This window comes from Gynuella sp. (assembly GCF_050297175.1).
Taxonomy (GTDB): domain Bacteria; phylum Pseudomonadota; class Gammaproteobacteria; order Pseudomonadales; family Natronospirillaceae; genus Gynuella.
This window is the reverse complement of sequence record NZ_JBNKSF010000041.1, coordinates 57672-108407: the sequence shown is the minus strand read 5'-3', so window position 1 is coordinate 108407 and position 50736 is coordinate 57672. Positions and strand designations below refer to the sequence as shown.

Annotated in this window: 52 protein-coding genes (1 of these 52 cut by a window edge); 30 read left to right on the top strand and 22 right to left on the bottom strand. The window is 47.9% G+C overall.

Going from position 1 to position 50736, the window contains the following annotated elements; all coding sequences use genetic code 11:
• Window positions 1–100: 100 nt before the first annotated feature.
• Together ACQY6I_RS17730 and ACQY6I_RS17725 are read left to right on the top strand one after the other, a co-directional pair.
• On the top strand, window positions 101–625 hold the full coding sequence (locus ACQY6I_RS17730; protein WP_428242839.1) for a hypothetical protein: 525 nt from the start codon (window positions 101–103) through the stop codon (window positions 623–625).
• 15 nt (window positions 626–640) lie between these two features.
• Window positions 641–1126 carry a pentapeptide repeat-containing protein gene (locus tag ACQY6I_RS17725; protein WP_428242838.1) on the top strand — a complete coding sequence of 162 codons (486 nt, stop codon included), beginning with the start codon at window positions 641–643 and terminating at the stop codon, window positions 1124–1126.
• 8 nt (window positions 1127–1134) lie between these two features.
• Here the strand turns inward: ACQY6I_RS17725 and ACQY6I_RS17720 are convergent, their stop codons facing one another.
• Both ACQY6I_RS17720 and ACQY6I_RS17715 read right to left on the bottom strand, forming a co-directional pair.
• Window positions 1135–1476, bottom strand: a complete 342-nt coding sequence (locus tag ACQY6I_RS17720) for a hypothetical protein (RefSeq protein WP_428242837.1) — start codon at window positions 1474–1476, stop codon at window positions 1135–1137.
• 60 nt (window positions 1477–1536) lie between these two features.
• Window positions 1537–1737, bottom strand: coding sequence for a SymE family type I addiction module toxin (locus tag ACQY6I_RS17715; protein WP_428242836.1), 201 nt, complete (start codon window positions 1735–1737; stop codon window positions 1537–1539).
• 62 nt (window positions 1738–1799) lie between these two features.
• On the opposite strand from ACQY6I_RS17715, the gene ACQY6I_RS17710 reads away from it, so the two are divergent.
• On the top strand, window positions 1800–2159 hold the full coding sequence (locus ACQY6I_RS17710; RefSeq protein ID WP_428242835.1) for an RHS repeat-associated core domain-containing protein: 360 nt from the start codon (window positions 1800–1802) through the stop codon (window positions 2157–2159).
• Between the two features lie 105 nt (window positions 2160–2264).
• Here the strand turns inward: ACQY6I_RS17710 and ACQY6I_RS17705 are convergent, their stop codons facing one another.
• From ACQY6I_RS17705 to ACQY6I_RS17690, 4 genes are read right to left on the bottom strand one after another with little or no spacing between them, the layout of a single operon-like run.
• Window positions 2265–2906, bottom strand: coding sequence for a class II aldolase/adducin family protein (locus ACQY6I_RS17705; RefSeq protein WP_428242834.1), 642 nt, complete (start codon window positions 2904–2906; stop codon window positions 2265–2267).
• A gap of 17 nt (window positions 2907–2923) precedes the next feature.
• Window positions 2924–4387 (bottom strand): aspartate aminotransferase family protein, encoded by a 1464-nt coding sequence (locus tag ACQY6I_RS17700; RefSeq protein ID WP_428242833.1) that lies wholly within the window; start codon window positions 4385–4387, stop codon window positions 2924–2926.
• 15 nt (window positions 4388–4402) lie between these two features.
• Window positions 4403–5041 carry a class II aldolase/adducin family protein gene (locus ACQY6I_RS17695; protein WP_428242832.1) on the bottom strand — a complete coding sequence of 213 codons (639 nt, stop codon included), beginning with the start codon at window positions 5039–5041 and terminating at the stop codon, window positions 4403–4405.
• Window positions 5038–6678 (bottom strand): xylulokinase, encoded by a 1641-nt coding sequence (locus tag ACQY6I_RS17690; RefSeq protein WP_428242831.1) that lies wholly within the window; start codon window positions 6676–6678, stop codon window positions 5038–5040. Before ACQY6I_RS17690 ends, ACQY6I_RS17695 begins: the two co-directional genes overlap by 4 nt.
• A 115-nt stretch (window positions 6679–6793) precedes the next feature.
• On the opposite strand from ACQY6I_RS17690, the gene ACQY6I_RS17685 reads away from it, so the two are divergent.
• Complete coding sequence (locus ACQY6I_RS17685; RefSeq protein ID WP_428242830.1) at window positions 6794–7462, top strand: TetR/AcrR family transcriptional regulator; 669 nt, start codon at window positions 6794–6796, stop codon at window positions 7460–7462.
• A gap of 17 nt (window positions 7463–7479) precedes the next feature.
• Here ACQY6I_RS17685 and ACQY6I_RS17680 read toward each other — a convergent pair whose 3' ends face one another.
• Together ACQY6I_RS17680 and ACQY6I_RS17675 are read right to left on the bottom strand one after the other, a co-directional pair.
• On the bottom strand, window positions 7480–8517 hold the full coding sequence (locus ACQY6I_RS17680) for a histone deacetylase family protein (protein WP_428242829.1): 1038 nt from the start codon (window positions 8515–8517) through the stop codon (window positions 7480–7482).
• A gap of 307 nt (window positions 8518–8824) precedes the next feature.
• Window positions 8825–10924 (bottom strand): glycoside hydrolase family 98 domain-containing protein, encoded by a 2100-nt coding sequence (locus tag ACQY6I_RS17675; RefSeq protein ID WP_428242828.1) that lies wholly within the window; start codon window positions 10922–10924, stop codon window positions 8825–8827.
• Between ACQY6I_RS17675 and ACQY6I_RS17670 the strand changes: the two genes are divergently transcribed.
• Window positions 10917–11117 (top strand): hypothetical protein, encoded by a 201-nt coding sequence (locus tag ACQY6I_RS17670; protein WP_428242827.1) that lies wholly within the window; start codon window positions 10917–10919, stop codon window positions 11115–11117. The genes ACQY6I_RS17675 and ACQY6I_RS17670 overlap by 8 nt on opposite strands.
• A gap of 1217 nt (window positions 11118–12334) precedes the next feature.
• A complete protein-coding gene (locus ACQY6I_RS17665) occupies window positions 12335–13378 on the top strand; it encodes a glycosyltransferase (RefSeq protein ID WP_428242826.1) in 1044 nt (347 codons plus the stop codon).
• A gap of 7 nt (window positions 13379–13385) precedes the next feature.
• Here ACQY6I_RS17665 and ACQY6I_RS17660 read toward each other — a convergent pair whose 3' ends face one another.
• The 3 genes from ACQY6I_RS17660 to glnA form a co-directional block, all read right to left on the bottom strand.
• On the bottom strand, window positions 13386–14201 hold the full coding sequence (locus ACQY6I_RS17660) for a glycosyltransferase family 2 protein (protein ID WP_428242825.1): 816 nt from the start codon (window positions 14199–14201) through the stop codon (window positions 13386–13388).
• Between the two features lie 137 nt (window positions 14202–14338).
• Window positions 14339–15232: a hypothetical protein gene (locus ACQY6I_RS17655; RefSeq protein WP_428242824.1), complete on the bottom strand. Its 894-nt coding sequence runs from the start codon at window positions 15230–15232 to the stop codon at window positions 14339–14341.
• Window positions 15233–15415: 183 nt separating this feature from the next.
• Window positions 15416–16822, bottom strand: coding sequence for a glutamate--ammonia ligase (glnA, locus tag ACQY6I_RS17650; protein ID WP_428242823.1), 1407 nt, complete (start codon window positions 16820–16822; stop codon window positions 15416–15418).
• Window positions 16823–17113: 291 nt separating this feature from the next.
• On the opposite strand from glnA, the gene thiI reads away from it, so the two are divergent.
• Window positions 17114–18568, top strand: coding sequence for a tRNA uracil 4-sulfurtransferase ThiI (thiI, locus tag ACQY6I_RS17645; RefSeq protein ID WP_428242822.1), 1455 nt, complete (start codon window positions 17114–17116; stop codon window positions 18566–18568).
• Between the two features lie 54 nt (window positions 18569–18622).
• On the opposite strand, the gene secB is transcribed toward thiI, so the two are convergent.
• From secB to ACQY6I_RS17630, 3 genes are read right to left on the bottom strand one after another with little or no spacing between them, the layout of a single operon-like run.
• Entirely contained in the window at window positions 18623–19096 is a 474-nt protein-coding gene (secB, locus tag ACQY6I_RS17640; RefSeq protein ID WP_428242821.1) for a protein-export chaperone SecB, read from the bottom strand.
• 41 nt (window positions 19097–19137) lie between these two features.
• Window positions 19138–19389 carry a glutaredoxin 3 gene (grxC, locus tag ACQY6I_RS17635; RefSeq protein ID WP_428242820.1) on the bottom strand — a complete coding sequence of 84 codons (252 nt, stop codon included), beginning with the start codon at window positions 19387–19389 and terminating at the stop codon, window positions 19138–19140.
• Between the two features lie 14 nt (window positions 19390–19403).
• Window positions 19404–19820, bottom strand: a complete 417-nt coding sequence (locus tag ACQY6I_RS17630; protein WP_428242819.1) for a rhodanese-like domain-containing protein — start codon at window positions 19818–19820, stop codon at window positions 19404–19406.
• A gap of 160 nt (window positions 19821–19980) precedes the next feature.
• Between ACQY6I_RS17630 and gpmI the strand changes: the two genes are divergently transcribed.
• The 5 genes from gpmI (at window position 19981) to ACQY6I_RS17605 (ending at window position 25886) form a co-directional block, all read left to right on the top strand.
• Window positions 19981–21525, top strand: a complete 1545-nt coding sequence (gene gpmI / locus ACQY6I_RS17625; protein ID WP_428242818.1) for a 2,3-bisphosphoglycerate-independent phosphoglycerate mutase — start codon at window positions 19981–19983, stop codon at window positions 21523–21525.
• 209 nt (window positions 21526–21734) lie between these two features.
• Window positions 21735–22871 carry a murein hydrolase activator EnvC family protein gene (locus tag ACQY6I_RS17620; protein ID WP_428242817.1) on the top strand — a complete coding sequence of 379 codons (1137 nt, stop codon included), beginning with the start codon at window positions 21735–21737 and terminating at the stop codon, window positions 22869–22871.
• 129 nt (window positions 22872–23000) lie between these two features.
• Window positions 23001–24308: a S41 family peptidase gene (locus ACQY6I_RS17615; RefSeq protein WP_428242816.1), complete on the top strand. Its 1308-nt coding sequence runs from the start codon at window positions 23001–23003 to the stop codon at window positions 24306–24308.
• A gap of 4 nt (window positions 24309–24312) precedes the next feature.
• Complete coding sequence (locus ACQY6I_RS17610) at window positions 24313–25065, top strand: divergent polysaccharide deacetylase family protein (protein ID WP_428242815.1); 753 nt, start codon at window positions 24313–24315, stop codon at window positions 25063–25065.
• Window positions 25066–25115: 50 nt separating this feature from the next.
• Entirely contained in the window at window positions 25116–25886 is a 771-nt protein-coding gene (locus ACQY6I_RS17605; protein ID WP_428242814.1) for a TatD family hydrolase, read from the top strand.
• Here ACQY6I_RS17605 and ACQY6I_RS17600 read toward each other — a convergent pair.
• From ACQY6I_RS17600 to ACQY6I_RS17590, 3 genes are all read right to left on the bottom strand, one after another.
• Window positions 25860–27989 (bottom strand): EAL domain-containing protein, encoded by a 2130-nt coding sequence (locus ACQY6I_RS17600; RefSeq protein WP_428242813.1) that lies wholly within the window; start codon window positions 27987–27989, stop codon window positions 25860–25862. The two genes, ACQY6I_RS17605 and ACQY6I_RS17600, sit on opposite strands and share 27 nt — an antisense overlap.
• Window positions 27990–28242: 253 nt before the next feature.
• Window positions 28243–29244: a serine/threonine protein kinase gene (locus ACQY6I_RS17595; protein ID WP_428242812.1), complete on the bottom strand. Its 1002-nt coding sequence runs from the start codon at window positions 29242–29244 to the stop codon at window positions 28243–28245.
• Between the two features lie 90 nt (window positions 29245–29334).
• Entirely contained in the window at window positions 29335–30021 is a 687-nt protein-coding gene (locus tag ACQY6I_RS17590; RefSeq protein ID WP_428242811.1) for a ComF family protein, read from the bottom strand.
• A gap of 204 nt (window positions 30022–30225) precedes the next feature.
• Between ACQY6I_RS17590 and ACQY6I_RS17585 the strand changes: the two genes are divergently transcribed.
• The 7 genes from ACQY6I_RS17585 to ACQY6I_RS17555 all read left to right on the top strand — a co-directional run bounded on the left by ACQY6I_RS17585 (window position 30226) and on the right by ACQY6I_RS17555 (window position 37327).
• Window positions 30226–30453 carry a hypothetical protein gene (locus ACQY6I_RS17585; RefSeq protein WP_428242810.1) on the top strand — a complete coding sequence of 76 codons (228 nt, stop codon included), beginning with the start codon at window positions 30226–30228 and terminating at the stop codon, window positions 30451–30453.
• 17 nt (window positions 30454–30470) lie between these two features.
• Window positions 30471–31262 carry a putative metalloprotease CJM1_0395 family protein gene (locus tag ACQY6I_RS17580; protein WP_428242809.1) on the top strand — a complete coding sequence of 264 codons (792 nt, stop codon included), beginning with the start codon at window positions 30471–30473 and terminating at the stop codon, window positions 31260–31262.
• 117 nt (window positions 31263–31379) lie between these two features.
• A complete protein-coding gene (locus ACQY6I_RS17575; protein ID WP_428242808.1) occupies window positions 31380–33008 on the top strand; it encodes a GMC oxidoreductase in 1629 nt (542 codons plus the stop codon).
• Window positions 33009–33223: 215 nt separating this feature from the next.
• A complete protein-coding gene (gene nrdA, locus ACQY6I_RS17570) occupies window positions 33224–35500 on the top strand; it encodes a class 1a ribonucleoside-diphosphate reductase subunit alpha (RefSeq protein WP_428242807.1) in 2277 nt (758 codons plus the stop codon).
• Window positions 35501–35512: 12 nt separating this feature from the next.
• A complete protein-coding gene (gene nrdB / locus ACQY6I_RS17565; RefSeq protein WP_428242806.1) occupies window positions 35513–36643 on the top strand; it encodes a class Ia ribonucleoside-diphosphate reductase subunit beta in 1131 nt (376 codons plus the stop codon).
• 15 nt (window positions 36644–36658) lie between these two features.
• Window positions 36659–37141, top strand: coding sequence for a class I ribonucleotide reductase maintenance protein YfaE (gene yfaE / locus ACQY6I_RS17560; protein ID WP_428242805.1), 483 nt, complete (start codon window positions 36659–36661; stop codon window positions 37139–37141).
• A 48-nt stretch (window positions 37142–37189) separates the two neighbouring features.
• Complete coding sequence (locus ACQY6I_RS17555; RefSeq protein WP_428242804.1) at window positions 37190–37327, top strand: hypothetical protein; 138 nt, start codon at window positions 37190–37192, stop codon at window positions 37325–37327.
• A 590-nt stretch (window positions 37328–37917) separates the two neighbouring features.
• Here the strand turns inward: ACQY6I_RS17555 and ACQY6I_RS17550 are convergent.
• From ACQY6I_RS17550 to ACQY6I_RS17535, 4 genes are read right to left on the bottom strand one after another with little or no spacing between them, the layout of a single operon-like run.
• Window positions 37918–38268 carry a Rieske (2Fe-2S) protein gene (locus tag ACQY6I_RS17550; protein WP_428242803.1) on the bottom strand — a complete coding sequence of 117 codons (351 nt, stop codon included), beginning with the start codon at window positions 38266–38268 and terminating at the stop codon, window positions 37918–37920.
• 17 nt (window positions 38269–38285) lie between these two features.
• Entirely contained in the window at window positions 38286–39059 is a 774-nt protein-coding gene (locus ACQY6I_RS17545; RefSeq protein ID WP_428242802.1) for a heme ABC transporter ATP-binding protein, read from the bottom strand.
• Window positions 39056–40084 (bottom strand): FecCD family ABC transporter permease, encoded by a 1029-nt coding sequence (locus ACQY6I_RS17540; RefSeq protein ID WP_428242801.1) that lies wholly within the window; start codon window positions 40082–40084, stop codon window positions 39056–39058. Before ACQY6I_RS17540 ends, ACQY6I_RS17545 begins: the two co-directional genes overlap by 4 nt.
• Window positions 40081–41358: a hypothetical protein gene (locus ACQY6I_RS17535; RefSeq protein ID WP_428242800.1), complete on the bottom strand. Its 1278-nt coding sequence runs from the start codon at window positions 41356–41358 to the stop codon at window positions 40081–40083. Before ACQY6I_RS17535 ends, ACQY6I_RS17540 begins: the two co-directional genes overlap by 4 nt.
• 241 nt (window positions 41359–41599) lie before the next feature.
• Here ACQY6I_RS17535 and ACQY6I_RS17530 point away from each other — a divergent pair, with 241 nt between their 5' ends.
• The 4 genes from ACQY6I_RS17530 (at window position 41600) to ACQY6I_RS17515 (ending at window position 45419) form a co-directional block, all read left to right on the top strand.
• The gene (locus tag ACQY6I_RS17530; RefSeq protein ID WP_428242799.1) at window positions 41600–41776 is read left to right on the top strand and encodes a hypothetical protein; all 177 of its coding nucleotides are present in this window, start codon (window positions 41600–41602) and stop codon (window positions 41774–41776) included.
• A gap of 94 nt (window positions 41777–41870) precedes the next feature.
• A complete protein-coding gene (gene serB, locus ACQY6I_RS17525) occupies window positions 41871–43088 on the top strand; it encodes a phosphoserine phosphatase SerB (RefSeq protein WP_428242798.1) in 1218 nt (405 codons plus the stop codon).
• A gap of 22 nt (window positions 43089–43110) precedes the next feature.
• Window positions 43111–44070, top strand: a complete 960-nt coding sequence (locus ACQY6I_RS17520) for a YbgA family protein (protein WP_428242840.1) — start codon at window positions 43111–43113, stop codon at window positions 44068–44070.
• Entirely contained in the window at window positions 44070–45419 is a 1350-nt protein-coding gene (locus ACQY6I_RS17515; RefSeq protein ID WP_428242797.1) for a cryptochrome/photolyase family protein, read from the top strand. Before ACQY6I_RS17520 ends, ACQY6I_RS17515 begins: the two co-directional genes overlap by 1 nt.
• Here ACQY6I_RS17515 and ACQY6I_RS17510 read toward each other — a convergent pair.
• The gene (locus ACQY6I_RS17510; protein WP_428242796.1) at window positions 45405–46298 is read right to left on the bottom strand and encodes a LysR family transcriptional regulator; all 894 of its coding nucleotides are present in this window, start codon (window positions 46296–46298) and stop codon (window positions 45405–45407) included. The genes ACQY6I_RS17515 and ACQY6I_RS17510 overlap by 15 nt on opposite strands.
• A 96-nt stretch (window positions 46299–46394) precedes the next feature.
• On the opposite strand from ACQY6I_RS17510, the gene ACQY6I_RS17505 reads away from it, so the two are divergent.
• The 7 genes from ACQY6I_RS17505 to ACQY6I_RS17475 form a co-directional block, all read left to right on the top strand.
• Window positions 46395–46853, top strand: a complete 459-nt coding sequence (locus tag ACQY6I_RS17505) for a c-type cytochrome (RefSeq protein WP_428242795.1) — start codon at window positions 46395–46397, stop codon at window positions 46851–46853.
• A 150-nt stretch (window positions 46854–47003) separates the two neighbouring features.
• Window positions 47004–47381, top strand: a complete 378-nt coding sequence (locus tag ACQY6I_RS17500; RefSeq protein ID WP_428242794.1) for a DUF2237 family protein — start codon at window positions 47004–47006, stop codon at window positions 47379–47381.
• Window positions 47382–47559: 178 nt separating this feature from the next.
• Window positions 47560–48768 (top strand): homocitrate synthase, encoded by a 1209-nt coding sequence (nifV, locus tag ACQY6I_RS17495; protein WP_428242793.1) that lies wholly within the window; start codon window positions 47560–47562, stop codon window positions 48766–48768.
• A complete protein-coding gene (cysE, locus tag ACQY6I_RS17490) occupies window positions 48765–49538 on the top strand; it encodes a serine O-acetyltransferase (RefSeq protein WP_428242792.1) in 774 nt (257 codons plus the stop codon). The genes nifV and cysE overlap by 4 nt, the downstream gene beginning before the upstream one ends.
• Window positions 49538–50071 carry a hypothetical protein gene (locus tag ACQY6I_RS17485; RefSeq protein WP_428242791.1) on the top strand — a complete coding sequence of 178 codons (534 nt, stop codon included), beginning with the start codon at window positions 49538–49540 and terminating at the stop codon, window positions 50069–50071. The genes cysE and ACQY6I_RS17485 overlap by 1 nt, the downstream gene beginning before the upstream one ends.
• Entirely contained in the window at window positions 50071–50391 is a 321-nt protein-coding gene (gene nifW, locus ACQY6I_RS17480) for a nitrogenase-stabilizing/protective protein NifW (protein ID WP_428242790.1), read from the top strand. The genes ACQY6I_RS17485 and nifW overlap by 1 nt, the downstream gene beginning before the upstream one ends.
• Window positions 50392–50393: 2 nt before the next feature.
• Window positions 50394–50736, top strand: the 5' portion of a protein-coding gene (locus ACQY6I_RS17475) for a nitrogen fixation protein NifZ (protein ID WP_428242789.1). 98 nt of this gene lie beyond the right edge of the window; only the first 343 of its 441 coding nucleotides appear in the window; it begins with the start codon at window positions 50394–50396; its stop codon lies off the right edge, out of view.

The window sequence follows — 50736 nt, the reverse complement described above, 5'->3', positions numbered from 1 at the left end:
AGTCCCAGATTAAGACGGTTTAATCTCCCCAGACCCGGTCGGAGTGCCCGATGCCGCCGTTACCGGTGTGAATCGGTTCCATTATGGGTTGGATAATCCGTTGGCGTATACGGATCCGGATGGGGAGTTTGTCAACCTGATCGTGGGAGCGCTGGCAGGAGCTGCTATTGATGCAGCGATGCAAGGGGTTCTGATCGCCACAGGTGTGCAGGATGAATTCAAATGGGGACAGGTTGCGGGAGCTGCAGCCATGGGCGTGGTGGGAGGCGGAGTCTTCTCAAAAGGGGTTCAGCTGGTTAAGGCTCTGAAGCGTGGGAAGATTGCTACAAAGGGAGTAACTAGAGGTTCGGATATTACTGAAGACACAATAAAAGCCGCTTTGAAAGGCGATAAAAATATGGCTTCGCAAAAAGCTGTGGAGTTAAAAAGAGTTCAGGAATATTACGATAAATTGTCCACTTCAAAAGCTCCGAATATAAAAATGGATGGGAATGTCATCACTGATGGTCACCACACTTATATAGCAGGGAAAATAAAAGGTCAGCTTCCTGGTGTAGATGGTGGCGTATTGACCAATGCGAAGAAAGCGAATGTGATACCTCTTTCTGAAATTAAAACTTATTAATTAGAGGTTTCTGTTTTGGTTACGGTTAGTTTTGAAACGGGAAAAACCCTAGAAATTGAAGGCAGCGCGCTAAAAGCGCGTGTGCTTTCAGGCTACGATTTTCACCGGGCAGTTTTTGATGAGTTTGATTTGGAGTCATCGGATTTTAGAGGTTCAGAGTTGAGAGGGACTTCGCTTCGAAATATTAAAGCACATGCTGCTAACTTTAGCGGTGTGTCTTTGATGACGTCAGACTTTTTTGGTGCAAAATTAGAGTCCGCAAAATTTGTAGACACTAGAGTAATGTATACAGATTTTAGTAGTGCGGATTTATCTGGTTCTGATTTGACTGGCGCTAATGTAACGGGTGCAAACTTTAAGGATGCACACTTGAATGGCGCTAAGATGTTATGTTTAGGACTGGATGAAGCTGAGCTGGATGGTGCGTTTTATGATGAAAAAACATTGTGGCCAAACGGCTTTGATCCTAAATCGAAAGGAGCTGTTTTGGTAGTTGGTTAGTTGCTACCTTATTTTTTTAACTCTTCCTTGTAATCATTCATAGTTTTTGAAACGCATGAGTTGGGGTGAACTTGAATTAAGTTCCTCCATTCGTTGATGTGTAAGTCATCAATCATAACATTCGGTTTAGGAAGGAATCCTGTGAATATGCTTTCTATACCAAATTCAGCCGCGCTATTACGGGCGTACTCAGTGCCACCGGAACTCCAACAGTATAGTATTGCACCTTGGGTATTTAGGTTTTTAAGATGTTCAATGGTAGCCGGTATGGGTATACGCTTGCTTCCATAGCTTCGTACAAAGGTATCATCAACGTCTACAAAAAAAATGAGTGGAGAGGTGGAGTTCATATATCTTGGCCTTCGGTTGATTGAAAATATTGCCCGGCTTCGAGCCGGGCTTCATTTTAGCTATTCAGCAGTTAAAACCAAACAGCCATTGGAAACCTCAATCTTAATTGGCGTATCGATGTTAAAGCCCGCTTTGGCCAACCACTTACCCTTCATCTGTATCCAGGGCACCGGCGGCGTTACCGAGTAAGGTTCGGCGTTCTTGGGTTTGTAATCATAATAAATTTGGTTGACCTTGATGTGTCGAGTTTGAGTGCTCATTGCAAGCCCCCCTGTTTAGCCAGCAAGGTAAAAAGAGCAAGGTAAAAAGGACACCCACATATTTGGCCACCGACGCCAGCGGCCAGGTGATCTGGAGTAAAGACTACGACCTCTACGGCAACGAAGGCAGAGTCACAGGAGATGGGGACACCCGAGAACTGACATTCCACCACCATCAACGCATGGCCGATGCCGGACTCGTGTACGTCGTAGCAAAGTGGTGCAGTCCCAGATTAAGACGGTTTATCTACCCAGACCTCGTTGGAGTCCCCGATGCCGCCGTCACTGGTGTGAATTGGTTCCATTATGGGTTGAATAATCCGTTAGCAGATCCGGATGGAGAGAGTGTTCTGGCCATTCTTGCTGGCGGATTGGTTGGATACGGTGCAAGGCAGCCGGTACCGCTGCGTTGGCATTGGTGACAAATGGCCTTGGGCATTTACGTAAACTGAGTTCAGTTGTTTGTTAATGTTTTACCAAAGAGAGTGAGCCATGTTTATACGGCTCACTCAAAAATAGTTAACCATTCAGTAGGCACGTAGCTCTTCTGCCAATTGCCCTGCCTGATGACTGATTGCTGCTTTCTTTTCATCGGCAATCATCCGGCGTCCGGCGATCAGGCGTACCCACCAGGGAACCGATCCGACTGGTTTGCCACTGGCGCGGGCCAGGGTGTAAGCCATGGCACATTTTTCGAACAGCTCCGCATTAAACACCATTCGGTTCAGAGTCACGCCAAATACCAATTGATCTTCCCCAAGAGTGCCACAATTGCCACCTTTGGCAATCACTTTGAGCAACTGCTCGGAACTGTTCAGGGACCAGGAGGTACCAATGTGGCGGGCCTGCTCGTCAAACACTGATGGCATAACTTCGTTAAGTTGCGCAAGCGCATGACACCATTGTGGACTGAGCCGGGCAATGGCACCGATATCCTGGCGTGACTGATAAATTTGCGCGTGTAATTGTAGTGGTTGTCGCCATTCTTCCGGTTGGCGGTCAATGTCGGCAAACGAACAGGGCTGAGGCTCTCCTTCAGGTGTGATGTACAGCAATGAGGCTTTACCGGGAATCAATGCAGAGATCAGGTTTCCAGGCTGGCGAAAAAATTTCTTTTCCCGCAATCGCTCAGCAGTATGAATCAGCTGTTGGGTGATGTCTGTGATCATGGTTGTCTGTCTCCGGATTAGACCAGTTTAAACACGTCTTCAAAGCGATTCAGTGCTTCATCGATGATGTCATCGGTGTCTGCCATGCTGGTATACATGCGGCTGCCGGCCAGGGTCACTAATCCATGTGCCATGTAGGCCGCGCCCATTTCTTCCATCAGATGTTTGCGGGGTTTGACTTCTTTTAACAGTTTGATTGGGTTGCGGGCGTTTAACAGCAATACCCCGGATGTCTGCAAATGCACCACAGAGCCCTGGTTATAGGCTACGTAAGGCAACTTCAGTCGTTCGATGATATCGCTCAGTCCTGCTGTCAGGCGATCACCGGCACGGCCGGCATGAAACGCAGCATTGCGCTTATCCATTTCGTCCAGGGCATAGTAGCCAGCCACGCAGGACAAAGGATTGGCTGACAATGTGCCACCGACAAATGCGCGTTTGCTGCCACTGGCCCCGATTCCCCCAGCCAATACCATCATGATGTCCTTACGGCCACCGATACCGCCGGCCATGGGATAACCCCCAGTAAGGCATTTGCCAAAGATAGTCAGGTCCGGCGTGACGTTGAAGTATCCCTGGGCACCAGACATGCCAACCCGGAACCCGGAAACCACTTCATCAAAAATCAGCAAAGCACCGAATTCATCACACAGCTGGCGCAGGTCGGCGTTGAACTCGCGGGTCACCGGTCGAGTGCCGCTTTCCGGTCCCAGTGGTTCGACGATGATGGCTGCCGTGCCGCCGCGCAGGCGATTAAACATCAGTTTGCGACGTATGGCCGCCAGATGATTGGGGAAACTTTCCTGGGTGAACGCTGTGGATGACCGGGGAATCCCATGGGCTTCATGGCGGCCGGTGCCTGGAATCCGCATGCCATAAACCATCTGATCACTCCAGCCATGGTAAGCACCGCCGATTTTGATCACCCGCTTGCGACCGGTATACGCCCGGGCTAGACGAATCGCCCCCATGACCGCTTCTGTACCGGAGCCCAGCATGCGGAACATATCTACTGATGGAACATGACGGCAGACCAGTTCGGCGAGCTTGACCTCATATTCGTGCAGCAACCCGGTAACCGGACCACAGTTCTGAATGGTTTCAATGACTTTCTGTTGTACAACCGGATCATTGGAACCCAGCAGTGTTGGACCACCCGCCTGTAGAAAATCGATATAGCGGTTATTATCCACATCGGTCAGATGAGCTCCGTTAGCCTCCTTGACGGCCAGGGCGAAAGGATAGTTAAAGGCAAGATTATGTTGTACGCCACCCGGAATCACTGTTTTGGCATGTTCGGCAATTTGTTTGGAAGTCTGGCAGCGCTGTTCAAAGTACTCCATGACTTTATCCATATGTTCCCGGCGAATAGGGCGGACCGGTTGTTTGACGAGAGTGTTTAAACGCGCATAGATTTCATCGGTATCTGGCCAGTGGCTGATCCCAAACGATTGATCAGGTGTCTGCTGTTGCATGTTCATAATGAATTCCTCTTGTTAACCGGCCAGCGCCTGTTGGATCTGATCTATAAGTGCCGGATTGCTTCGGCTGGTTCGTGTGTGCAGTGTGTTCTGAAACCATTCCCTGGCAGCCTTTTCCAGAGTTGTGACCACCTGGCAGGCTTCTTCAACGGTTTTGCCCCAGCAGATAACGCCATGATTACGCATCAGGCAGGCGTGGGTATCCTCGTGTAATAGGCGTGCGACATTGTTGGCCAGCCAGGAAGTGCCAGAAGGTGCATAACCGGCAATTGGAACCTGGTTTCCAAGAATGGTGCGGTGTTTCGCATCGCTGATAGTCAGCGCCTGATTCAGCAACGTGAAGGCACTGGCAATGGGCTGATGGGTATGAATACTGGCCTGGCAATCAGGAAAGGCCAGTAAAACCTTAGCGTGCAGACCTTTTTCCACAGATGCGGGTTTGCTGCCGGCCAGTTGAGACAGGTCGGCTAGTTTTAGTACGCTGATTTCATCTGCTGTCATGGTGTAATAGTCGGATGCCGAAGGGGTGATCGCGAACGTTTCGGCATCAATTCGTAGGGCCAGATTACCGCCGGTACCGGCCAGAAAACCCTGGTTTGCCAGGGTAATAGCGGTGTCGATTACCTGCTGGCAGATTTGCTGGGTCTGATTCATAAGCCTGCTCTCTTTGCTCTTGTTTTATAAACCGGGCGCAATGCCCGATAGGCTGCCAGAAACTCCTGGTAGCGTTGTTGGTAAATGCCGCGATTCTGCGGATTGGGTTCAAATGACGCCTGTCTGCTGACGTGGGTCTGGATATCTGAGAAGTCGATGGCATTGATGCCGACACCGGCAATAAATGCTGCACCTCGGACATTGGCCTGCAGCGGTTGTTCCGGCTGATGGATAACCATATCCAGAGTATCGGCCAGAATCTGACACCAGAGGCCCGATTGCGCACCGCCACCGACGACGGTCATTTCGTTGGGTTGTTGTTTTAAAAACTTACGTACTGAACCCATCATCCATCGGGTATTCAGAGCCACGCCTTCCATGATGGCGCGGAAAATATCCGCCCGTGTATGTTCCAGTGATAAATTCATCAATGTGGCCCGCAGGTTCGGATCATCCACCGGAGTCCGTTCTCCCATTAGCCAGGGTAAATACAACAGGCCGCGAGAGCCGGCGGGTGTTTTTGCAGCCATGCGCCCGAGCACCTGAAAAATGTCCGCATTGGCTGGTCGGGTCGTCAGTTCATCTTGTGGAAACAGTAGATTGTCTTTCAGAAATGCCAGGTTGGAGCCGGCGGCGGATTGCATGGCCATCATCAGGTAACGATCCGGCAGGGCACACGGCAGTGACGCAATCTGACGGAAGACATCGGTTTTCTGGTAAGGCACATGAGCACCGACCCAGGATGAAGTACCAATATATAAGTGCAACTCTCCATCACCAATGGCACCCGACCCCAATGCTGATGCGGTGTTGTCGACTGAACCGGCTATGACCCGGGTGCGCCGCGACAGACCCAGCTCATCGGCGATATCCGGTAGCAGCGTACCGATCTGATCCGTACAGCGAACCAGTTGAGGAAATTTATCCCGGTCAATGCGGCTCATCGCTATGAGTCTGTCATCCATTTTAATATGTGCCGGATCGCGGTTATCGGTCACCCATGAAGTGAGCAAGGAGTCGACAGTGGCCACCATCTCGCCTGTCAGGCGGAGGTTCATGAAATCCAGGACGTTGAGAAATTTATAGGTTTTTTCGTACACACCAGGCAGTGATTCGCGGATAAATGCCATGTGGCCGATAGGGTCTTTGCCGGACAGCGCAGGTGCACCCCCGGTGAGACGTATCCAACGCCAAAGTTTGATTGGATCGTAGCCTGCAATGGAAGGAAGCCTTCCTTTTACCAGACGATGAACAGCAGCTCTGCCGCGCATGTCCAGCCACAGCATGGCGTGGGTTAACGGAGTCCCTGAACGGTCGACCGGAATGGTGCCTTCTCCTTGGCAGGAACAGACAACAGCAACCACTGATTGCCGGTCCACCTGGGTTTGTTTTAACACTTCTTGTGCTGACTGCAGGAAGGCTTGCCACCAGTCTTCGGGGTTCTGCTCAGTGCCAACCTCGGCAACCACATGCATGGCCACGGGTTTAGCCGCAAAACCAATCACCGTTCCGTCCAATCGCACGACTGCAGTTTTACAGCCTGAGGTGCCAAGATCTACGGCCAATATATGATAACGACTGACATCTGAAGGATGAGTCAAGGTTGGCGGAGGTAAAGAAGAATGCTTACTACTCATAGCGTGCTTTTTTATATTCCGGTAGCCTGTGTCACCAGGATTTATTGTTGTTACAATGCATTAATATGAGCATTGATCATGTTTTAATTGGCATTTTGATCACGAGGACATTTAGTTGTCAAGCAAAGATTTGAACAAACGATTGAAGAGGGTTCCTCAGCAGGAACGCAGTATTGTCCGATTTGAAACCGTGGTGGCAGCAACCCTCAAGTTGCTGTCTGAGCGAAGTTATGAGGCGATATCCATGCGAGAGATTGCCCGTGAGGCAGACATGCCGATTGCTTCTGTGTATCAATACTTTCCAACCAAGCTTTCGATTGTGCATGAAATCTGGTCACGCTATACCGATGAGGTCTATGAACACCTGGAAGCAGAATTGGCCCGTATTCAGTCGGGTGACGATAATGATATCGGTGTGTTAATCGACGGAATGGTTGATCTGATGGTAATGGCTCAGCGGGAACAACAGGCCTTTGTTGAGGTTTGGGCATGTGTTGCTGCTGCGCCTGAACTGCGTGAGCTGAATACCCAGGACACTATTCGTACCGCGGAACTGATTGCCGAAACCATGGGGAAACTCGGAGCACGGATGCCGACACCAGAAGAAATCGAGGTGTTTCAGAGTATTTCCATCATCATGTGCGAATCTGCGGGTGCAACGACCAAGCTGGCAATGGCTTTACCGGAACCTCTGGGAGGTCAGACCATACGTCAGCTTAAGCAGTCGCTACGCTGGATTTATGAAGGCGCAGTCAGAAAGCTCGATGAAGTGGTACCGGGTTGATCTGAACGGTCAGTGATTCAGGCATTGTCAAAGCCTTCCAGTACATTGACAGTGTTATTGCCCAATGCGGCTGTGGCATAGCCTCCTTCCATGATGAACAGGGTGGGGAGCCGCAGGGCTGCCAGGTGTTTGCCAATACGGTAAAAGTCATCTGACTGCAATGTGAACTGAGAGATAGGGTCATCGGCAAAGGTATCCATTCCCAGTGAAATGACCAGGGCGTCGGGTTTAAACCGAAGCACTTGACGGCAGGCTGTATCCAGTGCTGCAAACCATGTAACCGTATCGGTTCCGGCGGCCATTGGCAGGTTGAGATTGTATCCTTGACCAGCTCCTCTGCCGGTTTCATCTGCATGACCAAGATAAAACGGATATTCAGTAACCGGATCTCCATGCAGACTGATATACAGAACATCTGCCCGATCATAAAAAATAGTCTGGGTGCCGTTGCCGTGATGGTAATCAACGTCAATGATGGCCACCCGCTGACAGCCTTGGTGACGCAGTGATTGTGCTGCGATAGCGGCATTATTCAGAAAACAATATCCGCCCATAAAATCCGGCCCGGCATGATGACCGGGTGGACGGGTGGCACAAAATACGCTGGAATGACCATTACTTAACAGATCGGCCGCGCTAACGGCAGCATCGGCCCCGGCTTTCGCAGCAGTCCAGCTTCCTGCGGCCAAGGGGGTGCCATTGTCCATGGAATAAAATCCCAAACGGGCAATGAAGTTGTCTGGCTCGATATCGCTGCGCAGACTGCGAATGGGCCAGACGGACGGAAATGGTTGTTTGTCAGCGTTATCTGCTGCAAGGGCAGTCCACTGATCCCAGGCAGATGCCAGAAACTGCAGATATCTATGACTGTGTATTGTTGTCAATATGGAATCAGCCTGTTGCTCTGCGATCTTAATCTCATGACCTCTGGCTTGCAGTGCCTGAATAACAAACTCCAGACGCTGAGGCGATTCAAAGCAGGGGACCTTCTCGCCCCGATAAAACTCAAACGCCGGGTTATGAGCGGTATGGTGTTGAGAGATTACAGAGATCATTTTTGTTTCCTGATGGTACTGACTGTTGTCAATGGGTGTCGAACGTGCATAGCGGTTTGGCAATATAGCCTCGTTCCGTTCATGATGTCGCTAATTGCTGGCAATTATTTCGATCAACAGGCATGGCTTCTGAGAAGCGTTTTTGTCGTAGAAACACCCCAAGTGGCAGGCTGATTGTCTGATCTTCAGTGTATTGACGTTCAGAGCTGGTGGGAAATCGATTTGATGTGTTTTATTTTAAAGCCGAACCACCAGAAAAATATTGCTTGTGTTTTCCTGGCGGTTACGGCTCATGATCCGTTAATGGTCAGTTATGATTGATAAGCACTATATTATCGATATACAGGTCGCTTGATCGGGAACCGTTTGCTCTGAATTCAATTTCATTAGTGCCTTCACTAAGGTAGATAAGTTGCTCATCGGTTGCCCAATTGTTGGACGAGGTTTGGTTAAAGGTTGGTGTAGCTGCCGGTACGCCATTGATATATAGCGTCACAGAGTCAGTATTGATGTTAGTATGGTAACGGGTTTTTAGTGTATAGCTACCACTGGCTGGTACCTTAACGTAATCCCTGACGCTGGCGGAATTGCCTTTGCCAAAATTCACATACCCCATTCCTTGGTAATTACGAATGCTGTCATGAACGGCATTCGCATGGATCCCGGCAATATTTTTAAAATCAAAATGTTCACCTTCATATTGGCGGGGGCCAGTGTATGCCATTGGTGCCGCCGGAGGTGATACGGAAGTTTGAGTATAGCCTGTTCGGCGGTTTGTGGCTGTGCCGGAGCAGTTAACAGTCACTTCAAGTGGGCCGTTGTGGTTCACGTTCAGGGTAAGGATACCATTTGACCAATCACTTGTGAGGTTACTGGAAGGATGATCTCCGGTATCTGTAAATGAATAGGCAGGTTGTGAAGTACTACCGGATATCCGGATAACATCCGTCTTCAACGTGGAGTCATCGGGAGTATAGTTAGTTAGATAAAATGTGATTTTATCCGTGTATTCTTTGATGACGGCTGCTGACCACTGGGTGTAAGTTAGATCCATGGCATTACAGGTATTGTATTGAAAGGGGATGTGCGCACTGGCACTTTTGCCGTTTCTGTAAGGGTTATAGGTTACCCAGGCATTTTCGTTACGGCCGACATAAAGGTCACCTGTGGACTCCTGAGGAAACAGATTATTGAATTCACTCACTTTGTCAGTAATGTTTGGCCAGCGACTGGCGTAATCAGACCTGTTGACCTGTACCTGAAATGAATTGGCGACCTCATCGGACAATTGCCAGACCGTCGGTATCGCTGGGTAACGTCCGGTTTTCTTAAACCAGCTGACCTGATCCAGATTGGTTCCATCATCATCCATCAGATAAAGGCCTGAAAACAGCGTTTTGGGAGACGAGTATTTATTTCTGTCATCGCCTGAATATGTATCATTGACAATAACAACTTTGGTGCGATCGATAACCTCCTGACGGTCTGGAATACGGATAGTACCGTCCAGCATCCGACGGTAAATGTCCAGATGTATGTTTTTGAATTGTGGGAACAAGTCCCACCGTCGGGTGCGGTAGCCATCAGATGTTGTTCCGTCAAAAAGGCTGCGAATGCTTTGTTGCCAGATTAACTCAGGACCATCAATGACCGTTTCACCTGTTAACATTAGGTGTTCCATCAGTGGTGCGGCCCCGGCTGCCGGAGGGTAAGTCTGGTCATCATTGTTCCAACCACTGCTGTCAGGGCGGATACCATAATGTCCGGCGTAACCTGAAAGATACATACCCAGGCTGATGCTTTCGATATCATGAAAACCGTAACCGCCGGTTTGTTTTTCCTGAATGATGAAATTTTCCGTATAAGCTCTGGCAGCAGCGGCGAGGTGCTCGTTGGATTTGACCATTGCCACCGGATTGAGTGCGGCGCCCCAGAATCCACCGGTAAAGCTTACCGCCAGATAGCCACCATATTTATGAGTCAGTTTCAGCAGATTTGCCCAGTGAGTCCAGCGATCCTGAAAGCTTGGAGAACAATCATCATTAAATCCCCAGAATTGTTCGGCATAGTTGAACCCCAGAAAGTTGGGGTAATCACGGAAGAATTCCCCATAAATGGTGTTTTCCAGATCCTCATCCAGACCATAATCCGGAAGGTGGCTGAAACCCCCGCTTGAAGGTTGGATCATCGCCCAGGCGCCATTTTCGGCGGCAGTTCTCAGCCATGACTTGGCAGTTTCGATACCGTATTCCACTAGCTCCCAGTTACATTGACCGTTGGTTGCACTCTTATGATAAATGGACATGGAGAGAATAAATACAGTATATGGGCGGATGTCTTCAGGTATAAGGTCAATAACTTTTTGCGGATCAGCAGTGTTCCAGGTGTCAATGTGCACCATGAACATGGGGTGCTCTGGTGATAATGGACGCCGCAAGGATGATGTGTTTGTAGATGAGTTATCACCCTGGGAGTTTCCTGAAGAGCTATCACCTGAAGATGATCCATCGGAGGTATTATCGTTGGATGAATTGTCTGAAGAATCATTATTGGCGCTATTACTGTCTGTGGAGGTATTGTCACTCGGGATGTCTACCTGAAAATCATTGCACCCGGTACCTGACAATAAACATAAGGTAAGAGTTAGGTTTAAAAAAAATAATCTCATTGGATGCTCACATCTATTCAGTTAATGCTGATTTAGTAGATTTCATGTCATGTACATGATTCATTTTCAAATGCCCAAAAGAGATTTTTGGTATTTTTCATACTGACAAGGATGATCTGCTAGTGTTTTTTAGGAAAAATTTTCAGGTTAATGAAGCTGATAAAACATATGCTAACACTGTTCATGGCCGAAAAATTTGCATTGGTTTGCATATATTCCTCAATGAAACATAACTCTCTGATAAGTTGGGTCAGAGTTATTGCATGCGGGCATTTTGTGTTTGTGGGATGACGGTGAGGATGATATTCAGCAAATGTATTGGGTACGATATGTGGTCTGAGTAGAGACGGAATTTTTTCTATATAGGCGGGTCATAATCTTCTCTTCAAGATGGTAATCTGAATCAGCTGGGATTAACAAATAAAAATATGAGTCTGGAATGTCCTGTCCTTCTGAGATGTGCCTTGAGAAACCTAATTCATGTGCCTGTCTCAACATTGAACGGCTTATATGATTCTATGACAGTAGTATGTCTATGTGCTTTCTCAATATCTGGTTACTTGTGAGACTGCCTGGGATCAACAGTTGATTAAGAAGCAGGTATATCAGCATATTTTTTACCATGCCTCTGAAATCAGAAGATTAGCATGGTGCAGGTTGAAGTCAGCCTGACCATAATTGTGTTGATTATATGTTGGTGGCCTTGTTGCCAAAATACCAGTTGACATCACCGGTTCCGAAACTTAGAGAAACGCTGATCTGCGCAATTATGGTCTCCATCAAGAGCTGCAAACTATCTTCTTTCATCTTTTTTAGGAATTTACAGTCATAACGTCGAATAGGCTTTTCCATTTCATTTCAGGGCAATAATGTGTCCATCTCAACCAGAAATTTTTCACCTCGGGTCTTTTTGCGTTTCGCCTGACCATATTTATCTGAAAAACTGAGCTGGGACATAAAAGGTCTGACTGCTAAAGTTGGTTATATTTATTAAATAATATTGAAATCTACCTAGTGACTTTAAGCCTTACGAGTTTCGTGAGGCTTTTTGTCTATGTGATATTTTGGTGATTACGATTATAAGAGCTCGTGTCGCATTCGCGCTGATTCTCTATTAAAATATTGTTTTCCCAAGAATTCTTTGATGGTATGTCCAATAATCGATCTTCCCTGCGAATAATGCATGTTCTGTTGTCGCGAGGTTTTGCTGGATCCGAGCGCTCCACGGCGGAGTCCAGTAATCAACAGTGTATAGAGCATCAGGTTTGCGTGGTAATACGTAAGGATCATCGTCGACATGGTGTGTCCATTCGAGATCATCTGGATGATCGAGTCAAAGTGATAGAGGTCTCCGCTAAAATTCTCACCAGATGGCAGTTGAAAAAAGCCATTGATCATTTTAAACCCGATGTTATTCATGCCCATTTGCGACGGTCAACACGGTTGGTGGCTAAAATAAATCCTGCTGCTGCCACTGTTTCGACACTGCACATTGAAGTGAATGGGCCTCATTTTCTGAAGATGGATGGGTTGATCTGTAATGCTCGCTGGCAGATAGAAAAAATTCCGACGGCTTACCAGGGACAGGCATTCAAAGCTAACAATTCTTTGCAGCATCATCCGACACTGCCTGATTCGAAACTCACGGAATTGAGAGCATCACTGGGATATCGGCCTGAGGATATTCTTATAGGAGCCGTTGGGCGCTATCACGAGAGTAAAGCCTGGGATATCCTGATTCCGGCGTTTAAGCAATTGCAAACCTCGTTGCCGGTCAAACTCGGGTTCTTTGGCAGCGGTCATCAGGAACAAAAACTAAAAGATCTTGCCCAGAATGATGACCGTATTACCTTTCATTCCTATAGAACAGATATTAAAGACATTTATCAGTGTTTTGATCTTTTGGTCTGTCCTTCGCGTTATGAGCCTCTTCCAAGAGTTATGTTGGAGGCGATGGATGCAGGTGTGCCTGTTATCGCTTCGGACATCGGGGGCTGTAAAGAATTGATTGATGATTACGGGGGGGATTTATTTCGGGTGGATGATACTGAAGATCTTGCCCGAGTTTTGTTGTCACGATTGCAGGCAAGGCCTGATCGGCATTACCCGGATCTCAGTGCTCATTATGTCGCAAATGCGAATCAGGCCATTGTAGGGTTTTATCGTCAGTTAATTGCTGGAAAAAAAGGCTGAAGCTTTATCAGTGCGACTGTTTGATTCCCGCCGGAGTTTCAATCAGTTTTTCCTGAATGGACGTTTTGCGGATGATCCGGTTTCTTTTCCAGTCTTCTTCATTCACGTAACCACGGGAGTGATCAAGATGTATACATATTGCTTTATAGCGGATTTGCTTGGCTTTAATGCCAGCATTCAGTAAACGACCGCCAAATTCGCAGTCCAGACCGCCATATTTCATTCTTTCATCAAAGCCATTTACTTTTAGAGCATCCTGTTTCCAACAGGAGGCGTTATGGCCATTCCAGGATCGCTTGGTCATTGTCACAGTGTTATAGAGACTGGCCAGTGTTGGTTGCTTAGTGAGCTTCATAAACTTGATACTTGGCTTGACTCCATGTTTGGCCAACCACTCTGTGTCAAAACAATTGCCTGTTTCAATGTCATGACGGGTAATTACCTTGCTGGTCTCCATGGGCAGTTTGAAATAGCCTCCCGAAAGAAAACATCCGGGTTGAGCTGCTTGACGATGAGCCGCGACAAAATCGTTGCGGGGAATGCAGTCACCGTCTGTCATGACGATATATTCACCCGTTGCGGCAACAATGGCTTTATTGAGAATTCTGCATTTTTGAAAACCTTCGTCTGGTTGCCAGATATGATGTATTTCAAAACGTGCTTCTTGCTGGAACCTGGAAATCAGCTGCTGGGTTTCTTCACCAGACCCGTCATCAGCAATCAGTAGCTCAAAGTTCTGATCAGTTTGACAATTAAAGCCCCAGAGGACTTTTTCCAGCCAGGCGGGAGAATTGTAGGTGGTAAAGATAACGCTGATTTTCAATGATATAGCCCTGCGAGTTTATATAAACTAGCCAGAAAGCTTACTACAAAGATATGTGCGCGTGAATGATAGTGTGGGGGGAGTTGCGTTTACAATGAGGTGGTGCCGAAAGCTGCTTTCGGCACCAGCGAGTCGTCTTATTGACTGACTGTTTCTGCGTTACCGTTATAGGTGACTGTCATGGATGAACAGCTATCAAACACGATGCTGATCACTTCACTATTACTGCTGTCTGTAATACTGATAGATCCGCTACTAAAACCACCGCTATCGCACATGATAAGGTTGGAAGCCTGAATGTTGATGTAGCCGTAATTCTCATGATAAACCCGGGCAGATACATTCCAGCCGGACGAGCTGTCGCCATATACGCTGGCATCACTGACCCGGTAGGTTATTCCATCTTCAGAGAAATCGTTATAGGAGGTGCAATTTAAGTTGCTATCGCAACTGAAGGTCATATTCAGACTGGAAGTGGTTCCATTGTATTGGATGGTGAAATTCTGATAAGAGATAGTAAAGGAGTCATCGGACGAATAGACTGAGTGAGCAACACCGTTATAGATTGCGGTTGTGCCGTCACCGACATCAATGGCACAGTTGGTGAAAGTGATTGTGAAGTCGCCGGAATTTTCGTTGCCTTGTCCGTCAGCAACAGCAGACCCACTCTCACAGATTTCAGCAGACATATCTTGACTGGTACGAGTGCTTCTGGATGTCCCTGATGGAGTTTTGGTAAGCTGAATGACTAATTTGTTTGGAAGAATGGTCGCTTGATTAAGAGATCGGCCACCAATGGACGGTACGTTATTGGATGTTATAGCCATCTTAGAACCGTAGCTACCAGTCAACGCAAGATCTTTGTAGTTGCTGTCACTGGCAGTGGCTGCGGATGTTTTTCCTGTATAGCTGAATGAGGCAGAAGATCCTCCAGAGCTGTCATCTCCTCCTTCTCCTCCGCATCCGGCCAGCAAAAACAAGGTAAATAGGATTGTTACTGATTTTAGCGATAGCAAGTAAAATTTCATCATTGTTCCTTCTGATTTAGATTATTTTTATGGGCGGCAATATTTACTATACCATCATTAATATTAGTTATTTTATATTGAATATGCCATTTAAAAGGCGGGAGTAGCGGGCGTTTACAGGAGATTAGCCAAGCACTAGATATAAAAAAAGCGGCACAATGCCGCTTTTTTAAAATAGACCGATGATTAAACTGAGTAATACATATCCAACTCAACAGGGTGAGTGGTGTGTTCAACGCGGAAGACTTCTTCCATTTTCAGTTCTATGTAGGCATCGATCATATCGTCGGTAAATACACCGCCAGCTGTCAGGAACTCACGGTCTGCATCCAGGCTGGACAGCGCTTCGCGGAGGCTGCCACAGACTTGTGGAATTGCTGCCGCTTCTTCCGGTGGCAGGTCATACAGATCTTTATCTGCTGAGTCGCCAGGATGAATTTTGTTCTTAACGCCGTCAAGGCCGGCCATCAGCATAGCTGCAAATGCCAGGTAAGGGTTCGCAATCGGATCCGGGAAACGGGCTTCGATACGCTTGCCTTTAGGTGAGGCAGTGTAAGGAATACGGATAGATGCTGAACGGTTGCGGGCAGAATAAGCCAACATAACAGGCGCTTCGAAACCAGGGATCAGACGCTTATAAGAGTTCGTTCCTGGGTTGGTAAAAGCGTTCAGAGCTTTGGCGTGCTTGATAATACCGCCGATGTAATACAGTGCTGTTTCAGACAGCCCGGCATATTCATCGCCTGCAAATTGGTTTTCGCCATCTTTCCAGAAAGACTGGTGGCAATGCATGCCAGAACCGTTATCGCCAACAACTGGTTTTGGCATAAACGTCGCCGTTTTACCATAAGCCGCCGCAACATTGTGCACACAGTATTTCAGAATCTGAGTTTCGTCGGCTTTTTTAACCAGGGTGTTGAACTTAACACCAATCTCACACTGACCGGCAGTCGCCACTTCATGGTGGTGTACTTCAACTTCCAGGCCCATGGCCTGCATTGCAGAGCACATGGCTGAACGAAGATCATGCAGGCTGTCGACTGGAGGAACAGGGAAATAACCGCCTTTCACTCTTGGGCGGTGGCCCAGGTTTCCATCTTCATACAACTCGTTAGTAGACCAGGCTGCTTCTTCAGAAGAAATTTTGTAACCGGAGCCACTCATGTCGGTGTGCCAGTTAACGCTGTCAAATACAAAAAACTCGGGTTCAGGACCAAAGAAGGCTGTATCTCCCAAGCCTGTTGATTTCAGGTACTCTTCTGCGCGCGTGGCGATGGAGCGAGGATCGCGTTCATAACCCTGCATGGTAGAAGGTTCGATGATGTTACAACGGATGATGACAGTAGTGTCTTCTGTAAATGGATCCAGAACACAGGTTTCATCATCAGGCATCAAGATCATGTCTGATTCGTTAATGCCTTTCCAGCCGGCAATGGACGAACCGTCAAACATCTGGCCATTTTCAAAAAAATCTTCGTCAACACTGGATGAGGGGATGGTGACGTGTTGTTCTTTACCCTTGGTGTCAGTGAAGCGCAGGTCAACCCATTTAGCCTCAGACTCCTTGATCAAAGTAAGGGTTTTTTCTGACATTATTCAGTCTCCGAAGTTGATTGGCTTATTGCCACGTTATGTTTCTAACCGAGCTGCTGAGTATCGGTTCGCACTGTATCTGTGCACAAAAAAGCAAAGCTTGTGCCATGGCAAGAAAACCTTGTGGCATAGTTTTTTTGTACTCTGCAAAAAATCAAGTGCATCGTAATTGTGCTTTGTGATTTTTTTGTGATCTTTTTTGGTGCATTGAATTTTTTTTAACTCATTTCTTCGTGTTTGGCGCAAAACAGCTATAATTGCGCGCCCTAAGAACCAGCTAAGCACGTTGTCATGAAATTTATTATCAAACTGGCACCAGAAATTACCATTAAGAGCAAACCGGTGCGAAAAAGGTTTACTCAACAACTCCGGCAGAATATCAGAAACATTCTGCAAAAGATTGATACAAATGTCGCCGTCAGCGGAGTTTGGGACAATCTTTTTGTACAGCCATCGAGTCAGGCCAGTGAAGATCAATGTAATGCCATTGCTGAATCCCTGGCATGTACGCCGGGAATTGCACACATTCTCCAGGTTGAAAGTTTTCAGTTACAAAGTCTGGAAGATATCTTTTTAAAGGCTAAAGATTTATACCGTAATGAACTCAAAGGTAAAACATTTGCTGTTCGGGTCAAGCGGGTAGGAAAGCATGACTTCACTTCGCTGGATGTTGAACGTTATGTGGGTGGTGGGCTTAATCAACACACTGAAGCTAAAGCTGTAAAGCTGAATGATCCGGATATCACCATTAAAATTGAGATTCGTGACCAGGACCTTTTTCTGGTTACCCGCCGTATCAACGGACTGCGAGGATTTCCAATTGGAACCCAGGAAACCACTTTAACACTGCTCTCTGGTGGGTTTGATTCCGGAGTTGCGGCTTATCAGATTATGAAACGCGGCATTCGGACTCATTTTCTGTTTTTCAATCTGGGCGGTTCAGCTCATGAAAATGGTGTTAAACAGGTTGCTGAATATATTTGGCGGAAATTTGGATCCAGCCATCGTGTACTGTTTATAGCAGTGCCATTTGAAACGGTAGTGGCTGAGATTTTAACCAAAGTTGATAACTCACACATGGGCGTCATTTTGAAGAGGATGATGTATCGGGCGGCAGACCGGGTGGCAGAACGCTTTAATCTGGAGTCATTTGTAACGGGTGAGGCTATTGCCCAAGTCTCCAGTCAGACCATGATCAACCTCAAGGTCATTGAGGAAGTGACCGATAAGCTGGTATTTCGACCGCTGGTTGTATCGGACAAGCAGGAGATAATTGATCAGGCCCGGCGAATCGGTACGGCTGAGTTCGCTGAAACCATACCAGAATACTGTGGAGTGATATCCAGAAAGCCGACTACTCGCGCCAGGCTCGAAAAAGTACTGGCGGAAGAACAGAAATTCGATTTTTCTGTGTTGGATGCTGCGCTTGAAAGTACGGTCGTCAGAAACATAGATGAATTGTATGTAACAGAAGCCAGCGGTTATGAGGTGCCTTATCGTTCTCATTTGTCAGATGACGAAATTCTGATCGATATTCGACACCCTGATGAAAGAGACTTGAAAGCTCCTCCCAAGGCGGTCAATGCTCTTGAGATTCCGTTTTATCGTCTTCGTCAGGCATATCCTGAACTGGATCAAAGCAAATCATATGTGCTGTATTGCGACAAGGGTGTGATGAGCAAGATGCAGGTACTTTATTTACGTGAGCAGGGGTTTGAAAACGTCTCGGTATTTGGGGAAGGGTGAGTTGCTATTATGATTCTTGCCGGTGAGGATACCGGCAAGACTTTGTTGACAGGATCAGTGCATAGATGATTCTGTTTCAGAGTCGCTGTCGCTCTTGGCATTCAACTCTGCAAGTTTTTGCTGATAAATTGCATCGAAGTTGATCGGTGCCAGATGCACAGGTGGGAAGCTGCCTTGTACTACCAGATTGTCAATATATGCCCGTGCATATGGAAATAACAGATTTGGGCAATAGGCACCTAGCATCTGGTTTTTGACTTCTTCTTCAAAGTTTTCCATGTTGAAAATGCCGCACTGTTGAACTTCGGCAACAAATGCCACTTCATCACTCACTTTGGTTGTCACGGTCAACATCAGAACCACTTCGTAAACGGCTGCATCAAGCTGTTTGGTTTTGGTGTTCATATCCAGATTGATTTTCGGTTCCCAGGGGTGACGAAAAATCTGCGGACTATTGGGGGACTCGAACGAAGAATCCTTGATATAGAGTCTTTGAATGCCGAAAACCGGCTTTTTTTGTTCTGTCATGACTTGTGTATTCCTATCAATAATCGGTAATCAGAAGCAGACTATCCAAGCAATGGGTCAAGTTTGCCAGTGCGTTCCAGAGCATAAAGATCATCGCAACCACCGACGTGGGTGTCGTTTATCCATATCTGGGGAACGGTATGGCGTCCTGCTTTGGCCGTCATTTCGCGGCGCAGATCAGTTTTTCCATCAACTACAATTTCGTTGAACTGAACACCTTTTTGTTGCAGTAGATGCTTTGCCTGCATGCAAAATGGGCAGTAGTTGGATGAATAAATCGTAATGTTTGCCATATTCATTGCCTGCTTCAGGATTTAACCAAGGGAAGGTTGTTGCTGAGCCACTCGGTAATCCCTCCTTTGAGGCGAGTGACGTTTTCAAATCCGGCTTTTTTTAGCGTTGCCCCAACTGTGCCTGTCGTGGTACCGGTCTTGCAGACCAGAATGATAGGCTTATTGCGGTAGGGCTCCAGTTCCCCAAGTCTGTTGCTGATATTCGTTGCAGGAATATTCAGCGAGTTGGGCAAATGGCCGGTTTTGAATTCATCTTTTTTGCGGACGTCGAGCACCACAGCATTTTCACTGTTGATCAGGCGAGTCGCCTGCTGAGGGCTGAGTTGAGCCCCGCCTCTGGCACTTTCATTAAGAATGACCAGAATGAAAAAGACTAACCAGACTGCGGATAATATCCAATGGTTCATGATGAAGACGAGAAACTGTTCCATACTTAATAATCGTAATACAGGGTTGAAAAGAAGGCGTGGAGTATACACGTGCAGGTCAATGCTATCGAGTGAATTAGTTTTCTTTCCTCGCACCCTATATACGACCAAGGTAGAATAGTGATATTCCAATCCAGTTTTTCAACTTACAGGTGAAAGTCCTATGTCCAAAAAAATACCTCATGCTTTGATTATTCTCGATGGTTTTGGATACAGCGAAACCTCCCAATCCAATGCTATAGAAAAAGCAGACTGTCCTAACTGGAAACGTCTATGGGCTGAATACCCCCATAGTCTTGTACAGACTTCAGGAATGGCTGTTGGTCTGCCGGAAGGTCAGATGGGAAATTCTGAAGTAGGTCATATGAACCTTGGAGCCGGCCGTATTGTTTATCAGAGCTTTACCCGGGTATCCAAATCTATTGAAGATGGTGATTTTTTCGACAATGTCGCTTTGACCGGTGCTGTTGATAAAGCCATTGCGAACAATGGTGCTGTGCACATTATGGGACTTGCATCTCCAGGCGGTGTTCACAGTCATGAGGATCACTTGGTTGCCGCCATTGAAATGGCAGCCAAACGAGGCGCGAAGAAAGTGTATGTTCATGCCTTTTTGGATGGCCGCGATACCCCTCCTCGTAGTGCAGAAGCGACTTTGAAGAAGCTGGACGCCAAGTTGGCAGAGCTGAATGTTGGTTATGTTGCCTCGTTGATTGGTCGTTACTACGCCATGGATCGTGACAACCGTTGGGAGCGGGTTCAACAGGCTTATGATCTTATGGTGCGTGGCAATGCTGACATTGTTGCCGCCACAGCAGTGGATGGATTGCGTGCCGCGTATGAGCAGGATAAAGATGACGAATTTGTACCCCCGACATCTATTCGCCCTAATAGTGCAGAGGCCGTTAAAATTGAGGATGGGGACTCTGTCATCTTCATGAATTTCCGCCCTGACCGTGCGCGTGAGATTACTCGTGCTTTCGTTCAGGATGATCTGGATTCAACGCTGGACCGCACTGTGCGGCCTCAGTTGGCTGATTTTGTCATGCTGACAGAATATGCTGCGGATATTAAGTGTAGCTGTGCTTATCCCTCCCAGGATCTAGTCAACTCTATCGGAGAAGTGACTGCCAGTCTCGGTAAAACGCAATTGCGTATTGCTGAGACTGAAAAATATGCCCATGTAACCTTCTTTTTCTCCGGTGGTCGTGAAGAGGAGTTTGAGGGTGAAAGCCGCATTTTGGTGCCTTCTCCAAAAGTTGCCACATATGATATGCAGCCTGAAATGAGTGCGCCGGAAGTCACTGAGAAGCTGGTGTCAGCAATTGAAAGCGGTGCCTATGATCTGATTGTCTGTAATTATGCGAATGGTGATATGGTAGGTCACACAGGCAAGATGGATGCGGCCATTAAGGCGGTTGAAGCTTTGGATGTTAGTTTGAAAGCAGTTACAGATGCGATATTGGCAGCAGGCGGAGACTGCTTGATTACTGCTGACCATGGTAATGTTGAGCTGATGGTTGATCCCGAGACCGGTGGGCCAGTGACCAGCCATACGACTTTCCCGGTACCATTGGTTTACGTCAGTGGCCATGGCAAGGTTAAATCGCTGAATGATGGTCGTTTGTGTGATATTGCTCCAACTTTATTGTCGATGATGGGTGAAAATGTTCCGGAAGAGATGACGGGAGAAAACCTGATCGTCTAGACTACAGACAAGACTGATGCCAAAAGCCAGCAAAAAGCTGGCTTTTTTATGTTAAGGGATGAACGGTATTCCTCGGATACAGGGATGTGCAGGAGAGAGATATAAAGGTAGTGGTTGGTTGTGCGTGTCTACCTACTGTAATGATCATGGTTTTGTTACTGAACCGCGGGCAGGAAGGTGATGATGTTTGATTTGATACGGAAAGCGAAATGAAGTTTCTGTTGCTTATATGTGTATTAATTGGATCTTTCTGCTCTTTTGCACTGGCAGAGGATCGTCAGGCGACTGAAAAAGATCTTAAAGTATTGAAACAAGAAATGGATAAGCTGAACCAGTGGTTGCAGCAGGTTTCCAAGCAAAAAGATGGTCTACAAGAAAAATTAAAGACTACCGAGAAATCCATTTCCGATAATCTGGCTGAAATTGAACAATTGCAGCAGGAGCTTGAGCGGCTAAAAAAGCAAATTGCGGAGTTGCAGAACAACCAATCTCAACTCCGCCAGGCACTGAAAAAAAAGCGTCACAACATCGAACAACTGGTGGTTGCGAGTTACCAACAGGGGCGACAAAGTCAATTGAAGATGCTTCTGAGTCAACAGAATCCAAATGATCTGCGTCGTATGCTCAACTATGCCACTTGGTTAAGTGAGTCCCAGCAAGACCTGTTGACTCAATATCAAAGGGATCTCACAGAGTTGCAACATACCGAACAATCGCTGAATGATAAATCTGAGCAGTTGCGCAAGAGCAATCAGCGTTTGGTGAAGGATAACCAACGCCTTAAGCAACAGCAAAATGAAAGAACTCAATTGTTGGTCAAGTTGAACCAGCAGATTGCCAGTGGTTCACAACGGTTGGTGACGATGAAAGAGGATCGTGCCCGGCTGGAAGAGTTGCTGAAACGTATGAATGAGTCTCTAAAGTCCCTGGTGCCAATTGAAATGGATGTGCCGTTTGCCAGTGTTCAGGGGCAGCTTGGCTGGCCTGCGCAGGGCAGATTGACTCATCGTTTCGGTGAACGATTGGGAGCCGGCCCGCTGACTTGGGATGGAATCCTGATCGCTGCTAAAGAGGGGGCTGGTGTAACAGCCGTACATCATGGCAGAGTCGTGTTTGCGGACTGGTTGAAGGGATTCGGATTATTGATCATTCTGGATCATGGCGATGGTTTCATGAGTTTGTATGGACGAAACGAAGTGCTGCTGCGATCGGTGGGTGAGTGGGTAAACAAAGGTGATTTGCTGGCGCGTGCTGGTGACAGTGGTCTGGAGGAACCTGGTGTTTACTTTGAAATTCGTTATCAGGGGAAGCCAAGAAACCCTGCAAAGTGGTTGGCAAAGCAGTAATTCCAGCTGCAAAACCAAAATATTGGCATCATAAAAAGCACGTAAATAATGATTGTCCTTTAGGGAGCGGGTAGTCTAGAGAATAAACTGCTGCGTAAAATACGAAGTGACTATAAGTGGATTGATTGAATGAACACAATGAAGAAAACTTGGATAGGATTTATTGCTGCAGGTCTTTTGGGCCTTTTTATTGGCATTGGTACTTCGGTTGAGGCAGGCAAAGGGCCTGAAACCCGTTTGCCGATTGATGATATTCGTAATCTCGCTCAGGTGATTGATCACGTAAAGCGTTCTTATGTTGAAGAAGTGGATGATCAAAAACTGCTTGAAGATGCCATCCGTGGCATGCTGGCAGGGCTGGATCCTCATTCAAGTTATCTGACTCCCCAGGATTTTGCTGACTTAAGGGAAGACACCAGTGGCAAGTTTGGAGGTCTGGGTATTGAAGTTTCCATGGATGAAACAGGATTTGTCCGGGTTGTGTCTCCAATCGATGATACGCCCGCTTTTCGCGCCGGCATTCAGGCCGGAGACCTGATTACGGTATTGGATGATAAGCCAGTAAAAGGTTTGTCACTCAGTCAGGCTGTCGACATTATGCGTGGAGAACCTGGTTCCACGATTATGCTGACAGTTGTACGTTCTGGCGAATCGAAGCCGCTGGAAATCAAAATAAAACGCGACGTTATTAAAGTGACCAGTATTCGCCAGCGGATGTTGGAATCTGGTTATGGTTACGTGCGTATTAGCCAGTTCCAGCAGCGTACCGGCCCCGATTTTGTCAGTGCAATGAAGAAACTGCGTGATGAAAATGGTGGTGAGCTGAATGGGCTGGTACTGGATCTGCGTAATAACCCTGGTGGCGTGTTAAATGCTGCAGTGGATGTTGTGGATGCGCTGATCTCTGAAGGTTTGATCGTATATACCGAAGGGCGTTTGCCGGATTCTGAATTCAAGTACAGTGCAACCTCCGGTGACGCTTCTGATGGAGTGAATCTGGTTGTCCTGATTAATGGTGGTTCAGCTTCTGCATCTGAAATTGTGGCAGGCGCTCTTCAGGATCACAAACGCGCGGTGATCATGGGGACACAGAGTTTTGGTAAAGGTTCTGTGCAGACCATATTGCCTCTGGGTGAGAACCGTGCCCTGAAACTGACCACTGCCCGTTACTATACTCCGAGTGGCCGTTCCATCCAGGCTCAGGGAATTGTGCCTGATATTGCGGTTGAGCGTGGAAAACTGAATCTGGAAGAAAGTCGTTTCTTTAAAGAATCTGATTTGCAGGGCCACCTGGAGAATGACACCGCAGCTTCGGGTGAGGCTGGCAAAGCCAATGGTGATCCTGAAGCGGAAAAGAATCTGGCGGAAACCGATTATCAGCTCTATGAAGCGCTTAATATGCTCAAAGGTATGCATATCGTATCCAAACTGAAGTAATGCGATGCGGCTAGTTCTGTTTTGTCTGTTGTATTCAGTGGCATGTCTCGTACATGCCGTTGAAGCGCAGACGTCAAAGGCTAAAGTAGCCATTATTATTGACGACCTCGGTTACAACCTGAGCCGTGGTCGTCAGGCTATCGATCTTCCTGTTCCCCTGACTCTCGCTTTTTTACCTGACCGAAACTATACCCAGGTGCTTGCCAAATATGCTCACAATAAAGGCAAGACAATCATGTTGCATATGCCTATGGAAAGTGAAAGTGGCTTTCCGATGGGGGAGTATGGGTTGGAGGTTGGTATGTCTGACAAACAAAAGCGCCAAAAGCTGGATGAAGCTCTTGCTGCTGTACCGTATGCAATGGGAGTTAACAACCATATGGGTAGCCGGATGACCCGTGATCAGGAAAGCATGTCCTGGTTAATGAAGGAGTTAAACCGTCACCAGATGTTTTTTATTGACAGTTTGACGGTAGCCGATTCCCTGGGTTGGAAGACTGCAGAGTCGACTAATACTCCTTACGCCACACGTACTGTCTTTCTGGATAATGATCTTGATCCTCAGAGTCTGGACCGGCAATTTGAAATTCTGATGGAAAAAGCCAGGAAAAATGGCCATGCCATTGCCATTGCTCATCCTCACCCCGAAACTCTTAGATTTCTGCGCATGCGTTTGCCATTGGCACAGCAATATGAACCCGTGACGTTTGTTTATGTGGACAAACTGTTGCTTGGAAAAGCTATTGCCAGTCAATAAACTGAAGTCGGTAATCCACTGAATTCCTCTGCCGGACGACAGGAGTTTTTATGTTGATTGATAGCCATTGTCATCTCGATTTCGAGGCCTTTGATGCTGATCGTCAACAAGTTATCGAATCCTGCCAGCAAAAGAATATTCGTGGGTTTATGGTGCCCGCAGTGGCTCCCAGATTCTGGCCAAGACAATTACAATTGGCATCTCAGTATCCACAAGTGGCCCTGGCTTTGGGATTGCACCCCTGGTATGTGAGTGAAACCGCGATAGAGTCGTTGCGTGACCTTGCGGAAATATTTGATAGGTCACCGGTTCCGGTTCTGGCAATCGGTGAAACTGGGCTTGATAAGCTCAAAGGTAATCCGGAGCTACAGCTGGAGGGTCTGAAATATCAGCTGAGTGTGGCGCAAGAGCTTGATAAACCCGTCATTCTTCATAGTGTGAAAACGCATGCCAGATTGCAGAATATCTTGCGTGATTATCCTGGTGTACGCGGAGTGGTACATGGCTTTTCCGGTAGCTATGAAGACGCAATGAGGTTTATCGATATTGGTTTTAAACTGGGGATTGGTGGCCTGATCACTCGACCCAACGCTCGTAAAATCCGGGCTGCCGCATCTAGATTGCCATTGCATTCGATGGTATTGGAAACAGACGCTCCGGATATGAGCCCTTATGATCACAGGGGGGCTCGTAATAGTCCGGAAAATCTGCTTTTAATTCTGAATTGTCTGGCAGAGTTGCAGCAACAGGACCCGGAGCAAATACAGCGGGCGGTACTTGCCAATACCCGGGAATTATTTGCCTGGCCACCATCTGTATAAATCCAGGAGTTGGTCTCCCGGCAGTGGTCGGCTGTAAAAATACCCCTGTCCCTTCGGGCATTGCAGCTCATTAAGTAACAAGCACTGAGTCTCGGTTTCTATGCCTTCTGCAATCACGTCCAGAGCCATGGCGTTAGCTAAAACGATCATCGCGCTGATCAGTGCACGATCATCCACATCCTGCTCTAAATCAGCAACGAAGCTGCGATCAATTTTGACGCCAGAGACTGGAAATTGTTTCAAATGGCTCAGAGAGGAAAATCCAGTACCGAAATCATCCAGCCATATTTTGATGCCCGCCTGATTCAACTGACTCAGAGTCCTGAGAGTTGCTGCCTCATTTTCCACCAGTGCGGTTTCGGTAATTTCTATGTGAATCCTGTCATTTTTGATGCGATGTGAAGAAATAGCCTTGAGCAGTGTTTTCTCCAACGCAGAATGCCGTATTTGTATAGGAGACAGGTTAATGGCCACATGGAAGTCGTCTTTCAGGTGAGGTTCCCATTGGCTTAGCTGCTGACAGATAGTCTCTATGATCCAGTCACCAATCGGCAGAATAAGGCCGGATTCTTCTGCAATAGGAATAAACACATCCGGCCCCACAAAACCCCGGACTGGGTTTTTCCAGCGGACCAGAGCCTCCACTCCACAGATGCTGTTATCTTTCAGATTAATCAATGGCTGATACCAAACACCAAGTTCATTATGGCTCAGTGCTATGCGAAGCTCGTTCTCTAAAGCTACCCGGTCATGGGCCTGTTGATCCATTTCGTGAGAGAAGAAATGGAAGTCGTTTTTGCCGGCGTTTTTAGCGCTATACATGGCAATATCGGCCCGTTTCATTAGGTTACTGCCGGTGTTGCCATCATCAGGATAGATCGCCACACCAATACTGCAGCTGATATAAATATCGAAATTCAGAATGTGATAGGGCTGGCTGATCATTTTGATCAGGGCAGTAGCATTGTGCGCGGCTTCTGCTGGACTGCTGATTTCCAACACACATACAAACTCATCTCCGCCAAGCCGTGCCAAGAACGGTTTCTGGCGATCACTGTCTTCCTGGGTTACAGAAGACATCTGAGCCTTAATCCGGCTTGAAACATGGTGAATCAATTCGTCCCCAAGTTCATGGCCATAGGTATCGTTTACCCGCTTAAAACCATCCAGGTCCATGAATATCAGGCAAAAGGACTTTTTATGGCTGTAGGAAATGTCAATCCAGCGTTCTAGGATTTCGCTGAAAAACAATCGGTTTGGTAAATCTGTTAAAGAGTCGTGATACGCCAGATGTTGAATACGAAGAGACCTTTCTTCAAGGTTTGCCACCATTTGATTCATGGTATTTGCGAGGGCGACAATTTCATCATCCGCTTTGATACTGAGATGTTCACGATAACGGCCCTGACCGATATCGTTGGCGAACTTAACCAGTTTGGCAATCGGTTGAACCAGGCGTTTTGCAATGTGATCACCAACAGAGATGACCGCAATGGCCAGTGCGATGGTAATGCCAAGGGCAATATTCAGAAACTCGAATATTTTATGGATACGGCGCTCAGTGGCCTTATTTCCCAACGCTTTGATTTCATTAATGACATCGGTCTGGGAAAACAGCATTTCAACCCCTCCGATAACACGATTCTCGACCAGAACGGGTTGGGCTATGAAGAGTTGGTCTTCAGAGGGCTCTTTATAGGTCATGCCGCGTTTGACCGCCTGTAGAAGCTGTTTACTGACTTGTTCCGTCGAAACGAAAATATCGGCAATTCCATCACTGTGGCCAAAATAATTATTTTTCAAATCAAAGATATGAATGGTTTCGACTTCATCGTTGGCCAGCGTTACGTTAGTCAGATCAAGGATGGTTTCATAGTCGTAATTGTATAAGGGGCGGGACAGGTTTTTGGCAAATTGCCGGGAAATCGTTTGGGAACGATTGAGCATCCGCTCCGTCAGTTCGGCTTTTAAATCATCGACATTCAAGCGATTGAGTTCTGCTGATGCATTTTCAAACAACAGGATCAATGAGATAGACAGGATCAGTAAGCTACCAGTCGTCAGACCCAGAATAAACAAAGAATACCTGGTTCTTAATTTCATACTAATCCGGATTCCTTTTGTGGTATGAAGAAAAAACTGAAATCAATTGTAGCAGCATACTCAAATTCAGTTTCTATTGGTTTTGCAGGCAACGATGATCATCAGTGACTGTACCGCCAATTAAAACCTTTTGTCGAATCGGAGCTGCTGGTCCGTTTTTTGAGCAGTGTCTGAGTATCGCCGGCTACGTCGGCGGTGACCCTTCTACCATGCACTCGGGTTATCGCTGGTCATTCGCCATCACGCTATCTTTTTACAGCAGATGGGTGAGTGATGGTGCTGGCAGGTCCATGGCTGCCAACTGTTCCCTGAGCTGTAGTATGTGATCAGACCAGAAGCGGGGAGACTCAAACCAAGGAAATGCTCTTGGAAATGCGGGGTCATTCCAGCGACTGGAAAGCCAGGCGGCATAATGAATCATGCGCAGGCTGCGACAGCACTCAATCAAGCCGAGCTCTGACATGGGAAAATGACAGAACATGGAATAACCTTTGGCGATTCTCGCCAATTGTTGTAGCTGAAGTTCATGATCTCCGGACAGTAACATCCATATGTCTTGAATAGCCGGCCCGCTGACACAGTCATCAAAATCCACCAGCAGCGGCTGTTCATCTCTGATCAGAATATTTCCCGGATGAAAATCCCCGTGCAGAGATATGTTAAAAATTTCGCTGGAACGCCATTGCCGATCAATTTTGTCTAGTAACTGTTCTGATACCGATTCATAGGCAGGCATCAGCTCGAGAGGAATCATGTCCGATTGCAGGCAGATCTGTCTGGCTTGCCAGCCAAATTTTTCAGGAGTAAAGGTGATTCTGTGCTCAAAAGTTTCGTCCATACCCACTGCATGTAGACGACCCAGCACACGACCAATCATTTCCAGTTGATCCAGGTTGTCCAGTTCAATCGGTTGTCCCCAGCGTTTGGGAAAAACTGCGAGCCGGTAACCTTCATGTTCGATCAAAGTACTGGCAATACAATGTTGTGTTTGAGTGAATTCCTGTGGTGCTACAACTTCAACCTCTGCATCAAGCAGCCGTTGGGTAAACGCATGTTCTTCCAGAATCTGCTCATTGCTCCAACGCTCCGGGCGATAAAACTTCGCTACGATTTCTGGTTGTTCCTCAATACCTACCAGCATCACCCGGTTTTCGTAGCTGTTCAGAGCGGTCAGCCGGCCATCCACTATGAATCCTCCCAGTTCCAGCATGTCCAGCATAAGATCGGGGGTCAGATTGGCAAAAGGTTTATGCATATATTTCCGTGGAGCTAAAGAATTGAGTAGTGGCAGGGCCATAGTGTAGAGATGTTGTAGGAAGTTTCACTACAAAAATACTGAAATACGTTAATAGACAGTTTGTTCGGGTGTACGGGCCATAGTCCAGACCTGTACATGTCTGACACCATGTCTTTTTAGCATGGCTGCCAGAGATTGGGCGCTGGCGGTAGTGGTCACAACGTCGTCGATCACCGCGACATTTTCCAGGCCGTCTGTTTTTACTTTGAATACTTTTTTCAGCAGTTTCAGTCTGGTTTTACGATCCAATCCTTCGAGCGCGGGGGTTCGCCGGTATCGGGTGACCAAATCTGAACGTACCGGGATATTCAAATTCTGCCCTATAGCTCTGGCCAGCAAATCAGATTGATTGAAACCTCTAGCCCATTGCCGACTCCAGTGCAGCGGCATTGGAATCAGTGCTTCCGGGGTAGTGATCTCAAACTGCCGGATGGTATTGGTCATTGCTTCAGCTAAAGGACGAACATGCTGGTGACGATTGTGATATTTCAGTTGCTTGATCAGCCAGGCCAGAATCCCTTCGTAACGACCACTGCTGATAACCTGATCAAACGCAGGGATATGCCTTAGACAATGCCCGCAGACGTGACGACCCATGGTCAACGGTATTGCGCAAATTTGACAGCAATCCGATAACACAGGCCAGAGAGACCAGCACTGCCGGCATAACCCTTTGGCATGATTGCCAATTGGCTTACGACAGATATGACAGGATTCAAAATGTAGTGATTCCATTGCTAAAAGCTCCATTCCCTGAGGTGCAAACAGGGCGATTCTAGCGCATACCGGACGGGTAATCCTGGCAAAAATATAAGTACACGGTTCTTTCGCTATATCCAGTTTGAGGTTATTTCAAAAAAATCTTAAAGATCGGCAATATTTTGCCGGTCTTGTGGTTTAATTAAAGGTGTAGAGTTTCAATTGATAGAGGAGGCTGGAGTGATTGGTAGTGTCTTAAGTACAGGAGTTGCAGGTATTCAGACTGGACTGGCCAATGCCGAACAGGCAGGGCAGAAAATCGCCGAAGCAAACATTCCGGAAAAACCGGTTAATGTTGAAGAGGCCTTGTCAGATCTGACGTCCGCGCAAAATCAGGTACAGGCCAGTGCAAAGGTTGTCGAGGCCGGTTCACAGACGATAGGAAGCATCGTTGATATAAAAGTCTGAGCTTTGCAGGTTGAGCCATGAGTGTGGTTACGGGAGCTTCATTAAATTCAGTGCATCTTGCAGTTCCGGCTGCAGGGCCGGTTGTTCCCATAAATATCGACAATGACAAAACCTCTTTTGCTCCGATTACCGAAACAGAGGAGGCAGATAAAGGTCGTAACCGAGCTGGTGAACAACCCTCTCGCGACGCTGACAGACAGGTTCAGGCAAAATCGGATAAGCAGCAGGACAACCAGAAGGATGCTGAACAGGACGATGCAGACTTACAGGCCGAGCAGCAGAAACTGCGCGTCCTGAAACAACGAGATCGTGAAGTTAAAGATCACGAACAGGCCCATAGGGCCGTCGGCGGTAAGCATGCCGGTCCCATGACTCTGACCTATGAGCGTGGACCAGATGGCGTAAACTATGCCGTAGCCGGTGAAGTGCAGATAAATGTGTCGAAGGTTTCTGACGATCCTGAAGCGACAATTGTGAAAGCTGAACAAATCAGGCGTGCTGCACTTGCACCGGCAACCCCTTCCCAACAAGACCGATCCGTGGCGCTGCAGGCCACACAAATGATTGTTGAAGCAGAACAACTGCTGCGGCAGCAAAAAGTTAGTGAATCAACTTCTTCGGAACCTGTAGAAAACCAACAAAATACTGATGATGACGACAAGTCGGTAGAGACATCAGGCAGTGATTTAACCGAAACCTTTCAAGGGCTTTTTAAAAGTCCCCGAAAATTTAATGAGCCATTGGGCAGTGTGGGCAATTATCAGCAAAAAACATCCGGTCTTGGAAACAACCTTGATCTGATGATTTGACTATAATATTTATAATGCTTGATAAGACTGGTTATTTTGCTTACTTTATTTTTTATGACACCTTATATTATATAAATAACAAAAAAAGCGTTCGCCAATTACCAGCGGGAGTGCAACATGGAATGGTTATCTCGACAATTTAATAGTCGGCTGGATGATGCTCTGAATTCTGGGGCATTTGATTTTATTATTTTAGGAGCCGGTTTTTTCGGTGCCTATACCGCCTGTCAGTTGATAGAGCAAAGCTATCCCCGCAAACCAAGGATTCTGTTAATTGAGCAGGGGCATTTCGGGTTACCACACCATTACACCACTTACCCGTATTTAACAAAGGCGGACCTGGCGGCTGTAAACGGCAGTTGGCAGGGGGCTCGTGTCTATTACGAATCCAAAGATCTGGTGCGTGAGGAACGCGGACACCGGGTTTACAATGTGGTAGGAGGTGATTCTCATTTTTGGGATCTATGTGTGCCCCGACCAAGTCTGGAGGATATGTCAAAATGGCCCTCCGGTATGGCTGAGACATTGGAGGAAAATCTCATTGAGGCCGAGCAGCAATTGGGAGTGCGCTCACAGCCTGGCTATTGGCGTGGTGCATTGCAGGATCGGATGATCGAGCGAGTCAGCCAGGTGACCAGTCAGTGGGGTTCCGTACAATATGTAAGCGGCGCACCGATGGCCATTCAAACAGTCAGCCCATGTTCTGGACAGCTGAGCAGAGGTCCTTATTCTCCAATCAACAATCTGTTGGAGCATTTGTCCAGAGATGCGCGCCAGGACATACATCTAGTGTCAGGCTGTAAAGTTAAACAACTGATGATGACTGGTAAGTATGTTACCCAAATTAAAGTCATGGATGAAAACCGCAACCAGATCAGAATGATTGATGTGCCATCGCGTACTCAGGTGATCAGCGCAATGGGGTGTCGCGCAAGTACGGCGCTGTTTCTTAACAGCTTCGACCGTAATCACCGTTGCTTCAATCATATTGGTCGAAATCTTAACTCACACCTGCGCTCGGTGTTTCATCTGCAGATTCGTAGAGAATTATTGGGAATGGCGCAAACCGATTTCAGGCATAATGCCGGTATTGTAGTGCAGGGTAAGGACTATCTATTTCAGATTTATGCCTGTCCGGGCAGAGCCGCAAGTGGCATGGTGGGTATGCATCATCCTGTCGGTACTCCAGTATCGGAGCAGAATTCCCGTTGGATAACACTCACTCTGGTTGCGCAAACAACGTTTTCGGGACATCGTAATCGGCTGGTACTGGAATCGGAAAAAAGCCTCACAGGTGCAACCCCTATGGCCCGTTATTATGTGGGTCAGAAGGAAATGGATTGCTGGCAGAATAATGATCGTCTTGCTGTGCGATTACTGGGAATGTTGACAGGTAATAAAGCTCCAGAAGGTAGTGTGTATTGGCGCCACGGTGAGCAATGGTTGGCAGAAGCACCTAAGACCACTGGGCTGGTGAGGCTATCCGTTGGGAGCTCTGTCCATGAATGCGGAACGCTGTCAATTGCAAATGATTCCAACCATGGGATATTGGATATTTGGGGGCAATGCCATAGCATCTATAATCTGAGCTGCCTTGATACGGCAGCCGTGCCTTGGATGGGAGCTGGCTCTCCGGTGTTGCCGGCTATGGCATGGGGGCGGCTGGCAAGTCAGCAGATTGTGCATCAATGGCAGGCAACCCCGGCACACAGACCGGCAGCTATTAATGGAAGAATTTTTTCCTGATACTCAAGAAAATTGTTACCAGAATTTGAAGCTGGGCTGTACCGCTCTAGAGTGCGGATTGGAACCGGATAACATCCTTTCGCTACTGGAAAATCCACCTAAAATCAATATTGAATGATAATGGGTTTTCCCATATCTTGTGATCATTCCTTTATATCTACCACCATATCTTGTAGGGCTTTCCTACACGAACAACACCGAACGTCGGGCCAATAATGAATACCAAAAATTTAGCAGTAACCAAGCGAGATGGTCGTCAGGAGACCATTGATCTTGAAAAAATTCACCGTGTCATTTCCTGGGCAGCAGAAGGATTGGAAAATGTTTCTGTCTCCCAAGTAGAGCTTAAAGCCCATCTCCAGTTTCATGATGGCATCCGCACCTCGGATATCCATGAGACCATTATCAAATCTGCTGCAGACCTGATTTCTGAGCAGGCGCCGGATTATCAATATCTCGCAGCGCGATTGAACATTTTTCATTTGCGTAAGAAAGCGTACGGACAGTTTGAGCCACCTCGTTTGTTTGATCATGTTTCCAGACTGGTTGACATGAAACGTTATGATGAAGGACTGCTGCAGGATTACAGCGCGGCTGATTTTGATCAGATGGATGGCTTTATTGATCACAATCGTGACCTCAATTTTTCCTATGCTGCAGTAAAACAGCTGGAAGGAAAATATTTGGTTCAAAACCGGGTAACCGGAGAAGTCTTTGAGAGCCCTCAGTTTTTGTATGTACTGATTGGCGCATGCCTGTTTGCTCACTATGACAAAGAACGCCGGATGGACTACATCAAACGTTTTTATGATGCGGTGTCGTTGTTTAAGCTATCGTTGCCAACACCGATCATGGCAGGTGTCCGGACTCCGACACGTCAGTTCAGTTCTTGTGTGTTGATTGAATCCGGGGATTCACTGGATTCTATTAATGCTACTTCCTCGGCGATTGTCCGCTACGTTTCCCAGCGTGCCGGTATCGGTATCAACGCTGGTCGTATCCGCGCAATTGGTTCGCCAATTCGTCAGGGGGAAGCTTTTCATACCGGCTGTATTCCATTTTTCAAACATTTCCAGACTGCAGTCAAGTGCTGCTCTCAAGGTGGTGTCCGGGGAGGCGCGGCAACGCTGTTCTACCCAATCTGGCATTACGAGGTGGAAGAGTTGTTGGTGTTGAAAAACAATCGCGGTGTTGAAGAGAACCGCGTTCGTCATCTGGATTATGGCGTACAGATCAACAAGCTGATGTATGAACGCCTGATCAAAAACGGCTCCATTTCCCTGTTTAGTCCAAGCGATGCTCCAGGGCTTTACGATGCGTTCTTTGAAGACCAGGCCCGGTTCGAGCAACTTTATGTTCAGTACGAAGCGGATACCGGCATTCGCAAGAAAACCATTAAAGCAGTCGATTTGTTCTCCATGCTGATGCAGGAACGCGCGTCCACTGGCCGGATCTACATTCAAAACGTCGATCACTGTAATACTCACAGTCCGTTCGATGAAAAAGTGGCACCGGTTCGCCAGTCAAATCTATGCCTGGAAATCGCATTACCAACCAAACCGCTAGAGGATATTAACGATACAAATGGTGAGATCGCCTTGTGTACTCTGGCAGCATTTAACTTAGGTGCCATGGAAAATCTGGCAGAACTGGAAGAGTTGTCCGAACTGATTGTCAGGGCACTCGACAGCCTGTTGGACTATCAGAATTATCCAGTGCCTGCCGCAGAGCTTGGCTCGATGGCGCGCCGTACATTGGGTGTCGGTGTTATTAACTATGCTTATTATCTGGCTAAGAACGGGGTCAGATACTCTGATGGTTCTGCATTAGGATTGACACACCGTACCTTTGAAGCCATTCAGTTTTATCTGCTGAAAGCCTCCAACCGACTGGCCAAAGAAAAAGGTGCCTGTAGTAAGTTCTCTGAAACCAAATATGCACAGGGTATTCTGCCAATCGACACCTATAAAAAAGAAGTTGATGGTTACTGTCAGGAGCCCCTGCAGTTGGATTGGGAGACGTTGCGAGAAGAGATCAAGACCTACGGTTTGAGAAATTCAACGTTGACGGCACTGATGCCATCTGAGACATCATCTCAAATCAGTAACGCCACCAATGGCATCGAGCCACCCAGAGGCTATATCAGCGTTAAAGCTTCAAAAGATGGCATTCTGAAGCAGGTCGTACCCGAGTTTGAACGCTTGAAAGACCTGTACGAATTGCTATGGCGAATTCCCGATAACAATGGTTATCTACAATTGGTTGGTGTCATGCAGAAATTTATCGATCAGGCGATCTCTGCCAATACCAACTACGATCCAGCCAGATTTTCTGACGGTAAAGTACCTATGCAGGTATTGTTAAAAGATCTGTTGAGTGCGTACAAAAACGGAGTGAAAACTCTGTATTACCATAATACTCGTGATGGAGCGGAAGATGCCCAGAACGATCAAAGTGATGATGGCTGCGAAAGCGGCGCCTGTAAGATTTGATGCAAGACGGCCATGAGTTACAAAACATTTAATCGCAATCAGTTTGAGACGTTCAAACAGCCCATGTTTATGGGCGAAAACGTCAACGTGTCACGCTATGACACCCAGAAATATAAAATTTTCGAACAGTTGATCGAAAAGCAGTTGTCGTTTTTCTGGCGTCCGGAAGAAGTGGATCTTTCCAAAGACAGGAAGGATTTCATTGAATTGCCGGATCATGAAAAGCATATTTTTCTGAGTAACCTGAAGTATCAGACACTGTTAGACAGCGTTCAGGGGCGTTCACCCAATGTAGCGTTTTTGCCGTTGGTCTCGTTGCCGGAGGTTGAAACCTGGATCGAGACCTGGGCATTCAGTGAAACCATACATTCGCGTTCCTACACCCACATCATCCGTAACATCATCCCTAATCCGGGGGTGATTTTTGACGATATTATTCACAATGAACACATCGTCAAACGGGCTATCAGTGTGACCCAGTACTATGATCAGTTGATTTCGGTAGCCAATCTTTATAACCAGTTTGGTCTGGGTGAGCATAACGTCAATGGCACTAAGGTTGTCGTCGACCTTCGGGATATCAAGAAAAAACTGTACCTGACTATCGCCTCAGTCAATGTATTGGAAGCCATCCGTTTCTACGTCAGTTTTGCGTGCAGTTTTGCATTTGCCGAGCGTACCAAAATGGAAGGTAATGCCAAGATTATTCGTCTTATCGCACGTGATGAAGCTCTGCATCTGACGGGCACCCAACACATGATGAATATTCTTGCCAGTGGCAAGGATGATCCGGATATGGCTGATATTGCCCGCGAGTGCCGTGACGAAGTGATTGGTATTTTCCGGGAAGCCGCCGAGCAGGAAAAACAATGGTCGGAATATTTGTTTAAAGATGGCTCCATGATTGGTATGAACAAAGACATCCTCTGCCAATATGTTGAGTACATTACCGACCAGCGGATGACGGCAATCGGACTGGAACCCATCTTCAATATCCGCCAGAACCCATTGCCATGGATGAACAGCTGGCTGGTGTCGGATAACGTACAGGTTGCTCCCCAGGAAGCTGAAATCAGCTCTTATCTGGTAGGGGCTATCGACAGCCAGATCGATACCGATGATTTGGGTGGTTTTGAACTATAACGCTAAAGGACACTGATGACTCAGGTTAAAGCCCGGTTCGAGGACTATGAACTCGAACCGGAGGACCAGAATATTGATTTTGAACTCGATGGTGTCGGTTTTGATGAAGAATTTGAACTAGAGGCGGACATTGTTGAAACCGAAAGTTCCAAGGCCCGACAGTTCGAAATATATCTGCCACTACAGAACCCGGAACAACCCGAAGAGAATCCTCAGCTGGAGTTTGAAATACCCCGGCCGGTTCACTGGATTGACGTCTCCGGACAACCACAAAAAGTGAAATTCCAATACGCCAGCACCTTACTGGAATCTCTGGAAGCCCAGGGTGTTCAGGTACCCTATCAATGCAGGGACGGATACTGCGGCAGCTGCCGGAGCACACTGCTGGCGGGTGAAGTAGCCTACCTTCAGGAGCCCATGGCCTGGCTAAATGACGGTGAAGTTCTGCCATGCTGCTGCGTCCCAAAATCCAACCTCTCCCTAAAGATTAAGGGGTGAGGCCCGTCTAGCAGCGAGCATGTCTCGCTGAGGGCCGAACGCCCGGCCATGGGTGAAGCGGGGGAAAACAAAGCATTGCTTTGTTCCGCTGAACGCGAAGGCATGGATGCTGGAGCTGGGCAGAAAGTTGTACATGAAAGTACAGCGCATCTGGCCGGGCTGGAATACATCACCATGGATGGTTAATCCAAGAAACTATCCCCGTCTAGCAGCGAGCATGTCTCGCTGAGGACCGAACGCTCAAGACATTTGGAAATGCAGATATCAATGTCCGGATCTGTTCGCCAGCGTTCCAGCCAACAATGAAAACAGACTGCACAACATGATCCCGTCGACTGGGTCAAAGAAGCAGTACTGGCCATTTTAATCATCCATCGAGCCAGAAGACCACCCAGAGAATCAATCACCATCTTTTGACTCCCTTCAGTCCATCGGTAACACCTTCGCCAACTTGCTGTGCAACCCTAACAGGGAAAAGTCTCCACCGAGTCAGAAGTACAAAACTGCCTGATACCGAAAATCCTCACGGTTCTGACTCTGAGCTCACATTGGCATTATCCGTTACCACCACCGCTCAGAGAGCAAACGTATTCTGAGACTCGGGATGTTCTAACCAGAGTTGCTACAACAACGAACCGCTACCGGATCGGGACATTTTCAATGTGGCATCTACCACTCCCAGAGTCGGTATTACCGGTGTTGACGGTGGTCATAACACCAAGAAAACTCTATGAAGTTGGTAAAAAAAGAGACCTATAAGAAAAGACCTGCAATCATCAGTTATCCAGTATTTCTTCCGCTACGTTGATAACAATTTGTCCTTGCGCATCAATTTCATGCGCAATTACCGTGAGATGTTCTCCCTGGCATGGACCGGAAATACAAATGCCAGTTTCGATTTCGAACAATGCGCCATGTCCTGAGCATTGGATAAATGCGGCATCCATGTCGAGAAACTGGTCTTCCTGCCACTCGAGGTTGATATTCAGATGTGGACAATCGTTTTTGTAGACATAAAGCAGACCATCACGACGAACGGCAAATACCTGTAGATGCGGCAGTTCATAACCTTTTGAATGGCCTTCTTCAATTTCATGTTCAGGGCCAAGGGTAAATGTTTGGGTCATATGGTCGTTCCTCGGGGTTATACCGGAATAATGTTGGGGATCGAAAAAACCGGATGTGTTTGTATACATACATCCAGGCCGAAATACTGTTTGATGTTTGCTTGGGTAAACACTTCTTCAGGGGTGCCGTTGGCGGCGACATGTCCCTGATCCATCACCATCACCTGGTCCCCATAACGGGCGGCCAGATTAAGATCATGGACGACAAAGATGATGGCCAGTTGTTGTTTTTTAAAGGCCTGTATTGCCTGAAAAACTGAATGTTGGTGCATCAGATCCAGACCATTGGTAGGCTCGTCGAGTACCAGCAGGCGAAAGCCATCCAGTGGTTCCCATATTTGTGCCAGTACTCTTGCCAGTTGGCTTCGCTGTAACTCGCCACCGGACATATGTGTAACCAGGTGATAACGGAACTGATGCACGTCAGTCAGCGTCATGGCAGCATCGATAATTTCCTGATCCCGTTGCTGGCCAGTGCTGTGAGGGTAACGTCCCATGGCGACCAGCTCTTCGCAGGTAAAATTAAAATTGATCTGGGAATGCTGTGGTAGGAAGGCCATTTTCCGTGCCAGTGTCTGTCTTGGCCATAAATGCCTTGGGCGTTCCTCTACCCGGATGGCGTCGGACTGAGTTAACAGCTCGCCGGTAATGGCCTTTAACAGGGTACTTTTACCACTGCCATTATTACCGACCAGTGCAAGTGACTGTCCTGCTTCCAGTCGCAACGATACCTGTTTAAGTATGTGTTTGCCCTGAACCTTATAATTAATGTTTTCGACCTGCAGGCTCATACCGTCAGCCTCCGGTTTTTGATCAGTAGAAAAATAAAAAATGGCCCTCCAATGCAGGCAGTAATGATGCCGACCGGTATTTCTGCCGGAGCAATGATGACTCGTGCCAGAGAATCCGCCAATACTAGTAAGGCCGCTCCGGTAAGGGCTGTCAGTGGAAACAGATGCTGGTGTTGAGGGCCAAAGATCATGCGGTTGATATGGGGAATCACCAGTCCAATGAAACCAATGTTACCGGTAAAGCCGACAGCACTGGCAATGGCTAAAGACGACAATACGATAATCGCCCGGCGGGTTCTTTTAATATTAAACCCCATATGTCTGGCTTCTGAGTCACCTAATAACATTACATTCAGCGCCTTGGCAGACGTTATCAGTGCAGGTAGTACCACTGCCAGTGTAAGTCCGGTGACGAGCACGCGCTGCCAGGATGCCGCAGACAACGTACCGAGTGCCCAGAAGGTCAATGACCGCAACTGATGATCCGTTGCCAGATAGGCGCTTAAACTAATACCAGCACCGGCAATTAAATTGACTGCGATACCAGCTAGGATCAGATTGGCAGAACTGCCCGATTGATGTCCCTGTATCAGCAAAACCATAATCATGGCAACCAATGCGCCGGTACAGGCAATCAGTGGAATGACAAATGTTCCCAGCCATTGTCCGAGTGCGGTTATCAGGCCAGGAAACATAATTAGCGTGATCATTGTCACCAAAGAGGCTCCACTGGTCACTCCGAGAATACTGGGTTCGGCCAGAGGGTTGCGAAACAATCCCTGAATGGCCGTGCCGGATATGCCCAACAAAGCGCCAATGATTGCGGCCAGGCAGACTCTGGGCAGGCGCACTTGCAGGATAATCACGCGGATATCGTCCGATACCGGATTGGAGGAAAACAGCGCCTGTAATACCTTACCTGCCGAGATTCCGGAGCTGCCAATAGTGAGCGCAAAGCCCATCAATACCATTAGCAATACCGATAACAGGACATGATGCCAAAGTTGGGCGCGGCGTGGTTTCATAGTGCTTCGGTATTATTCTGCTTTAGATTTTCTGCCTGGGTTCGGAGTAATTGATCGTAATGATCACTGAGACTGTCGAGCTGCCAGACTTCCAGTCGTTCCCCGTCGGGCATGGTCAGGTCACGATAAATGTGCGCATTCACCAGGGTACTGGTCCTGGGATACTGAAAAATGTTTTCGGCGATTAAGATTGAATTGGAACGGTTATGCAAATGCATCAGTTGTAACTGATTCACGGCCTCGCCACATACCTGAACCGCTGGTGGCAGGTCGCTACTGTTATTGACCCAGAGCGTTCCGGTAGTCACCGAGATGGAGTACGGAGTCATAGAACTGCAGACATGGTGTAGTACTGTCGCGGCGCACAGAATATTAACTACTGCCTGATCTGGCTCATCTTCCAGACCAAATACCAGGCAGTTACGATCCTGGGTGATTTCGCCGTTGTACAGACTGGCCACCTGAAGCAAATAATGGTTTTGCTGCTCAAGCCAGTAGTGAACCTCCCGACTGTCTGACTGGTCGGTCAGTTCGGTGGCTGTCAGGTACAGCAAAAAAAGGTTACTTTGATAACCGGCGCCGGGAACAACGTCCACTTTGTCGAGGCAATGATTAATCTGGGCCGCGCTGTAGTGATTATGAAAACAGCCGGCCAGCGACATAGCCGGACGCAGCTGTTGATCCAGAATATCGTTCCATTGATGCAGGTCGTGACGGTCGGTAGCAAAAAAATCATGCATGTGCTGATTAAAAACCGTCAGTTGTTCACGTTCATCCATCGTCAGATAAATACAGAAAACCAGCCACAATGTGATTCCGAGGGCCCAGACAACCAAGAGCCATAACCAGATGGTGTGATGGGTGGCGGGCCTTTCAATGGTCAACAGAATATCGCCGATCACGGCGTTTTCAAAAATAACCGATTGGCGAAAGTCGATGCCGCGACCTTCGTTCTGTTTCAGCTCCGTCAATACATTGCCACTGGCATCCCGGAATGCTGCGTAATTAATTCCTGATTCGGCCAACAGGTTTTTCAGCATCAGATTCAAACTGATCACATTATTGGTTTGCAGAAAAGGGCTGGCATGTTCGGCAGTCTGCCGTAGCAGCAGTTGAGAGTTCTGTTGAAAAGCCTGTTGGGCGAGACTGTTATGCCAGCTGAGGCTGCCCCAGAACATAATGCCGGAGATAAAAAGAACGGAAAATAATCCGCTGAGAAAAAGCTTGGACCTGACAGTTTGTTCCACAAGTGTACGGCGATGAGATTGAAGCACTTATTTGATATCCATAGGGGTTTCAGGCAGGTACTTTCCGACAGCCACCATAACAGCGCTGCCTTTTTTAAACTACCACGTTACAATAGTCGTTTATGTTAACGTCTTTTACCGGCCAAGACATCCTGCAATGACTTGATCCATTGAGACTCAGTGAGCGTTTCAGTGAGCTTTTGCAAGGTGTTTAATGCCAGATGATGACAGCCTTTTCACCACTCTTAACCTGCTTAGAGGATATGCGATGAGTGACACCTTGACTCAATTGGAAGAACAACTAAAAGCCATTCAATCCGGACTGTTCAGAATGGGGCCAGAGCGCATCCGGGCGCTGTCGACTCACGAGACTGACGACCTGATTATAAAACTTGAAAAAACCACCACAGACGCATTGAACAATGTGGCCAAGCTGAAAGGCTGATCATTTATCCGTAAAAGCTTCCGAAGGTGATATTGTCAAATCTGTATCACCAGAACCGGAAGCTTTTGTCTTATTTACCAAAGGAGTCGATCGCTTGAACGAAGTCGTTCTGATGACCGTCACCGGTCCTGATCGTCAGGGAGTTACCACTGCTCTGACCACCATTCTTGCGCGTGCTGATATTAATGTTCTGGATATCGGGCAGTCCGTCATTCATAACAATCTGTCCCTTGGGCTGCTGGTGCAACTTCCAACAGGCGAGCAGGCATCGCAGGCCATGTTGGACATTCTCTACAAAGGTCACGAACTCGGAATGACCGTGACCTTCAAGCCAGTGTCAGCAGAAAGCTACGATCACTGGGTGGCCGAACAGGGGAAACAGCGTCATATCGTCACCTTACTGGCTCGCCGGATCAGTGCCGCGCATATTGCCAAAGTGGCAGCTATCGTTGCCGAGCAGGGGCTGAATATCGACGATATCTCCCGTCTGAGCGGCCGTTTACCGCTGGACTCCAAGGTAAGCGATACCGATAAGGCCAGCGTGCAATTTTCCATTCGCGGGACACCAGCCAATACTGAACAAATGCGTCAGGCATTTCTGGTCGCTGCCAATGAACTTGATGTGGATATCGCCTTCCAAAAAGACGATGTGTATCGTCGCAATCGTCGGCTGGTAGCATTTGATATGGACTCCACCCTGATCGAAACTGAAGTGATCGATGAGCTGGCGCGGGAAGCTGGTGTGGGTGAACAGGTTGCCGAAATTACCGAACTGGCGATGCAGGGACAGTTGGATTTCAAAGAGAGCTTCGTGCGTCGGATGGCATTACTCAAAGGTCTGGATGAATCGGTCCTGGCCGGCATTGCCGAGCGCCTGCCCATTACTGAAGGTGCGGAACGGCTGATTCAAAACCTTACATCCCTGGGCTATAAAACTGCCATTTTATCCGGTGGTTTCAATTATTTTGGTCGTTATTTGCAGAAAAAACTCGGGATAGACTATGTTTATGCCAATGAGCTTGAAATTGTCGATGGTAAAGTGACCGGTAACGTTGTCGGTACGATCGTTGATGGTCAGCGTAAAGCTGAATTATTACGAGAACTGGCTGCGCAGGAAGGTATTCATCTGGAACAGGCCATTGCAGTTGGTGACGGTGCCAATGATTTGCCTATGTTAAACATTGCCGGGTTGGGCATTGCATTTAGAGCCAAAAATATTGTCAAGGAAAACGCCAAGCAGTCGCTGTCGACGCTTGGACTGGACGGCATATTGTACTTGCTCGGTTTCAGGGATCGCGACGTATTACATTAATCGGAGCGTAGCTGTGGAAAACATGTTCGACGGAAAGGTCAGAGTGGGTATCAGCAGCTGTTTGTTGGGACAAGAAGTCCGCTTTAATGGCGGCCATAAACGCGATGCCTTCATTACCAATGAGCTTAGCCGCTATTTTGACTATCAACCATTCTGCCCTGAGGTGGAAGCCGGTCTGGGCATTCCTCGCCAGGTGATCAGGCTGATTCAGACTGACCGGGGAGACCGGGCCGTCAACAGTGGTGACTACAGCATTGATCATACTGACGAACTGACCCGGCTGGCTGATGAACAACTCCCATCATTACAGGGGTTGTGCGGCTATATCTTCATGCAGAAGAGTCCGAGTTGTGGAGTTTTCCGGGTCAAAAGTTATCATCAGGAAAGTGGTATTCCTGATCCTAAGGGCCAGGGAGTGTTCGCTGCCAGAGTACAACAGCAATTGCCCTGGTTGCCAATTGAGGAGGCTGGCAGACTACATGACAGTCATCTGGGTGAGAACTTTCTGATCAGAGTGTTCACTCTGGCGGATTGGCGTAAAAATGTTCAGGCTACGCCATCTGTTGCCAGGTTGATGGAGTTCCAGTCCCGTAACAAATACCTGCTGATGGCGCATAACCCGCAGCTGGCCAAGCAGCTGGGAGCAGAACTGGCGGCAGTAAAACGGGATGAGCTGGAAACATTTTTGCCCCGCTATCGGCAATTATTGATGCAGATTCTGGTCCGGCCGGCAAGTCGCGGTCAGAAGATCAATGCGCTTGAACACGTCAAAGGTTATCTTAAGAAATACCTCAGCTCTAAAGAAAAGCGTTCGCTGCAACAGATTATCGAAGAATACCGGGATGACCGGATTCCGTTTGTTGTGCCACTGACCATGATTCATCACCTGATCAATGTTCACCTGAGTGATCATAACTATCTTCAGCAGCAAAGCTTTCTGGAACCTGTTCCAAAAGAACTTGGATTTAACAATCGTACCTGATGACTGAGAAACTATTACTTATCTGGCATCGAAATGACCTGCGGGTGCAAAGTCATGCTGCGCTGACATATGCGCGTGAACTTGGTTTTCGGGTTGTTGGCTGTTTTTTTGATGTTGAATCACAGTGGCGGGCTCATGATCATGGCGACCGCAAAATAGCGTTGTATCGACGCGCCGCCGATGAACTGCAGCGCAGTTATCGACAAGCAGGGCTGGAGTTTCATCTTGAGACCGTAGACACCTATAGGCAAACGGTCGAGTGTTTGGGGCGGCTGCTTGAGCGTATCCAGCCTGCCGAACTCGCATTGCATGCTGAGTATGAATTGAACGAGTATCTGCGTGACTGTCAGGTGGCGGATATCTGTCGCCAGCGTGGAGTGCGCTTGAGGATCTTTCACGATCAGATCATGATCAGTCCGGAAAAAATCCGAACCAAGGCAGGTCAGCCATTTAAAGTCTATACCCCATTTATGAAATGTTGGCGCTCCCTGTTGGATCACCCGGAACAGTTGGCTCCGTTGCCGGATTCTTTGCTTGAACCGTTATCAGATTCACTGGAACGGCAGGCGCAGATTCGGTTGCAACGCTTTGTGGCCGAGCGATTGGATGGCTATTCTCAGGGGCGCGATTTTTATGCCCGGTCGGCTACAGCGGAAGTATCATCGGCCCTGGCCATTGGCCTGCTGAGTACTCGGCAGTGCCATGTAGCGGCCATGGCTGCCCGACACGATTACAACACTGACGCGGTAGAGAAATGGCGTAACGAATTGATCTGGCGCGAGTTCTACAAATACATCAGCTATCACTTTCCCCACGTATGCCGCGGCAACAGCTTTCGACGCGAATATGATGCCTTGTCATGGAATGACAATTCAGACTGGCTGGAAGCCTGGCAACATGGACAAACGGGATATCCGGCGGTGGATGCCGCCCAGCGCTGTCTGCTGACCAGTGGCTTTATGCCAAACCGGTTGCGCATGGTAACGGCCATGTTTCTGAGCAAGGACCTGGGGCTCGACTGGCGGGCCGGAGAGCGATGGTTTATGCAGCAACTTACAGATGGCGACTTTTCTGCCAACAACGGAGGCTGGCAGTGGAGTGCATCAACGGGTGTTGACGCAGCGCCCTATTTCCGGATTTTCAATCCGCTGGAACAATCCAAAAAGTTTGATCCCGATGGTGACTTTATTCGTCTTTGGGTGCCAGAGCTATCCAGTCTCTCCGGGCGGGACATTCACTGGCCGTCAGCTGTGCAGCGGACCCAATGTGGTTATCCGCAAGCCATCGTTGAGCATAAACAGGCACGGCTGGAGACGCTTGAACGGTTCAAACGCCTAAAAACACCTTGATCGTAGTCCGGCAAACAAATCTTCGTCCTCCTGCAGTCCAACATGGATATGCTCCATCAATCGGCTGATCGGTTTGGACAGTGCCAAATCCTTATGGGAAACCACCCATAACCCGGTGATCAGGGTATATTGCGAACCCGGAAGGCGTCGCAGGCAATCGGAACTATCCCCTAGAAAACAAGGTAACAGGGTGCAGCCCGCAAGCTGTTCCGCCGCCATCTGCAGTGCATTAAACGAATTGGCGCGAAACACCACCGATTTATTCTGGATCATTTCTTCGTATTGTTGACCGATGTAGGTGGTTTTGATTGGCCGGTCAAGTCCGAGCCACTGCAGGCTATCGGGGTCACGCTCCGATAAGGCTTCATGAACATAGACATGGCAGGCCATATCTGCAACTCTATAGCCGTGCAGATATTCAGGCAGATCCAGTCCAGGACGTATGGCGATGTCGGAATCACGGTTGCCCAGATCCAGCACCTGATTGGTGGCAGAAAACAAAATCTCAATATCAGGAAAAGAATGTGTAAAACTATTGATGTGTTTTAGCAGTAGTGGATGACACAAAGAATCCACCGCAGTGATTCTCACTTGCCCTGACATTTCGTTTTCAGCGCCTTTAATCTTACGTTCCAGGTCGTTGATTTTTTCTTCGACAGCGGAGGCTGCTTCAAGCAGTTGCAACCCCTCGGGCGTTGGCTTGTAACCTGTTGATTTTTTTATAAAGAATCTTAACTTGTTGGCTTCTTCGAATGAATTGATGCGACGTAATACGGTGGTGTGGTTAACCCCAAGTTCGCGTGCGGCTGCGGAAACCGAGCCATGTTTGGCCACTAATAAGAGATATCTGAGGTCGTTCCAATCGATGTTGTGCTTCATTGCACACCTATTCTGCACTTTTCGCTAATTGACCTGAATTTTTGCACAGCTATATTTCGTTTTCACCCCACAGATAGAGAGTTTAATGGAGAGCTTATGAAAACAATTTTAAAAGTAGTCCCGCTTGCTGCTGCTTTGGCCCTGTCCGGTATGGCATCTGCCGCTGATTTTGAGAAGCAAGTAGAAGGCCGTCAGGCGTATATGGAAGTCCTGGGCTATAATATGGGAATCCTTGGTGCTATGGCGCGGGGGAAAATGGATTATGACGCTGACCTGGCTTCAGCGGCAGCGAATAATCTGAAATATGCGGCAATGATGAACAATGCTTCTATGTGGCCGGCAGGATCCGATATGGATGCTCTTGGAGACGAGACTGAAGCCAAGGCTGATTTGTGGAAAAACTTCTCTCAGGCCGCCGGTTATCTCGACGACCTGAAAAAAGGCAGTGAAACACTGGCCAGTGCTGCCGGAAATGGCTTAGGTGAGTTACGGAAAAACATCGGTGCAGTGGGTGATGCATGCGGTGGTTGCCATAAGAAATTCAAAGAAGACTGATTAGTTTCTGCCCAGAGCGAGAAAAAGTGGCAAACCATAAGGCATGTGTAAACATGCCTTTTTTTTGCTCGTAAATATGATGACGTATCAAAATGTGTGATTTGGGCAGAGTGGCTTCAGTGTCAATTAACCTTCTGCCAGGAGACCGATATGCAACAGGAAGAATCTCTCAACGTCTTTGATCAACCATTGATTCCATGTGCCATGGATCCACTGACCGGTTTTTTTCGTGATGGATGCTGTAACACCTGCATAGAGGACTACGGCTCCCATACAGTTTGTGTCGTGGTCAATCGTGAGTTTCTGGAATTTTCACGTTTTCGTGGCAATGATCTAAGCACACCAAATCCCGAGTTTGGTTTCCCAGGATTAAGACCTGGGGATCATTGGTGTCTCTGTGCTGCGCGTTGGAAAGAAGCGTTTGATATGGGGATGGCACCCAAAGTTGTGTTACAGGCAACTCATAAACGGGCTCTCGATGTAATACCCATGGATACTCTCAAGCAATTTGCCAGTGATCTGAATTAAGCCTTGCACGCCATAATGTGCCAACGCCGTTGTCGCATTCCCAACAATGCTGCTTTCAATGTTCAGTTTGTCGTGGTCGAATAACGACGCTGAATTGTTAACCTACTGATTTTAAAGATAAAAAAAACTGGAACGACGGCTGCATCAGTACTCTCGGAAGAACTGCCGGGAGCGGGCCATGAATCAAACAAGCGGTCATCAGGTCATCATTGACGACACTACCCTGCGCGACGGAGAACAAAGTGCTGGTGTGGCGTTCAGTGCTGAAGAAAAAATTGCCATTGCACAGGGTTTGGTCGCAGCCGGTGTTCCAGAACTGGAAATCGGTATTCCGGCCATGGGGCCTGAAGAACAGGACGTCATGCGTGCGATTACCGGATTGAAACTGCCGGCCCGCATGCTGGCATGGTGTCGTTTAAGCCGTTTTGATCTCGATGCAGCGGTCAATACCGGGGTAAACATGGTGGACCTGTCGGTACCGGTATCCAATCAACAGATTACCCGCAAACTCGGTCGTGACCGGGACTATGTCATTAAACAGATCCAGACAATCGTGCCGCAGGCGCTGGATGCTGGTCTGGATGTTTGTCTGGGATGTGAGGATGCCTCGCGGGCAGATCCGGATTTCCTGCATCGGGTGATCGACATCGCGGCAATCGCTGGAGCCCGACGTATCCGTTACGCTGATACCGTCGGTATTCTGGAACCCTTCCAGGTTATTGAAACCTTCCAGGCGTTACATCGTTGTCATGATATCGAGCTGGAGATGCATGCCCATAATGATTTTGGGCTGGCCACCGCCAACACCCTGGCTGCCGTTAAAGGCGGCGCAACCCACATCAATACCACCGTCAATGGATTGGGAGAGCGTGCCGGCAATGCGGCCTTGGAAGAGTCGGTGCTGGCTTTGCGCCATCTTTATCAGATCGAAACCGGAGTGGACAGCCGTCACCTGACTCACCTTTCCCAGCTTGTGCAAAGGGCCTCCGGTCGTCAGGTGGGTTGGCAGAAAAGTGTGGTGGGGGAAGGCGTCTTTACTCATGAAGCCGGCATTCATGTGGATGGACTGTTAAAAGATCCGCTCAACTATCAGGGTCTAGACCCCTGTTTGTTAGGTCGTTCGCATCAGCTGGTACTAGGTAAACATTCCGGTGGCAAAATGATCAGAAATGCCTATCGGGAACTGGGCATAGAACTGAGTGACTGGCAGGTGGCGCCACTATTACAACAGGTTCGTCGTTTCTCGACAGACCATAAACGCTCTCCATTAACGCTGGATCTGCAAACATTTTATAACGACCTGGTGGCAGCAACCCTGCTAAACCACGAAGAGATCCAAATGTCTGAACCCTTGTATAACTCCGACTATCCGGGAGGTATCCAATGACCTCGCACAGCAATGTCCGTACTTCTCAAACCAGCTCTTTGTGGCAACAGTGGCGACGTGATTTGAAATCCGCACTGGAACGTGATCCCGCCGCCCGCAGTGCTCTGGAAGTACTGATGATCTATCCGGGAGTACATGCCATTCTGGTGCATCGGTTAAGTCATCGCTTATGGCATGGCGGTTTTCATTTTGCGGCCCGTTTTTGCGCATTTTTTATGCGCATGATTACCAATGTGGATATTCATCCGGGTGCACAAATTGGTGAGAGTTGTTTTATCGACCATGGTGCTGGAGTGGTGATTGGTGAAACAGCCATATTAGGCAATAACGTGACTCTCTATCATGGTGTGACATTAGGTGGCACCAGCTGGAAAAAAGGCAAGCGTCACCCGACTTTGGGAGACGGGGTCATGGTTGGTGCGGGTGCCAAGATATTGGGGCCCATCGTCATCGGCAGCCAATGCCGGGTCGGAGCAAATTCTGTTGTGGTATCAGATGTGCCGGACGCTTGCACCGTGGTGGGTATTCCCGGAAAGGTCGTTAAGGTTCGACCGGCAGGAGAACAGAACCCATATGGTTTTGATCTTGATCATCACCTCATTCCCGATCCGGTGGGAAAAGTTATGAGCTGTTTGTTGGAACGTATAGAACGGCTGGAAACAGAAGTGGCGCTGGCACGCAATCAGTCTCCTGCACGAGTGGATGAAATCGTCGCCAATTGTCAGCCGGATAACGAAATTTGTGAACAAAAATGTATTGGGAGTCTCTGATGGACTTATTGGCATTTGATGGCGGACAACTTTATTTTGAAGAGCACACAAGAGCAGATGTAATGGCATTGATTGAACAGGCAGCCGAACAATACGGGGCGCCTCTGGCTGAGGATCTGTTAATGAGAGCCCTGTTTATGGCACCGGAAAACCTGACTGTATTGGTGGCCCTGTATCGTTATTATTTTTATCAGTATCGATATGAGGATGCTCTGACGATTACCGCAAAAGTGTTGCGGGTGATCGCTGCCCGAATCGGTTTTCCACCTAAGTGGCAGGATATCAATATGAACGATTTGGGTTGGGGCATCATGCAATCCTTCCAGCTGGTCAGGTTGTACCTTTATGCCCTGAAAGGTGCCGGTTATTTAAATTTACGCCAGGGACGGATCGACGAAGCGGCTGCGATGCTGACCAAAGTGGTGGAGCTGGACAGTCGTGACCGTATTGGTGCGCAGATGTTGTTGACCGTTGCTGAACATCAGCGACTGCGCGAAAGAGGCGTTGAATGTTTGGTATCGGAGGGTTATTGATGAATGATCTTAGCTTGACAGAGGCGATGGAAGAACTGAGTTCCGCCGAGGATTTTTTGAATTTTTTTGAAGTCGGGTTTGACTCGTCTGTCGTCCACATCAACCGTCTGCATATCATGCAACGGTTTCATGATTATCTGGCCCAGGTTGAAGCCCAGCTGCCGGAGTCGGACGAGGCACTCAGAATGGTATACCAGCGACTGCTGAGTCGTGCCTATGATGACTTTGTTCACTCCGATGCACAGACGGAAAAAGTGTTTAAAGTTTTTAAACAATCACAACCAGGTTTTGTATCAGTCGATCAATTATTAGGTTCATAACCATGCGCCCTGAATTTGAATATGGTTCAGAAGTCAGACTGATCAGAAATGTTCGAAACGACGGCACTTACCCCGGAAGGGAAGTCGGGGAATTGTTGATCCGTCGAGGGGCTGTTGGGTGTGTGTATGATGTCGGCACTTACCTTCAGGATCAACTGATCTATCGGGTACATTTCCTCAAGGAAAATCGCACTGTCGGTTGTCGCGGTGAGGAATTGATACCCGCAGATGTAGAGTGGTTGCCAAACAATTTTGAGTTTCGCGATCAGGTGCAGACCACCCGACCATTGTCGGTTAATGGCGAAATCATTGCTGACCTGGGGGAGCATGGAGAGATCGTTAAGG

Coding starts and splice junctions, on each gene's coding strand:
- ACQY6I_RS17720 (WP_428242837.1), bottom strand. CDS start 1,476: ATGAACTCCACCTCTCCACTCATTTTTTTTGTAGACGTTGATGATACC.
- ACQY6I_RS17715 (WP_428242836.1), bottom strand. CDS start 1,737: ATGAGCACTCAAACTCGACACATCAAGGTCAACCAAATTTATTATGAT.
- ACQY6I_RS17705 (WP_428242834.1), bottom strand. CDS start 2,906: ATGATCACAGACATCACCCAACAGCTGATTCATACTGCTGAGCGATTG.
- ACQY6I_RS17700 (WP_428242833.1), bottom strand. CDS start 4,387: ATGAACATGCAACAGCAGACACCTGATCAATCGTTTGGGATCAGCCAC.
- ACQY6I_RS17695 (WP_428242832.1), bottom strand. CDS start 5,041: ATGAATCAGACCCAGCAAATCTGCCAGCAGGTAATCGACACCGCTATT.
- ACQY6I_RS17690 (WP_428242831.1), bottom strand. CDS start 6,678: ATGAGTAGTAAGCATTCTTCTTTACCTCCGCCAACCTTGACTCATCCT.
- ACQY6I_RS17680 (WP_428242829.1), bottom strand. CDS start 8,517: ATGATCTCTGTAATCTCTCAACACCATACCGCTCATAACCCGGCGTTT.
- ACQY6I_RS17670 (WP_428242827.1), top strand. CDS start 10,917: ATGAACATGGGGTGCTCTGGTGATAATGGACGCCGCAAGGATGATGTG.
- ACQY6I_RS17675 (WP_428242828.1), bottom strand. CDS start 10,924: ATGTTCATGGTGCACATTGACACCTGGAACACTGCTGATCCGCAAAAA.
- ACQY6I_RS17665 (WP_428242826.1), top strand. CDS start 12,335: ATGTCCAATAATCGATCTTCCCTGCGAATAATGCATGTTCTGTTGTCG.
- ACQY6I_RS17655 (WP_428242824.1), bottom strand. CDS start 15,232: ATGATGAAATTTTACTTGCTATCGCTAAAATCAGTAACAATCCTATTT.
- glnA (WP_428242823.1), bottom strand. CDS start 16,822: ATGTCAGAAAAAACCCTTACTTTGATCAAGGAGTCTGAGGCTAAATGG.
- thiI (WP_428242822.1), top strand. CDS start 17,114: ATGAAATTTATTATCAAACTGGCACCAGAAATTACCATTAAGAGCAAA.
- secB (WP_428242821.1), bottom strand. CDS start 19,096: ATGACAGAACAAAAAAAGCCGGTTTTCGGCATTCAAAGACTCTATATC.
- grxC (WP_428242820.1), bottom strand. CDS start 19,389: ATGGCAAACATTACGATTTATTCATCCAACTACTGCCCATTTTGCATG.
- ACQY6I_RS17630 (WP_428242819.1), bottom strand. CDS start 19,820: ATGGAACAGTTTCTCGTCTTCATCATGAACCATTGGATATTATCCGCA.
- gpmI (WP_428242818.1), top strand. CDS start 19,981: ATGTCCAAAAAAATACCTCATGCTTTGATTATTCTCGATGGTTTTGGA.
- ACQY6I_RS17620 (WP_428242817.1), top strand. CDS start 21,735: ATGAAGTTTCTGTTGCTTATATGTGTATTAATTGGATCTTTCTGCTCT.
- ACQY6I_RS17615 (WP_428242816.1), top strand. CDS start 23,001: ATGAACACAATGAAGAAAACTTGGATAGGATTTATTGCTGCAGGTCTT.
- ACQY6I_RS17610 (WP_428242815.1), top strand. CDS start 24,313: ATGCGGCTAGTTCTGTTTTGTCTGTTGTATTCAGTGGCATGTCTCGTA.
- ACQY6I_RS17605 (WP_428242814.1), top strand. CDS start 25,116: ATGTTGATTGATAGCCATTGTCATCTCGATTTCGAGGCCTTTGATGCT.
- ACQY6I_RS17600 (WP_428242813.1), bottom strand. CDS start 27,989: ATGAAATTAAGAACCAGGTATTCTTTGTTTATTCTGGGTCTGACGACT.
- ACQY6I_RS17595 (WP_428242812.1), bottom strand. CDS start 29,244: ATGCATAAACCTTTTGCCAATCTGACCCCCGATCTTATGCTGGACATG.
- ACQY6I_RS17590 (WP_428242811.1), bottom strand. CDS start 30,021: ATGGAATCACTACATTTTGAATCCTGTCATATCTGTCGTAAGCCAATT.
- ACQY6I_RS17580 (WP_428242809.1), top strand. CDS start 30,471: ATGAGTGTGGTTACGGGAGCTTCATTAAATTCAGTGCATCTTGCAGTT.
- ACQY6I_RS17575 (WP_428242808.1), top strand. CDS start 31,380: ATGGAATGGTTATCTCGACAATTTAATAGTCGGCTGGATGATGCTCTG.
- nrdA (WP_428242807.1), top strand. CDS start 33,224: ATGAATACCAAAAATTTAGCAGTAACCAAGCGAGATGGTCGTCAGGAG.
- nrdB (WP_428242806.1), top strand. CDS start 35,513: ATGAGTTACAAAACATTTAATCGCAATCAGTTTGAGACGTTCAAACAG.
- yfaE (WP_428242805.1), top strand. CDS start 36,659: ATGACTCAGGTTAAAGCCCGGTTCGAGGACTATGAACTCGAACCGGAG.
- ACQY6I_RS17555 (WP_428242804.1), top strand. CDS start 37,190: ATGGGTGAAGCGGGGGAAAACAAAGCATTGCTTTGTTCCGCTGAACGC.
- ACQY6I_RS17550 (WP_428242803.1), bottom strand. CDS start 38,268: ATGACCCAAACATTTACCCTTGGCCCTGAACATGAAATTGAAGAAGGC.
- ACQY6I_RS17545 (WP_428242802.1), bottom strand. CDS start 39,059: ATGAGCCTGCAGGTCGAAAACATTAATTATAAGGTTCAGGGCAAACAC.
- ACQY6I_RS17540 (WP_428242801.1), bottom strand. CDS start 40,084: ATGAAACCACGCCGCGCCCAACTTTGGCATCATGTCCTGTTATCGGTA.
- ACQY6I_RS17530 (WP_428242799.1), top strand. CDS start 41,600: ATGAGTGACACCTTGACTCAATTGGAAGAACAACTAAAAGCCATTCAA.
- ACQY6I_RS17520 (WP_428242840.1), top strand. CDS start 43,111: ATGTTCGACGGAAAGGTCAGAGTGGGTATCAGCAGCTGTTTGTTGGGA.
- ACQY6I_RS17515 (WP_428242797.1), top strand. CDS start 44,070: ATGACTGAGAAACTATTACTTATCTGGCATCGAAATGACCTGCGGGTG.
- ACQY6I_RS17510 (WP_428242796.1), bottom strand. CDS start 46,298: ATGAAGCACAACATCGATTGGAACGACCTCAGATATCTCTTATTAGTG.
- ACQY6I_RS17505 (WP_428242795.1), top strand. CDS start 46,395: ATGAAAACAATTTTAAAAGTAGTCCCGCTTGCTGCTGCTTTGGCCCTG.
- ACQY6I_RS17500 (WP_428242794.1), top strand. CDS start 47,004: ATGCAACAGGAAGAATCTCTCAACGTCTTTGATCAACCATTGATTCCA.
- nifV (WP_428242793.1), top strand. CDS start 47,560: ATGAATCAAACAAGCGGTCATCAGGTCATCATTGACGACACTACCCTG.
- cysE (WP_428242792.1), top strand. CDS start 48,765: ATGACCTCGCACAGCAATGTCCGTACTTCTCAAACCAGCTCTTTGTGG.
- ACQY6I_RS17485 (WP_428242791.1), top strand. CDS start 49,538: ATGGACTTATTGGCATTTGATGGCGGACAACTTTATTTTGAAGAGCAC.
- nifW (WP_428242790.1), top strand. CDS start 50,071: ATGAATGATCTTAGCTTGACAGAGGCGATGGAAGAACTGAGTTCCGCC.